General features: G+C 67.5%; 37 protein-coding genes (1 of these 37 only partly in view). 12 read left to right on the forward strand and 25 right to left on the reverse strand.

Features of this window, described 5'->3' with window-relative positions; all coding sequences use genetic code 11:
• Positions 1-985, forward strand: the 3' portion of a protein-coding gene (gene glgA, locus NS6_RS18060; protein WP_084471181.1) for a glycogen synthase. The gene continues 242 nt to the left of window position 1, outside the view; only the last 985 of its 1,227 coding nucleotides appear in the window; its start codon lies off the left edge, out of view; its stop codon occupies positions 983-985.
• Positions 986-1,051: 66 nt separating this feature from the next.
• Here glgA and NS6_RS18065 read toward each other — a convergent pair whose 3' ends face one another.
• The 10 genes from NS6_RS18065 to NS6_RS18105 all read right to left on the reverse strand — a co-directional run bounded on the left by NS6_RS18065 (position 1,052) and on the right by NS6_RS18105 (position 9,487).
• Positions 1,052-1,456 carry a group I truncated hemoglobin gene (locus NS6_RS18065; RefSeq protein ID WP_068043336.1) on the reverse strand — a complete coding sequence of 135 codons (405 nt, stop codon included), beginning with the start codon at positions 1,454-1,456 and terminating at the stop codon, positions 1,052-1,054.
• Positions 1,457-1,554: 98 nt separating this feature from the next.
• Positions 1,555-2,463, reverse strand: coding sequence for a putative RNA methyltransferase (locus NS6_RS18070; protein WP_084471165.1), 909 nt, complete (start codon positions 2,461-2,463; stop codon positions 1,555-1,557).
• Positions 2,450-2,617, reverse strand: a complete 168-nt coding sequence (locus NS6_RS34045) for a DUF3117 domain-containing protein (protein WP_011211259.1) — start codon at positions 2,615-2,617, stop codon at positions 2,450-2,452. The genes NS6_RS18070 and NS6_RS34045 overlap by 14 nt, the downstream gene beginning before the upstream one ends.
• Before the next feature lie 158 nt (positions 2,618-2,775).
• A complete protein-coding gene (locus NS6_RS18075; protein WP_068043338.1) occupies positions 2,776-3,348 on the reverse strand; it encodes a DNA-3-methyladenine glycosylase I in 573 nt (190 codons plus the stop codon).
• Positions 3,345-3,665: a DivIVA domain-containing protein gene (locus NS6_RS18080; protein ID WP_068043340.1), complete on the reverse strand. Its 321-nt coding sequence runs from the start codon at positions 3,663-3,665 to the stop codon at positions 3,345-3,347. The genes NS6_RS18075 and NS6_RS18080 overlap by 4 nt, the downstream gene beginning before the upstream one ends.
• A gap of 108 nt (positions 3,666-3,773) precedes the next feature.
• On the reverse strand, positions 3,774-4,910 hold the full coding sequence (locus NS6_RS18085; RefSeq protein WP_068043342.1) for an Mrp/NBP35 family ATP-binding protein: 1,137 nt from the start codon (positions 4,908-4,910) through the stop codon (positions 3,774-3,776).
• A 19-nt stretch (positions 4,911-4,929) separates the two neighbouring features.
• The gene (locus tag NS6_RS18090; RefSeq protein ID WP_068043439.1) at positions 4,930-5,781 is read right to left on the reverse strand and encodes a lytic transglycosylase domain-containing protein; all 852 of its coding nucleotides are present in this window, start codon (positions 5,779-5,781) and stop codon (positions 4,930-4,932) included.
• A gap of 275 nt (positions 5,782-6,056) precedes the next feature.
• Positions 6,057-7,454: a lytic transglycosylase domain-containing protein gene (locus tag NS6_RS18095; protein WP_068043345.1), complete on the reverse strand. Its 1,398-nt coding sequence runs from the start codon at positions 7,452-7,454 to the stop codon at positions 6,057-6,059.
• A gap of 144 nt (positions 7,455-7,598) precedes the next feature.
• Positions 7,599-8,210 (reverse strand): DUF1003 domain-containing protein, encoded by a 612-nt coding sequence (locus tag NS6_RS18100; protein WP_068043346.1) that lies wholly within the window; start codon positions 8,208-8,210, stop codon positions 7,599-7,601.
• Entirely contained in the window at positions 8,207-9,487 is a 1,281-nt protein-coding gene (locus tag NS6_RS18105; RefSeq protein WP_068043348.1) for a magnesium transporter MgtE N-terminal domain-containing protein, read from the reverse strand. Before NS6_RS18105 ends, NS6_RS18100 begins: the two co-directional genes overlap by 4 nt.
• Positions 9,488-9,540: 53 nt before the next feature.
• On the opposite strand from NS6_RS18105, the gene NS6_RS18110 reads away from it, so the two are divergent.
• From NS6_RS18110 to NS6_RS18120, 3 genes are all read left to right on the forward strand, one after another.
• Complete coding sequence (locus NS6_RS18110) at positions 9,541-10,485, forward strand: HpcH/HpaI aldolase/citrate lyase family protein (protein WP_068043350.1); 945 nt, start codon at positions 9,541-9,543, stop codon at positions 10,483-10,485.
• 129 nt (positions 10,486-10,614) lie between these two features.
• Positions 10,615-11,106, forward strand: coding sequence for a YflT domain-containing protein (locus NS6_RS18115; RefSeq protein WP_033243303.1), 492 nt, complete (start codon positions 10,615-10,617; stop codon positions 11,104-11,106).
• Between the two features lie 3 nt (positions 11,107-11,109).
• Positions 11,110-11,691 (forward strand): suppressor of fused domain protein, encoded by a 582-nt coding sequence (locus NS6_RS18120; protein ID WP_084471168.1) that lies wholly within the window; start codon positions 11,110-11,112, stop codon positions 11,689-11,691.
• A gap of 1 nt (position 11,692) precedes the next feature.
• Here the strand turns inward: NS6_RS18120 and NS6_RS18125 are convergent, their stop codons facing one another.
• Positions 11,693-12,766: a magnesium and cobalt transport protein CorA gene (locus NS6_RS18125; protein WP_068043352.1), complete on the reverse strand. Its 1,074-nt coding sequence runs from the start codon at positions 12,764-12,766 to the stop codon at positions 11,693-11,695.
• A 62-nt stretch (positions 12,767-12,828) separates the two neighbouring features.
• On the opposite strand from NS6_RS18125, the gene NS6_RS18130 reads away from it, so the two are divergent.
• The 5 genes from NS6_RS18130 (at position 12,829) to NS6_RS18150 (ending at position 18,602) form a co-directional block, all read left to right on the forward strand.
• A complete protein-coding gene (locus tag NS6_RS18130; RefSeq protein ID WP_068043355.1) occupies positions 12,829-13,683 on the forward strand; it encodes a PHP domain-containing protein in 855 nt (284 codons plus the stop codon).
• Positions 13,680-13,946: a hypothetical protein gene (locus NS6_RS18135; RefSeq protein WP_068043357.1), complete on the forward strand. Its 267-nt coding sequence runs from the start codon at positions 13,680-13,682 to the stop codon at positions 13,944-13,946. Before NS6_RS18130 ends, NS6_RS18135 begins: the two co-directional genes overlap by 4 nt.
• A gap of 527 nt (positions 13,947-14,473) precedes the next feature.
• On the forward strand, positions 14,474-15,679 hold the full coding sequence (locus tag NS6_RS18140) for an NAD(P)-dependent malic enzyme (protein WP_068043359.1): 1,206 nt from the start codon (positions 14,474-14,476) through the stop codon (positions 15,677-15,679).
• A gap of 341 nt (positions 15,680-16,020) precedes the next feature.
• Entirely contained in the window at positions 16,021-16,926 is a 906-nt protein-coding gene (locus NS6_RS18145; protein ID WP_281211423.1) for a glycine betaine ABC transporter substrate-binding protein, read from the forward strand.
• Positions 16,927-17,123: 197 nt separating this feature from the next.
• Positions 17,124-18,602 carry a DHA2 family efflux MFS transporter permease subunit gene (locus NS6_RS18150; RefSeq protein WP_068043444.1) on the forward strand — a complete coding sequence of 493 codons (1,479 nt, stop codon included), beginning with the start codon at positions 17,124-17,126 and terminating at the stop codon, positions 18,600-18,602.
• Here the strand turns inward: NS6_RS18150 and NS6_RS18155 are convergent.
• The 6 genes from NS6_RS18155 to NS6_RS18180 all read right to left on the reverse strand — a co-directional run bounded on the left by NS6_RS18155 (position 18,599) and on the right by NS6_RS18180 (position 26,704).
• Positions 18,599-20,029 (reverse strand): HAD-IB family hydrolase, encoded by a 1,431-nt coding sequence (locus tag NS6_RS18155; RefSeq protein ID WP_084471169.1) that lies wholly within the window; start codon positions 20,027-20,029, stop codon positions 18,599-18,601. The genes NS6_RS18150 and NS6_RS18155 overlap by 4 nt on opposite strands.
• A complete protein-coding gene (locus NS6_RS18160) occupies positions 20,026-21,156 on the reverse strand; it encodes a patatin-like phospholipase family protein (RefSeq protein ID WP_168443444.1) in 1,131 nt (376 codons plus the stop codon). Before NS6_RS18160 ends, NS6_RS18155 begins: the two co-directional genes overlap by 4 nt.
• A 264-nt stretch (positions 21,157-21,420) precedes the next feature.
• Positions 21,421-23,214, reverse strand: a complete 1,794-nt coding sequence (locus tag NS6_RS18165) for an AMP-dependent synthetase/ligase (protein ID WP_068043361.1) — start codon at positions 23,212-23,214, stop codon at positions 21,421-21,423.
• Between the two features lie 121 nt (positions 23,215-23,335).
• The gene (locus NS6_RS18170; protein WP_068043363.1) at positions 23,336-24,259 is read right to left on the reverse strand and encodes an alpha/beta hydrolase; all 924 of its coding nucleotides are present in this window, start codon (positions 24,257-24,259) and stop codon (positions 23,336-23,338) included.
• 16 nt (positions 24,260-24,275) lie between these two features.
• Positions 24,276-25,160 carry an SDR family NAD(P)-dependent oxidoreductase gene (locus tag NS6_RS18175; protein ID WP_084471171.1) on the reverse strand — a complete coding sequence of 295 codons (885 nt, stop codon included), beginning with the start codon at positions 25,158-25,160 and terminating at the stop codon, positions 24,276-24,278.
• Entirely contained in the window at positions 25,157-26,704 is a 1,548-nt protein-coding gene (locus tag NS6_RS18180) for a flavin-containing monooxygenase (RefSeq protein WP_068043365.1), read from the reverse strand. The genes NS6_RS18175 and NS6_RS18180 overlap by 4 nt, the downstream gene beginning before the upstream one ends.
• Before the next feature lie 68 nt (positions 26,705-26,772).
• On the opposite strand from NS6_RS18180, the gene NS6_RS18185 reads away from it, so the two are divergent.
• Complete coding sequence (locus tag NS6_RS18185; RefSeq protein WP_068043453.1) at positions 26,773-27,405, forward strand: TetR/AcrR family transcriptional regulator; 633 nt, start codon at positions 26,773-26,775, stop codon at positions 27,403-27,405.
• A gap of 14 nt (positions 27,406-27,419) precedes the next feature.
• On the opposite strand, the gene NS6_RS18190 is transcribed toward NS6_RS18185, so the two are convergent.
• The 5 genes from NS6_RS18190 to NS6_RS18210 all read right to left on the reverse strand — a co-directional run bounded on the left by NS6_RS18190 (position 27,420) and on the right by NS6_RS18210 (position 34,422).
• Positions 27,420-29,141, reverse strand: coding sequence for an ABC transporter ATP-binding protein (locus tag NS6_RS18190; RefSeq protein ID WP_245669405.1), 1,722 nt, complete (start codon positions 29,139-29,141; stop codon positions 27,420-27,422).
• 20 nt (positions 29,142-29,161) lie between these two features.
• On the reverse strand, positions 29,162-31,012 hold the full coding sequence (locus NS6_RS18195) for an ABC transporter ATP-binding protein (RefSeq protein WP_068043367.1): 1,851 nt from the start codon (positions 31,010-31,012) through the stop codon (positions 29,162-29,164).
• Positions 31,009-32,001 carry an alpha/beta hydrolase gene (locus NS6_RS18200; protein WP_210746927.1) on the reverse strand — a complete coding sequence of 331 codons (993 nt, stop codon included), beginning with the start codon at positions 31,999-32,001 and terminating at the stop codon, positions 31,009-31,011. The genes NS6_RS18195 and NS6_RS18200 overlap by 4 nt, the downstream gene beginning before the upstream one ends.
• 538 nt (positions 32,002-32,539) lie before the next feature.
• On the reverse strand, positions 32,540-33,217 hold the full coding sequence (locus NS6_RS18205; protein WP_068043371.1) for a response regulator: 678 nt from the start codon (positions 33,215-33,217) through the stop codon (positions 32,540-32,542).
• The gene (locus NS6_RS18210; protein WP_068043373.1) at positions 33,214-34,422 is read right to left on the reverse strand and encodes a sensor histidine kinase; all 1,209 of its coding nucleotides are present in this window, start codon (positions 34,420-34,422) and stop codon (positions 33,214-33,216) included. The genes NS6_RS18205 and NS6_RS18210 overlap by 4 nt, the downstream gene beginning before the upstream one ends.
• Before the next feature lie 304 nt (positions 34,423-34,726).
• Here NS6_RS18210 and NS6_RS18215 point away from each other — a divergent pair, with 304 nt between their 5' ends.
• Together NS6_RS18215 and NS6_RS18220 are read left to right on the forward strand one after the other, a co-directional pair.
• On the forward strand, positions 34,727-35,578 hold the full coding sequence (locus tag NS6_RS18215; RefSeq protein WP_068043458.1) for an alpha/beta fold hydrolase: 852 nt from the start codon (positions 34,727-34,729) through the stop codon (positions 35,576-35,578).
• A gap of 4 nt (positions 35,579-35,582) precedes the next feature.
• Positions 35,583-36,380, forward strand: a complete 798-nt coding sequence (locus NS6_RS18220) for a MerR family transcriptional regulator (protein WP_068043460.1) — start codon at positions 35,583-35,585, stop codon at positions 36,378-36,380.
• A gap of 141 nt (positions 36,381-36,521) precedes the next feature.
• Here NS6_RS18220 and NS6_RS18225 read toward each other — a convergent pair whose 3' ends face one another.
• The 3 genes from NS6_RS18225 to NS6_RS18235 all read right to left on the reverse strand — a co-directional run.
• Positions 36,522-37,520 (reverse strand): TIGR03617 family F420-dependent LLM class oxidoreductase, encoded by a 999-nt coding sequence (locus tag NS6_RS18225; RefSeq protein ID WP_068043375.1) that lies wholly within the window; start codon positions 37,518-37,520, stop codon positions 36,522-36,524.
• Between the two features lie 225 nt (positions 37,521-37,745).
• Positions 37,746-38,309 (reverse strand): Uma2 family endonuclease, encoded by a 564-nt coding sequence (locus NS6_RS18230; protein ID WP_068043377.1) that lies wholly within the window; start codon positions 38,307-38,309, stop codon positions 37,746-37,748.
• A 165-nt stretch (positions 38,310-38,474) separates the two neighbouring features.
• Positions 38,475-41,967, reverse strand: a 3,493-nt coding sequence (locus tag NS6_RS18235; RefSeq protein ID WP_068043379.1) for a multifunctional oxoglutarate decarboxylase/oxoglutarate dehydrogenase thiamine pyrophosphate-binding subunit/dihydrolipoyllysine-residue succinyltransferase subunit, incomplete at its 5' end; no start/stop codon positions are given.

The following is a 41,967-nucleotide window of genomic DNA, read 5'->3' on the forward strand; positions in this document are numbered from 1 at the left end:
GCTGCAGATGATGTCGGCGCAGCTGCGGATGGCCGACGGTGTGGGCGCGGTGGACCTGGTTCATTCGCATACCTGGTACGCCGGGCTGGCCGGGCATCTCGCGGCGACGCTGTACGGGATCCCGCACGTGGTCACCACGCATTCGCTGGAGCCGCGCCGGCCGTGGAAGGCCGAACAGCTCGGTGGCGGGTACCGGTTGTCCTCGTGGTCGGAGCGTAACGCGCTGGAGCATGCCGACGCGGTGATCGCGGTGAGCGACTGGATGCGCCGCGATGTCCTCGACGCCTACCCTGCGCTGGATCCGGCCCGGGTGCACGTGGTGCGCAACGGAATCGACGCGGAGGTCTGGTACCCGGGACCACCGGCCCCGGGCAGCCGCCGGATCCTGGACGAACTGGGGGTGCGTGCGGACCGTCCGCTGGCAGTGTTCGTCGGCCGGATCACCCGCCAGAAAGGTGTGGGGCATCTCCTGGCCGCGGCGCGGGAGATCGACCCGGGGATCCAGCTGGTCCTGTGTGCCGGTGCCCCGGACACTCCGCAGCTGGAGGCCGAGGTCGCCGCCGCCGTGGCCGGGCTGCACCGGCAGCGCGACAACATCTTCTGGGTGCGGGAGATGCTGCCCACCGAACAGATCCGCCAGTTGCTGGCCGCGGCCACTGTCTTCGTCTGCCCGTCGGTCTACGAACCCCTCGGGATCGTCAATCTCGAGGCGATGGCCTGCGCCACGGCCGTGGTCGCCTCCGATGTGGGTGGTATCCCCGAGGTGGTCACCGACGGCGGTACGGGGCGGCTGGTGCATTTCGACGCCGGTGAGACCGCAGCCTACGAGCACGCGCTGGCCGCCGCGATCAACGAGCTCGCCGGCGACCCGGTGCGCGCGGCCGAACTCGGGGCCGCCGGGCGCGCCCGCGCGCGGGCGGAATTCGACTGGTACCGGATCGCCGAACAGACGGTGAACGTCTACCGCACGGTGGCGAAACCCTGAGGGGAGCCGGCGGCCGGTGCCATTCGCACAGTTCTGCGGTCACCGGGCCGCGGCACCCCCGCTCGATCAGCTGCCGGAGCTCCCTGAGGTGATATCACCGGCAAGTGGTGCCACCGCCCCGATGATCTCGCCGACCGTCGCCTCGTCCACGCCGGCGGCGGTGAGCGAATCGGTCAGATGCCCGGCCACGAGGTCGAAATGATGCCTGGTGATTCCCCGGCCCTGATGTACCTGTTTCATCGGCGCACCGGTATAGGGGGCCGGGCCGCCGAGGGCCGCGGCGAAGAACTCGACCTGCTTACCGCGCAGCCTGGACATATTCGTTCCGGTGAAGAACCCGGCGAGTGCTGTGTCGGCGAGGACTCGGGTATAGAAATCGGCGACGACGGCTTCCAATGCCTCGTATCCGCCGATCCGGTCGAAGATGGTGGCGGGGGTGGCTGCCCTTTTTCCGAATGTCGGTATCCGCATGCAATAAGCACATCAGGCCGGTATTACCCGTCGATCAGGCCCGCGTAGCAAGTGGATTGCCGTGTGTGGCAGCGTGATTGCCTCGTTCTCACCATCGATCACCGGTCGCGGTGAGCATCGGCGACAGCTGTCGCGGCGATCGCGGTATAGGTGCTCACGGTGACCGATGCCGTCACCTCGAAAGGCTCCGGTAGCTGCTCGCCGGTGGCCGCCGTGTGGTGGGCGGATGGCCCCATCGCCACAAGGTGGGCGATATCGGCGCGGGTAAGCGTCATCGAATACTCGACGGCGACACTGTCCACCCGGGTGAACAGGCCGGCCATTCCGTCGGCGAGACGCCGCTCTTTGTCGGGGTCGACGGTCACCATCCCGATCGGGCCGATCAGTTCCGCCAGATGCCGGACGGTCGGGGTCACCACGTGGTACCGGCCGCCGGGCGCGAGACACCGGGCGACGGCCGCCGGGTTTCGCGGTGCGAAAACCGAGAGCGCCGCCGTCAGCGTGTGATCCCGCAGCGGGAGCCCGCGCCAGGCATCGGCGACCACGGCCGCGGCGCGGGAATGCGCGCGGGCACAGCGGCGACCGGACGGTTTGGCTATATCCAGCGCGATACCGCGGGCGTCGGGCACCGCGTCCAGAACATGCGCCAGGTAGTAGCCGGTGCCCGCGCCGATATCTGCGATCACCTCGGTGCCGGGCGGCGGCCCTGTGCTGTTTCGCGCGGCCACCGCCGCCCCGGCCACCGCCGCGGCGATGGGATCGAAGAATCCGGTGCCCTGAAAAGCGGCCCGCGCATCGAGCATTTGGGCGGTGTCACCGGTGAGTTTGGTCGCGGCACCGGTGAGTAGACTGACATAACCCTGCCGGGCGATATCGAAACTGTGGCCGAGTCCGCAGCGCAGCACCCGGCCCGCGCACACCAGACCGCGGCCGCATACGGGGCAGCTCAGTACCTCGGCGACCGCGGCCAGCGCCGACTCCTCGGCGGTATCGCTAGCTGGTGACACTCTTCAATTCGTCACCCAGTGCCGCGGCTTCGTCGGGCGTGAGCTCTACGACCAGACGCCCGCCACCCTCGAGCGGGACCCGCATAACGATCCCACGACCTTCCTTGGTTGCCTCGAGGGGACCGTCCCCGGTACGGGGCTTCATGGCCGCCATCCTCTGCTCCCTCCAGATCTGCGCTGTATGCTGCGCACTTGCTCGGATCTCCGGTTGTCACCAACCGGGCGGTCCGTCGGTTGAAGCGACGGACCGCACCCGATCCATTCTTCCCTATCGCAGGAGATGGCGGATACTCGACGTCCAAATGTGACCGGTCAGCCGAGGCAGGTGTGCCGGGAATCGACCCAGCATTCGGACAGATGGTCGTCCACCATTCCCGTGGCCTGCATCAGCGCGTACGCGGTAGTCGGCCCGACGAAGCGGAAACCACGCCGCTTCAATTCTTTTGCCAGTGCAGTGGATTCGGGTGTCACCGCAGGGATATCGCCTATTTCGCGCGGGCGCGGCCGCCGTGGGGGAGCGAACGACCAGAGCAGTTCGTCCAGGCCGGTATCGAGTTCGCGGGCGACTTTCGCATTCGCGATACAAGCATCGATTTTGGCGCGATTGCGAACAATCGCCGAATCGGCCAGCAGCCGCTCGCGGTCGGCATCACCGAATTCGGCGACCCGGTCGATCACGAATCCGGCGAACCCCAGCCGGAACGCGGGGCGTTTGCGCAGAATTGTGATCCAGGACAATCCCGACTGGAAGGCCTCCAGGCACAATCGCTCGAACAGGGCGTCGTCACCGTGCAACGGGCGGCCCCACTCCTGATCGTGGTAGTCGCGGTAGATCTGGGAATCGACCGACCACGGGCAGCGAACCAGCGTATCGGTGGCGCTCACGAGCGATCCCGGCCTGTTGCCGCGCCGGTGCTCGCGGACTGTGCCTCGGTGAGCTGGGCCTGTAGCTCATCGATCCGGGCGGCCAGCCGGGCCAGTGCCCAATCGACCTCGCCGGCCTTGTACCCGCGCACGACCTGCTGGAACCGCAGGGCCCGCACATCAGCGCCGGAGATCCGCTCCACCGGGAGAATGGTCGCGGTGGTGCCCTCCGGGAGTGGGCCCAGCTCCTCCGACCGGCCGAAGAGCGCACCGGCCAGCAGGAACAACACCGTGGCCACCAAACCCACGATCAGGACGTACAGCAGCAGGGTGAGCATGAACCGAGTCTAGGTGCGCCCGCCGACAAGGTACGCGGGTCGTCCTGCCCGCCGAGTCAGGACAGAACCGCGGTTGCGCGGCCGGGCGCAAGCGCGCAGGTCGGCTGTTCAGAGATGGCGACTCGTATCGATACCCAGCGACATACCGGCGAGCCCGCGGCGGCGGATCGCGAGTTTGTCCGCGACCGCGCGCAAGGCGAGGGCGGACGCACTGTCCGGATCGCGGAGCACGATCGGGGTGCCCTCGTCGCCGGACTCACGCACGGCCTGTTCGATCGGGATCTGTCCGAGCAGCGGAACCTCGGCGCCCACGGCACGGGTGAGCCGGTCGGCGACCGCCTGCCCGCCGCCGGAGCCGTACAGCTCCATCCGGCTGCCGTCCGGCAGATCCAGCCAGGACATGTTCTCCACCACGCCGGCGATCCGCTGCCGGGTCTGCAGGGCGATGGCGCCCGCACGTTCGGCGACCTCGGCGGCGGCGATCTGCGGGGTGGTGACCACCAGGATCTCCGCGTTGGGGATCAGCTGGGCGATGGAGATCGCCACATCACCGGTGCCGGGCGGCAGATCGAGCAGCAGGACGTCCAGATCGCCCCAGAACACATCCGCCAGGAACTGTTGCAGCGCGCGGTGCAGCATCGGACCGCGCCACACCACGGGGGTGTTGCCCTGGGTGAACTGCGCGATCGAGATCATCTTCACGTCATGCGCGACCGGCGGCATGATCATCCGCTCGACCTGGGTGGGCCGGGCATCGGTGCCGAGCATCCGGGGGATGGAATGGCCGTAGATATCGGCGTCCAGCACCCCGACCGACAGGCCGCGGTCGGCGAGCGCGGCAGCGAGGTTCACCGTGACGCTCGATTTCCCGACGCCGCCCTTCCCGGAGGCGACAGCGTAGACGCGGGTGAGCGAACCGGGCTGGGCGAACGGGATCACCGGTTCTGCGGAATCGCCGCGCAACTGTTTGCGCAATTCGGTGCGCTGTTCGTCGCTCATCACATCGAGCTCGACCGATACCGCACCGACCCCGGCGACATCGGCCACCGCGGTGCTGACCCGCTGGGTGATCTCGGTGCGCAACGGGCATCCGGCGGTGGTCAGGTACACCTCGATATGAACATTGCTGTCCGGATCGATCCCGATGCTTTTCACCATGCCCAGTTCGGTGATCGGTTTGCGGATCTCCGGGTCGTCGACCTTCGCGAGGGCGCCCCGCACGTCCGCTTCCGTTACCACTGGCATGCTGCCGATGGTAGTGCCGTCAGATCTTGGGGAGTTCCGCGGGCTGTGGTGCGATCCCGGTCTTGTACGACTGGGTCCAGGCCATGACGTTCGCGACATAGGCCATCGAGTTGTTGTAGCGCAGGATGGCCCTGGTCTGCTGGGCGGGATCGTTCATATCCAGATCGCCCGAGCACAGGTATTTACCGGCGGTCAGGGTCGCGTCGTAGTAGTTCTGCGGATCGGAGATTCCGTCGCGGTTGCCGTCCGCGGCGTAATGGGTCCAAGTTTCCGGCAGGAACTGCATGGGGCCCACCGCGCGGTCGTAGCCGCCGAAACCGTCGAGCGCGCCGCCGTCGGAATCGTGGATGACATTGTTGCCCGCCAGGCTGCCGTCGAGCGCCGGGCCGAACACCGGGGACAGCGCGTTGCCGTCGGCGTCCGCCTTGCCGTTGTACATATGGGTGGATTCGACGCGCCCGATACCGGCCAGCATCGTCCAGGGCATATTGCAGCCGGGGTTCTCGTCGGCCAGGATCTGCTCGGCATTGAGATAGGCGTCCTCGGCGATCCCCGGAATGCCCGATGCGGCGACGGGGAGATCGTTACGGGCACGGTCCGGGGCCAATGCCACCGTTCTCACCTCGACCGGCGCCTCCGGCGACTGTTTGGCCATGGCGTGCATCACGGTGTCGTCGAAGGAGGGCGCCATGGCCTGGCCGGGGGCGGCGCCCACGGCGGACATATGCATCTCGATCGAGGCCGCCGTGGGATCGGTGGCCATCGCCGCGGCGGCATTGGTGGCCACGACACCCGCCGGTACCAAACCGGTGAGTGCGATAACCGAACCTCGGGTAACGGTGGCAGGTTGTTGTTTCCGGTGACGCCCCACGTGCTCAAAGCCCTTCATCTCAACCACAAGCCTGCGGCCGCGCCCGGACTCGTTGCCCGGCCGTGACCTTCGTCATCGAGACTACCGCATCCGAGACCAGTTCGTTACTACCTCGTGATCAATATTTCGGCGTGAATGCGACGTCGATGGGAAAGGAAAGCGGCGGTGCCGCACGCGGACCCGGCACCGCCGGGACGGCGCCGGGCTGCGGTGGCCCTCGCCTGCCGGCAGGTGAGGGCTGCGGTGCCACGTCCGCGAGTGTGAGTCCGCCCGTCTTACGGGGCGGGTGGGGTGGGTTCGGCCGGAGCCGGGGCGGCATCGGCGGGCGGTGGCGGTGGTACCTCGTCCGCGGGCGTGGGGGCCGCCGGTCCGGGAACCAGCGCGATCGGCAGCGGGATGACCAGCCCGCCCGGCAGTGTGATGGAGGGGGGTGCCGGAGCCGGAGCCGCCTGCACATCCGGGGTGTCCGCCGGCGCGGGAGGTGCCGCTTGATCCTGCGGAACCCCTTGCGGTGCAGGTGCTTCCGGCGCGGGCACGTCGGGGGTCGCGGGAGCCGGCGCTCCGGGTGCGGCCTGAGTGCCCGGACCGGCGGGCGCCGCCGGATCTCCGGGCGCCGCCGGAGTGCCGGGCCCGGGTGCGGGCAACGGCTGGCCGACCCTCGGCGACCCCGGTGCGGGTGGGCAGAGCAGGCCGCAGGGAATGGGTGGCAATCCCGGGATCCGGATCATCGGCTGGGGTCGTGGTGTCTGCACCGCGAGTTCGGGCGGGGGCGGCGGAACCGGCGTATCCGTCTGCGCCGCCAGCAGGTCCGGCGATCCCGGCGGGAGCTGGGTGGGGCCGCTGCCGGGCGGGACGAGGCCCGGGGAAGGGACGACCGGTGCGGCGCGGCCGCCGGAGCGGTAGGCCGCCGACCAGCTCAGCACATCGGCCGCGTACGCCATCGAGTTGTTGTAGCGCAGTACGGCGCGCAGCTCCTGTTGCGGGTCGCGCAGATTCAGCCCGCCCGAGCACAGGTATTTGCCGGCGCCCAGGGCGGCGTCGAAGACATTGTGCGGGTCGGTGTGGCCGTCGGCGTTACCGTCGGCGGCGTAGCGCGACCAGGTGCTGGGCAGGAACTGCATGGGCCCCAGCGCGCGGACGTATCCGCCGCCGGTGGACCGGATGACCTCGTTGCCCGGCAGCGTGCCGTCCAGTGCCGGGCCGAGGATGGGCGGGTTGGTGGTTCCGGCGGCGTCGGTGCGTCCGTTGCTCGCATGGCCCGATTCGATGCGGCCGATTCCGGCGAGCAGGTTCCAGGTGAGTCCGCAGTCGGGTGTCGAGGACTGCAGGGCCAGTTCGGCGTTGCGATAGGCGGCCAGCACGACCTCCGGGATGCCGAATGCGCCGCTGCCGCTGGGCAGGAAGATGCTCTGTAACGGAACGGTACCGGCGAAGGGGGGGATTCCGTCGGCCGGCACTGGGCTCAGGGCTCGGAGTTTCCGGGGCGTGTTGGGCTCGACCGGCAGCATTCCCAGTGTCTGGGTCAATGGGGCTTCGGCGTCTTCGGTAGCGTCTCCGACCTGCCCGGCATTCGCCGCGAGTCGAGCTCCGGGAGCTTCCGGCGGTGTCGACGACATGGTGGTGTGGGCGGCCGATCCGCTCACTACCAGGCCCGCCATGACCAGAGCCGACATCGCCACAGGGGTAGGTATCCGCATTCGGCTCCACCGTTCCTCTATGTCACAGGTGAGCAGCCGTCTCGGACATTCCCGTACGGCGCGCTCGGGACAACGTGATCCAGGTTACCTACCGGTCAGGAGCATATTGTGGATTTCCGGTCATTCATCGGGGACAGGCGGTGAAACCGGGCCCGTAACCGGCTTGTGACCGGAGGTTTTCTTGCGTTTCGGCTTGATAGCTTTGTCCGGGCCGCGCGTCGGTCCGACTCCCGTCGTGTACTCGATGCGCTCCAGTGCGTCGCGGATCTCGTCCAGTTCCCGGCGCAGATAATCACGGGTCGCGACCTCGCCCACCGCCAGCCGCAGCGCCGCCAGCTCACGGGCCAGGAATTCGGTATCCGCCTTGGTCTGCGCGGCCCGCAGCCGGTCCTCCTCGAGCGATACCCGGTCGCGGTTGTCCTGCCGGTTCTGCGCCAGCAGGATCAGCGGTGCTGCGTAGGCCGCCTGGGTGGAGAAGGCCAGGTTCAGCAGGATGAACGGGTAGGGGTCCCAGCGCAGCGTGATCACGAAGATGTTCAGCACGATCCAGACGATCACCACCACCGTCTGAATTGCGAGATAGCGTCCGGTGCCCAGGAACCGGGCCACTCGTTCGCTGCCGCGTGCCAGTGCCTCGGCATCCCAATCGAAGCGGAACCGGGTTCCGACAGGGGTCTCCAGTCGCTGCCGCGCGCTGGAGACGGCCCGGCCCGCCGTGCTCTTGTCGGTCACGGCCGCACACCTTCGTACAGTTGTTCGTCTTCACGCCAATCGGGGGGCAGCAGATGGTCGAGGACATCGTCGACGCTCACCGCACCCAGCAGATGGTTCTGCTCGTCGACCACCGGGCCACACACCAGGTTGTAGGTGGCGAAATACCTGGTCACCGCCGCGAGTGGCAGTTCCGGTCGCAGAGTCGCCAGATCGGAGTCCAGGATTCCGCCCACCAGATGCGCCGGCGGTTCGCGCAGCAGCTGCTGCAGATGGACACACCCCAGGTAGCGGCCGGTGGGGGTGGCCGTCGGCGGACGGACTACGAACACCACCGACGCCAGCGCGGGTGTCAGATCGGGATCGCGGACCCGGGCCAGCGCCTCGGCCACCGTGGTGGACGGCGACAGGACCACCGGTTCCGGCGTCATGAGCCCGCCCGCGGTATCCGGGGAATGCTCGAGCAGCCGGCGTACCGGCTCGGATTCCTGCGGATCCATCAGCGTCAGCAGGGATTCGGCCTCGTTCTCCGGCAGGCCGCCCAGCAGATCGGCGGCATCGTCGGGGTCCATGGCCTCGAGCACATCGGCCGCGCGGGTCATCTCCAGCTGGCCGAGCAGTTCCAGCTGGTCGTCACCGGAGAGTTCCTGGACGACATCGGCGAGCCGCTCGTCGTCGAGGGCGAGCGCCACCTCCAGGCGTCGTTTGGCGGGCAGCTCCCGCAACATATGCGCGACATCGGCCGCGCGCCGGCCTTCGAACTGCTCGAGCAACGTGCTGACGTCCTGGCCCGGACGGTCGATTTCGTATGGTGTCAGGCCCTCGACCCGAGCCCAATCGACCACGTGCACCGTGCGCCGCCGCCCCAGCCGGCGATGCCCGCGCACCGCGACCCGGGCGACCCGCCAGTCCCGGGTGCGGGTCAGCGCGATCCCGAGATCCACCACGAAAACATCCACCCCCGCCAGATCCGGGAGATCGGGGTCGTCGACATGCACCGTGGAATCCACGATCTGCGCCATGGCCAGCAGCTCACCGGGGCGTTGTGCGAAACGCCGCAAGCTGACGTTACCGGTGTTCAGTGTGACCGAACCGGGTTCGATACTGGTAACCCGCAGCATCGGGACGAAGATCCGCCGCCGCGTCGGCAGCTCGACTACCAGACCGTGCACACGCGGTTCCTGCCGGTCGTACCGGATGGCCACCACCACGTCGCGTACGCGGCCGATAGACTCGCCGTCCGGCCCCAGCACCGCCAGGCCGGTCAGCCTGGCGACATACACCCTGGTAGCTGCCATGAGTGCCAGGCTAGATGTTCCGGGGCCGGACCGGGCCGACCACAGGAGTCTTGATGAAGCCGCGCCGTTCCGTCCTTGCCGTGCCGGGCAGCAACCCGAAAATGATCGCCAAGGCCAAAGGTCTTCCGGTCGACGAAGTGTTCCTGGATCTGGAGGATGCCGTCGCCCCGGACGCGAAGGCCGCCGCCCGTGCCAATATTGTCGCCGCCCTCAATGATTCCGGCTGGGGCGAGCAGCTGCGGGTGGTCCGGGTGAACGACTGGACCACCCAGTGGACCTACGCCGACGTGATCTCCGTCGTCGACGGTGCCGGCACCGCGCTCGACGCGATCCTGCTGCCCAAGGTCACCGATGGGGGGCAGGTACGCGCTCTCGATCTGCTGCTGAGCCAATTGGAGCGCGCCAACGGGATCGAACCCGGCCGGATCGGGATCGAACCGCAGATCGAGAACGCACTGGGGCTGCGCAATATCGACGAGATCGCCACCGCCAGCCCCCGGGTGCAGACGCTGGTCTTCGGGCCCGCGGATTTCATGGCGAGTATCAATATGCGCACCCTGGTGGTCGGCGAGCAACCCGAGGGCTACGACACCGGCGATGCCTACCACCACATCTTGATGACCATCCTGCTCACCGCCCGCGCGCACGGCCTGCAGGCGATCGACGGGCCGTATCTGCAGATTCGTGATCTCGACGGTTTCCGGCGCGCGGCCGGACGCACCGCGGCCCTGGGCTTCGACGGGAAATGGGTGCTGCACCCGAGCCAGGTCGACACGGCGAACGAAATCTTCAGCCCCCGGCAGTCGGATTACGACCACGCCGAAATGATCCTGGACGCCTACGCCTATCACACGTCCGCCGAGGGCGGTGCGCGCGGAGCGGTGATGCTGGGCGACGAAATGATCGATGAGGCCAGCGCGAAAATGGCAGTCGTCATCGCGGAAAAGGGCCGCGCCGCAGGAATGAAGAGAACGACCACCTTTGCTGCGCCCGAGTGATCATCGGTAATACAACCACTGGTGTTCGACCACCTCGACCGCGCATTCGACCCATTCGAACCCGACGCAACCGGTCGTGGTCCTCGGGGGGCCAAAACCCCGTGCCGCCGGAGGCGGCACAATAGATACATGACGAATCCCCTGGGGAGCTCGAATCGGGGCAGACAGGGCCTGCCCACGCCGCCTTCGGGATGGCCGGTCGGTTCGTATCCGACCTATGCCGAGGCGCAGCGTGCCGTGGATTATCTGGCGGACAACCAGTTCCCGGTGCAGAACGTAACCATCGTCGGCGTCGATCTCATGCAGGTCGAGCGGGTGTTGTACCGGCTGAACTGGGGAAAGGTCATCGGCGGGGGTGTGGTGTCGGGGGCCTGGCTCGGCTTGTTCCTCGGTTTGCTGCTGAGCTTGTTCACTACGAACGGGATGGCGGGTCCGCTGCTGGTGGGCCTGGTCGGCGGCATTATTTTCGGGGTCATCTCCACCACGATCCCGTACGCCGCGACTCGCGGTCAGCGTGATTTCGCGTCGACCATGCAATTGGTCGCGGGCCGCTACGACGTGCTGTGCGATCCGAAAACCGCCGAACAGGCTCGGGATATGCTCGCGCGGCTGGCCATCTAGCGGATGGATGTGAACGACCGGGTGCGCGCCGCCGTGGCGCGCCATTTCGAGGTGGACACGGCCGCCGTGGATACCGCTTCGGTGACGTTTCTGGGACTCGAACCCATCGAGATCCTGCGGATACCCGGCGACGGCGTGGTGCATTACGCGACAGTGGGCGGCTCTCGGCATCCGATGGGTGACCCCGCGGCCGTGCTGGCCGATCCGGTACGCGGTCCGCGGGCCGAATTGCTGCTCACCCTGCGGACCGGGTCGGGCAGCGGCGCGGGGGTGGCCCGGTCACTGGGAGTGCTCGCCGCGGCGCCTGCGGTAGAAGGTGTTGTCCTGCAGGACGACGCACTACTCGATCTGGGGGAGCCGATGTGGCGCGACGCCCCGTTCACCGCCGTGCTGCTGGGGGCCGGGGAGATGCCCGAAGTGGAGCTACCCGAACCCGCCGATCCGGTCCGGTACTTCGCGGTGACCCCGGTGACAGCCACCGAAGCCGCATGGGTGCGGGTGCGCGGCGCGCAGGCGCTGCGCGATGCCTGGTCCGAAGCCGGGATCGATGTGCTCGATCCGGGGCGCGGGGCGGCGTCGCTGTGATTCAGAGCCAGTTGTTGCGCCGGAACAGGGCCAGGAGGGTGCCGCAGATGGCGAAGATGAACAGGAGCACCACCGGATAACCCCAGGTGGTTTCGAGTTCCGGCGTATGCGCGAAATTCATTCCGTAGATTCCGGCGATCATGGTGGGTACGGCGGCCACCGCCACCCACGCCGATATCTTGCGCATATCCGTATTCTGCTGAACGGTGATCTTGGCGAGTGCCGCGTTGATGAGTGAGCTCAGCGCATCGTCGAAATCGGTGATCCGTTCCGCGACCGCGGTGTGATGGTCGGCGACGTCACGCAGATAGCGCCGGATCTCCGCGTCCAACGGCAGGTCGGTGTTGTGGACCAATGTTTGCAGGGGCAGCGCCAGCGGATTCACCGCCCGGCGTAGTTCTACTACTTCCCGTTTGAGCTGATAGATGGATTCCACGGTGACCGCGGAGCGCGGAGTGAAGATTTCCTCTTCCATGGCATCGATATCGAATTCCACCGATTGCACGACCTCGATATAGGTGTCGACGACATGGTCGGCTATCGCGTGCAGGACCGCACCGGGGCCCAGTCGCAATCGCTCGGGGTCCGCCTCCAGTCTGCGTCGCACGACCGACAGGGGCGAATGTTCGCCGTGCCGGACGGCGATCACGAACTCGGGCGCGATGAATATCAGCAGCTCGCCGGTTTCCACGATCTCGCTGGCGGTGTGCAGTTCGTGTTCCCGGTAGGCGACGGTTCGCATGACCATCACCAGCGTTTTGTCGTAGCGTTCCAGTTTCGGCCGCTGGTGTGCCTGGACGGCATCCTCGACGGCCAGTGCGTGCAGCCCGAACGTTTCGGCGATCTCGGCCATCTGAGTGGCATCGGGATCGTGCAGACCGAGCCAGACGAATCCGCCGTGTTCGCGCGCGGCCGCCAGGGCGCTCTTGTGCGTGTGTCGTCCGGGAAGCCGCTCGCCGTCCACATAGACAGCGCAGTCGACAACCGCGCGGGCGGTGGGCACCCGTATATGCGAGGCCGAACGGGAACGCCGCGACCGTCCCGCGCTGTGGAACGGAAGCGGCAGAGTCGGCACCGCCCGATGCTAGCCCGCCCGTGCGAACGGCACCGGGAGCCCGCACTGACAGACTGGGTGGCGTGCGCATCGACCTGCATACCCACACCACCGCTTCCGACGGCACCGATACCCCGGCCGAACTGGTGCGGAACGCGGCCGCTGCCGGTCTGGACGTGGTTGCGATCACCGATCACGACACCACCGCCGGCTGGGCGGAGGCCGAGGCGGCGCGTCCGGCCGGGCTCTCGCTGGTCCGGGGGATGGAAATGTCATGTGTCGGCCGCGGTGTCGACGGCTGGCCGGTATCGGTGCACCTATTGGCCTACCTGTTCGACCCCGCCGACACCGGTTTCGCAGCCGAGCGTGAGCGGCTACGCGGTGAACGGGTCCAGCGCCTACGCGCCATGGCCGAGCAGATGGCCGCCGACGGGTTACCGGTGGACCCGGACGCGGTGCTCGCCTCGGCCGGCCCGGCGGCAGGGCGCCCGCATCTGGCCCGTGCCCTGGTGGAGGCGGGTGTCGTACCCAGTGTGGAAGCCGCTTTCGCGCAGCTGCTGGCCGCGAACGGCCCCTACTACGTGGAGAAGGCCGATACACCGCTGCACCGGGCGGTGGAGATGATCGCAGCTGCCGGCGGGGTGAGTGTGCTCGCGCACGGCCGGGCGCGCGCCCGCGGCCGGCTGCTCGACCTCGCCGAGATTGCGGACCTCGCCGCACTCGGGCTCGGCGGGCTGGAAATCGATCATCCCGACCACAGCACCCAGGATCGGACCGTGCTGCGCGACCTGGCCGGCGAATACGGCCTGCTGACGACCGGGTCCTCGGATTATCACGGTGCGAACAAAACCATCGCGCTGGGCGCCTGCACCACCGACCCGGCACAGTTCGAGAAGCTCACCGGCAGAGCCACCGGTGTGCCGGTACTCGCGTCATGAAAGTCGTGCGCGGGCTCAGCGGGTCCATTGCGGCGGGGCTGGTCGTCCTGGCCTGCGTGGTGGTGGGCGCGGCAATGATCGGCGCTCGCCGCGGGTTCCCCGGGCCGGGTGCGGAATCGGTCGGCTGGCATATCGCGATAGCGGCTACAGCCGTAGCGGCGCAGATCTATTCGGACCGCAAACGCGGTGCCGCCACGTTCGTCGTCGCCGTGTTCGTACTGGGGGCTGCGACTCTGCTGCTGTGGACACAGTGGTGGATCTAGCCGGACAGCCGGAATTCACGACGCGCACCGCTGCGTCGCGCGGTGTTCTCACCCCGGGCTTCCCGGAGCCGGGAGTTTCCCCTTACGGGAAGGTAATGCCCGCGACTTAGGCTGGGCCCGTGGTGTCGATACGCGATCCGCGGTGCCGGTTTGGTATTCCGCAACGGACCTGGCACAATGTGGCGGATTCCCGATCGTTGCCACCGCCGGGTCGGGGATATCCGGCGCCCACCGCTACGCGATGCACCATCGCAGCCGGGCCGGGCGCCATCGAGTTCTGCCGGACCACCCTGTCCGAAATTCGCCCGGATTCGTTTCCGTCCGCACTCGACACTGCCGCCGCTGCCGGTGTCGGATGCGGTCCGGGGCTTCGGGGTAAAGCTTCACCGGTAATACCGCCTGGTCAGGAAGTTGTACGCCCCGCGCACACGGGGCTGAGTCCGATATGACGCAGATAACACCAAATACCCGGCGGTAACCGTCCATCGGTTACGACCGCAACCAGCAGGAGTGAAATCGTGTCCTCTGTGACTGACGCACCGAATGCCACCGCCAGCAAAAAAGAGGCAGCAGACCTCGCGGCGATCACTCACGAGGAGATCTTCGCCGGTCACCTCGGGGGCAAGCTCTCGGTTGAGCTCAGCTCGCCCCTGGAGACACAGCGCGACCTATCGATCGCCTACACCCCGGGGGTGGCGCAGGTGAGCCGCGCGATCGCCGAGGACGAGAAACTGGCGAAGCGCTACACCTGGACCGACCGCCTGGTGGTCGTCGTCAGCGACGGCTCCGCGGTGCTCGGTCTCGGTGATATCGGTCCGCGTGCCTCCCTTCCGGTGATGGAAGGGAAGTCGGCGCTGTTCAAGAAGTTCGCCGGCCTCGATTCCATCCCGATCGTGCTCGACACCAAGGATGTCGACGAAATCGTCGAAACCCTGGTGCGTCTGCGGCCCAGCTTCGGCGCCGTGAACCTGGAGGACATCTCCGCGCCGCGCTGCTTCGAAATCGAGAAGCGGGTCGTCGAAGCGCTGGATTGTCCCGTCATGCACGACGACCAGCACGGCACCGCCATCGTGGTGCTGGCGGCGCTGAACGGCGCGGCCAAGGTGCAGGGCCGGCCGACCTCGGGGCTGAAGGTCGTCGTCTCCGGCGCCGGCGCCGCGGGGGTCGCGTGCACCAATATCCTGCTCGCTGCCGGTATCCCCGATGTGACGGTGCTGGACTCCAAGGGCATCGTCAGCCGCGACCGCGCCGACCTCAATGCGGTGAAAGCCGATCTCGCCGAGCGCACCAACCCGCGCGGCCTCACCGGCTCCGCGGCGGAGGCACTCACCGACGCCGATGTGTTCCTGGGCCTGTCCGCGGGCACCGTGGCCGAAAACCTCATCGCCTCGATGGCGCCGGAATCGATCGTGTTCGCCATGTCCAACCCGGACCCGGAGATCCACCCGGACCTCGCCCGCAAGTACGCGGGGATCGTCGCCACCGGCCGAAGTGATTTCCCGAACCAGATCAACAATGTGCTGGCCTTCCCCGGCGTGTTCAAGGGTGCGCTCGACGCGGGCGCCCGGCGGATCACCGAGGGGATGAAGATCGCCGCCGCCAACGCGATCCTCGGCGTGGTCGCCGACGAACTCGCGGTCGACAAGATCGTGCCCAGCCCCCTCGACCCCAGGGTCGCCCCTGCGGTCGCCGACGCGGTCGCCGCCGCCGCCCGTGCGGAAGGCGTCGCCTGATAGATCGTTCCGCCTTACCCGGGCGGTAACCCAGCTACAGCACCCGGTCGTCACCAATGACCGGGTGCTGTAGCTTTTTGCGGCGCCGCGGGTTTCGGCCCCTCTTGGACGGCCCGAACCCTTTCAGGGCCTCGCTGAACTCGGCACCACCGTTGGTTGCGTGGGGACGTGTGCACGACAACCAATCGAGGGGCCGGATCCTCGACTTGTGCGTGTCCCGGGTGCCCCGAGTCCGGGGGTGGACGCGGTGGGGCGGCAGTTGTGGGGAGCGTGGGCGGCGGTAGATTCGGGGGCTGTCGGGCACCCGGGATCGGGTGCGGCGGGCTGGTTACGGGAAGTGGGTGTCGCGCGCGATGGTGGTGGCCGCGTCGGTGCGTCTGGTGGGGCGGCTGCTGGTACCGGCGCTTGCCGTGCTGGCTGTTTCCTGTGGATCCGGGGAGGCGACCGATCCGCTGGTGGTGGGGGCGCAGCAGCCGGCGCAATCGCGGGTGCTGGCCGAGATCTATGCGCAGGCGCTGGCACGGACGGGCGCGGCGGTCCGGGTGGAGCCGGGCATGGGGGATCGCGCCGAGATGCTGGCCGCATTGGCGGCGGGGACCGTCGCGGTGGCGGCCGATCACAACGGGGCGTTGCTCGCCGAATTGAATATCGGGGCCGACGCCGAGACGGTGAAGGCGGTGACCGCGGAACTGAACGGCTCGCTGCCTCAGGACACCATCACCGCCGATCCCGCCGACGGCACCGATTTCGAACCCCGGGTACTGGTCACCACCGCCACCGCCGACCAACGCGGAATCGGGTCGGTCGAAGATCTCGCCGGTCAGTGTTCCGGCCTCACCGCGGGGACGGCGGCAGTGCCGGGTCTGCTGGATCTTCCCGCGGTCGCGGCGCGGATCTCGGGGTGCGAGTTCATCGCGACCCAGCAGTTCACCGACCCCGCCGAACTGCGGCGGGCGCTGGTCGACGGCCGGATTCAGGTAGCCGTGCTGGGTGGTCCGGCCGAGTTCCTGCCCGGTGGTACCGACGGTCTGACTGTGCTGGCCGATTCCGGCGAGGCGATCCGCGCGCAGAACCCGGTCGCGGTCCTCCGCAAAGGTGTGCTGGATGAGCAACAGACCGAGAAACTGAACTATGTGGCGGGTGAACTGACCACCGATGAACTCGCCGCGCTGGTGTTACGCGTTCGCGACGAGGGCGCCGACCCGGCGGAACTGGCACGAAACTGGCTGGACGCGCACGGTCTGTAGTCCGGGTTACGGTCGGTCCGAAATGCCCGGAATGTTGGCGCGGTCCGCGATGTCGTACCTGTAGTCCGGAGTGACAAGGCATGAACCCGCGGGCCGTTGCCGCGTGCCCCTGGCCGGTGGCGGGCCGGGTGGTGCGGCGCACCGCGACAGATCCATGAGCCGGCGCATCCCGCGCCACCGGGACAGGAATGGAATTTATGCCCACTCAACGTAATCCGTGGCTGGCCTTGGGGGCCCTGGTCGTCGGATTCTTCATGATCTTGCTCGATGTGACCATCGTGGCAGTCGCGAACCCGGCGATCATGGCCGATCTGCACGCCGATATCTCCGATGTCATCTGGGTGACCAGCGCCTATCTGCTCACCTACGCGGTTCCGCTGCTCATCACGGGACGGCTCGGCGACAGGTTCGGTCCCAAGAACATCTACCTGATCGGCCTGACGGTATTCACCCTCGCCTCGCTGTGGTGCGGGCTGTCCGGCGATATCGAAACCCTGATCGCGGCACGCGCAGTGCAGGGGCTGGGCGCCGCACTCATGACGCCGCAGACCATGGCGGTGATCACCCGGACCTTCCCGCCGGACGGCCGCGGCGCCGCAATGGGCCTATGGGGTGCCGTCGCCGGTCTGGCAACCCTGATCGGCCCGATTCTGGGCGGAGTGCTGGTCGACGGGCTCGGGTGGGAATGGATCTTCATCGTCAACGTGCCGGTCGGGATCGTCGCCTTCGCGCTCGCGGTCTGGCTGGTGCCGTCCCTGCCGACCCATCAGCACAAGTTCGACCTGCTGGGGGTCGTGCTGAGCGCGGCCGGCATGTTCCTGCTGGTGTTCGGCATCCAGGAAGGGAACACCAAAGAGTGGTCGGCCACCATCTGGATGATGATCGGCGCGGGGCTCGCGGTGCTGGCCGTCTTCCTGGTGACCCAGGCGCGCGGGGCCGGGGAACCGCTGCTTCCACTGAGCCTGTTCCGCGATCGCAATTTCTCGATGTCGAATCTGGCCATCGCGAGTATGGGCGCCTCGACCACCGCCGTGATGGTGCCGATTTATTTCTACCTCCAGGCTGTGCACGGGATGACGCCCACCGGGTCTGCGCTGGTTCTCGCCCCGATGGCGATCATCTCCGGTGTGGCGGCACCGGTGGTGGGCAAGCTTTCGGGCAGGTGGCATCCTCGCCTCATCCCGACGACGGGCTTCCTGTTGTTCGCCGTCTCGGTTGCCTGGCTGGCACTGGTGATGCGGAATCCGCACGCGAATATCACCTGGATGGTGCTGGCGGGGGCGGTCGCGGGCCTGTCCAACGCGTTCATCTGGGCGCCGCTGGCCACCACCGCCACCCATAACCTGCCGATTCACCAGGCCGGGGCCGGTGCCGGCGTCTACAACACCACGCGCCAGGTGGGGGCGGTACTCGGCAGTGCCGCGATCAGCGCCCTGGTGGCGGCCCGGATGAGTGCCGAGGGCCTCGGTGGCATGCCGGCAGGTGAAGGGATGGGCGCGGGCCAGGTACCCGAACAGGTGCGGGAGGCGTTCAGCAAGGCGCTGAGCACGGCGACTTTCCTGCCCGCAGCGTTATTGCTGATCGGCGTGGTGGCCTCGGCGTTGTTCATCCGCAACCCGGCGGTCCGGCCGGCGGGCCCGGCAGCGTCGGAGTCCGCGGATTCGCTGACGCGTTAGCACGGGTTCGTTCCCAGCGCTTCGAGATACCGGCGGCGGACGGCCGCTATTTCCTCGTTCAGGGTCTCCGGGGTCCAGTCGGCGGTATCGATCGGCTCGAGGATCACCACCTCGATGGTCTCCGGCCGGACGGTCAGCGCGTTTCGCCACATCGCGCGGCCGGCGTTGCGGATGACGATCGGTACGATCGGCACCTGCGCTTGCGTGGCGAGGTGGAAGGCGCCTTTCTTGAAACTCTGCAACCGGGGTGTCGGCGAAATCCGGCCTTCCGGTGAAATGGCCACCGAGTTACCTGCGTGTAGCTCGGTGGCCAGAGAGTTGAGAGCCTGCTGGGCTCCGCCCGGAGTGGAGCGGTCGATGAACAACGAGCCGGCGGCGCCCAGGATGCGGCCGAAGATCGGATAGCGCTGTGCCTTACGGGTGACCACCGGTGTGAAGGAATCGCCCACCAGGTAGGGGACGATCAGGGCGTCGAGCTTGCTCTGATGATTGAAGACGAATACCGCCGGCCTGGTCGCCAGCGCGTTCGCGGTGTCTGTCACGTGCACGCGAATGCCTGCGCAGCGGAACGCCGCGGTCGGGGCCCATCTCAGAAGCCGCTGTCGTTTCGTACGGGGATCACTGTTGGGCGAGCACAGGAACGCCGCACCCGCTGCGCCGATCACCGCGAGAGCGCCCAACAGTGTGCGTGCGATATGCCGTGGGCTGTTGCGGCGGGACTCGAATCGCAGAACCGGCCAGCCGCCGGCGGTTGCGGCAGCGGCGAGACCGCGGTCCGGGTTGACTGCTACCGGGTGGCCGGTCGAGCGCAGCAGAGGAATATCCGCACCGCCGTTGGAGTAAGCGAAGCTGTTCGCGAGGTCGATATCGTGGGCGGCAGCGAACTTTTCCACGAGGTCGGCCTTATCGCTGCCCCAGACGATCTCGCCTGCGATCGCACCGGTGAACCTACCGTCGGCCACCGCCGGTTCGGTGCACAGCAGGTGCTCGATGCCGAGTTCCCGGGAGAGGATACGAGCTTGAAAAGGTGTCGCGGAGGTGGCCAGGACCACGGTGTGGCCTGCGCGACGGTGGGCGTGCACGAGTTCCCACGCCTCCGGGTAGAGATTGCGGGAAAGGTGGTCGTGGCACAGCCGCTCTTCGGCCGATACCAGATCTGCCACCGGGCGGCCGCGCCAGGTTTCGGAGATCATCCGCCGGACGCTTGCGCGGTGCGCGTCGTTCTTCCGCCCGGACAGTCCACGCAGCAGTGCCGCGGTGTGGTTGCCGCCGGCCGTGCGTGAGGTACCCGAGCGGAGGGGGCCGATCCCCTCCAGGAGGGTGCCGTCGAAGTCGAAGAAGGCGGCGGTATGCGGTCCGCCGGGGGCGTCCGGTATTGCCCGGAGCATTGTCCGGACCGATTTTCCGAGGGTGTTCACGCCGGTCATGATTGTGAGACAACCAGTTCGGCGCCGCCGGTGGGCGGATTGTTTCGCGCCCGGGGTCCCTCGGGCCCGGTAACGGCGAACCGCGGTACGGTGCGGACGAGTCCGTCCCGGAGGTGGCGGACGCCGATTCCTTCGGTGGCGCAATGGGAGACGGCGTACGCATGCCGGATACCGTTGAGAATGCGTCCCGGATCGGTGTCGTGGAAGCGGATCTCGTTCGTCCACGGCATCGGGGCGAGGCTCAGCACGTGTGGACCCGGCCCGTCCGATGCGAAGCCGAGCTGGAACAACCGCTTCCGATCGTCTCGCCGGAGTCGTAGCGCCGCGAGATATGCCGGGCCCAGGCCGTTCCGTAACCGGTCGAGATAGCGTGCGTACGCGTGGTTCGCCAGGGTCACCCCGGCGTCTGTACGCCGGATACGGCGGGTTCCGAGGGCGAGGACATGGGTACAGCCGTCCGCGAGGGCCAGCCGGAATTGCGGCGGGGCCAGCAGGGCGCCGTCCACCAGCCGGCGCCCGTCGATCCGCGATTCGCCCCGCACCGCCAACGGCGGTCGTGCTCCGGCCCGGAGAAAGGCTTTCAATACTTCCCCGGTGGGGAAGTGCCGGGCCGCGTAGGTTTCGCCTGCCTCGACATCGGTGGTCAGCACCACCAAACCTGCCTGCGCTCCTGCGGCCGCGCCGTAGTCCAACGGCTTTTTCGAGCCGAGGACCTCGTCGAAGAGGTAGTCGAGGTTCAGGGCCGCACGCCCGCGCAGCGGCTCCGTGTACCGGATCAACCGGCCACCAGAGAGGTCCTCGTAGTAGATCGACAGCGGGTACCAGCAGGTGCCCACGGGCTGAGAAAGGAAGTATGCGGCATTGATCGCGCCGGCGGAACATCCGTAGACGATGTCGAACGCATCCCTGAATCCCGCCTCCTCGAGCTGAGCACACATGGCCGCGGATATCGCTCCGCGCATCCCACCGCCCGCAACGGTCAATGCGACTTTGGCAGAGTCGCGGCGATTGCCGGGTGTACTTCCGGAGTCCCGCCGCCGGCGCAGGATCTCGAGCACCGGATGATCCGGATTCCAGTAGATTTCGTCAACTCCGGCGGGTGGCTCGGCCCGAGTTCGGTCCGTCATATCGCGGCGTCCGCGACCACTGCGCGAGGCAGCCGGTGGACAGCGATATGGGTACTCCCCCATGGTCTGATGCGCATATTCGACTTCCGGTTCCGGTCCGACTCTGCCTCACCACGAATTGTTGCGTATACCTGGGGAATTCGCAGACGGGCGGGAATCCCCTTTACCCTCGGCTGAGATTGCTGGACGACCGCCGGGTACCGGGAACGCATCCGGCCCCGATCGGCTGTATCGCTGATCGGGGCCGGATCCGGAATGCGGGTGTCAGCTGTAGATCTTCTCGACTTCGTCGGCGCACTGCTTCATCACCACGGCACGCTTCAGCGACATCTTCGGGGTGAGTTCACCGGTTTCCTGGGTCCAGTCCACGGTGAGGATATTGATCTTCTTGATCTGCTCGGACTTGGAGACCTTCTTGTTGGTGTCGGCGACCGCGGTCTCCACCTCGGTAATCAGCAGCGGGTGGTTGACCAGCTGCGCGATCTCGATATCGGCGGCGACGTTGTTGCGTTGCTTCCAGCCCGGCAGTGCTTCCGGGTCCAACGTGATCAGCGCGCCGATGAACGGTTTACCGTCGCCCACCACCATCACCTGGCTGATCAGCGGATGGGCGCGTAACGAATCCTCGAGGAGAGCAGGGGAGACGTTCTTCCCGCCGGCGGTGACGATGATTTCCTTTTTGCGGCCGGTGATGGTGACGAAACCGTCCTCGTCGATGGCACCGAGGTCACCGGTTTTGAACCACCCGTCCTCGAACGCGTCGGCGGTGGCTTCGTCGTTGCCCCAGTATCCGTCGAACACCACGGAACCACGCAGCAGCAGCTCGCCGTCCTCGGCGATCTTGGCGGCGTGGCCCTCGATCGGGCGGCCGACCGATCCCACGCGGATATGTTGCGGGGTATTGACCGTGATGGCGGCCGTGGTCTCGGTGAGGCCGTAACCCTCGAAGATGGTGACGCCGATACCGCGGAAGAAATGGCCCAGCCGGGCGCCGAGAGGCCCGCCGCCGGAGACCGCCGCCTCACAGTTACCGCCCAGCGCGGCGCGCAGTTTCCCGTAGACGAGCTTGTCGAACAGGGCGCGCTGGGCACGCAGCCGCAGCCCGGGTTTGCCCTTTTCCATGGCCTCGCTGTAGGCGATCGCGGTGGCCGCGGCGGCGTCGAAGATCGCGCCCTTGCCCCCGTCGTGCGCCTTCTGCTTGGCCGCGTTGTACACCTTCTCGAAAACGCGCGGTACCGACAGCACGAAGTCGGGCCGGTGTTCGGCGAACTGATCGACCAGCGTGCTCCAGTCGGAGGTGTGCGCGACGGTGCACCCGGCATCGAACGCGGCCAGTGCCACGGCACGGGCGAAGACATGTGCCAGCGGCAGGAACATCAGCGTCTTCTTACCGGGCGCTAGGAAAGCTGCCATCGCGATCCGGTCGGATCGGGATTCGGCGTAGAGATTGGCGTGGGTCAGCATGACCCCCTTGGGCCGGCCGGTCGTGCCCGAGGTGTAGATCAGTGTCGCCGGGGAGGCGGCGGTGACCTGGGCGCGGCGGTCGTGCACGGCCTGGTCGTCGAGTTCTGCGCCGCGTGCGATGAGGGTGTCCAGCGCGGCCGAATCGATCTGCAGGGTTTCGCGTAGTTGCGGCAGTTCACCCGGGTCGATCTCGGCGATCACGCCGCGGTGCTTGTCGTTCTCCACGATCAGCAGCGCGGTGGCCGAATCCTGCAGGATCCAGCGGGCCTGCTCGGCCGAGGAGCTGTCGTAGATGGCCACGGTGCAGCCACCGGCCGCCCAGATGGCGAAGTCGAGCAGCGCCCATTCGTAGCGGGTGCCGGCCATGATGGCGACCCGGTCGCCCAGTTCGATACCGGAGGCGATCAGGCCCTTCGCGACGTCGGTCACCGATTGTGCGAACTCCGCTGCCCGCACATCGCGCCAGCCGCCCCGGCCGTCGGGGACGTTGAACATGACCGCGGCGGGGGATTGCTTCGCGTGCCGGAACACGGCATCGGAATTGTTCGCATCCTCCGGGATGGTGTAGGAAGCCGGGGCTTCGAACTCGCGCATCGTTGCCTTTCCCTGTGTGCTTACTGGTCGGTAATTTACGCCACCGGCAAGGTCCGGTGACGAGCCACCCGTGAATGCGCAGAGTTCACGTCGTGGCCGGGGTTCACGAGTCCTGGTCAGTTCATCCTATGTCGCTCGCCGGTTGCCCATCCACGGCGTGCCGCAGAAAGGCGGCCATTTCGCCCAGGACGGTGGCCGCCGGGCCGACGAAGCCGGCCTGTAGCTGGGCGACGTGCCAGAGCCCGCGGCTCTCGGTGAACTCGACCTCGACCCCGGCCGCCCGCAGCGCGGCAGTCAGGTCGACACACTGAGGGTGCAGTAGTTCGTCGATATCGGCCTGGACATACACCGGGGGCAGTCCGGCGAGGACACCGTGCAGCGGGGCGTAGCCCGGATCGTCGCAGTCTCCGCCGCCCAGATAGGCCGCGGCGCACGCTCGCGACCAGGGGCCGTTGACCACGAGGTCGCGCGGGCGTTCGGAGAGCTGATTCGGATCCGCCCAGGGCGCGATCAGGCCGAGTGCCGCGGGGATATGCCCGTGCCGGGCGATGAGCCGCTGGGCCAGAGCCAGAGAGAGGCCACCGCCCGCCGAATCGCCGGCGATCGTGATCCGCTCCGGCCGGTAGCCGTATTCGGCGACCAGTTCGAGGTAGGCGGCCTCGGCGTCGTCGAGCGCCGCGGGATACGGGTGCTCGGGTGCCAGCCGGTAGTCGATCGCGTAGACGGGCAGTCCGGTCGCGGCGGCCAGGCGGCCGTTGAGCGAGCGGTGGGTGGCCAGTGAGCCGACGGTGTAACCGCCGCCGTGCAGGTAGAGCACGGCGGCGGGGTCGGTCGCCGCGGGCGCACGCGGGGCGAGTCGTTCGGCCGGGCGCCCGCCCAGCCGCAACTTCTCCACCCGGACGCCCGCGGGTACCGGCTGCAGGACCGAGGCGGCGTCGATCAGCGCCCGCTGCACCCGGAAGGGCAGCCGGTGGTCGAACGACAACCGGTACAGCGGGCCCATGAACGCCCGGATCAACGGCAGTGGGAGGGCGATATCGCGCATAGGGTTCTGCTCCCCGTCAGGGTAGGAATCGGCGTTCGACGGCAACCGCGATGCGCTGATAACCGGAGGCGGCGGTGCGGACGAACAGATCCAGCAGTTTGGCCTCCCAGCCGATCAAAACCCGGCCGTGGCCCTTGCGTACACCGGCGACGATGGTTTCCGCCGCCATCTCCGGGCTGTGGATGGCGAGATACTTGTCGAATTTCGAGCTGGCGTCCGCGCCGTCGATATCCTCGTTGTAGGTGGCATTGCGGGCGACCGCGGTCTTGATCCCACCGGGATGCACGCAGGTGACCTTGACCGGAGCCTTCTCCACCAGCATTTCTTGGCGCAGTGCCTCGGTGAATCCGCGGACTGCGAATTTGGCCGAGTTGTAGGCGGCCTGGCCGGGAACGGCGATCAGGCCGAACAGGCTGGAAACGTTCACCACATGCCCGTCACCGGATTCCAGAAGGTAGGGCAGGAACGCCTTGGTCCCGTTCACTACACCCCAGAAATCGACATCCATGATGCGTTCGATGTCTTTGAAATCGGTTTTCACGACATCACCGTGATGCGCGATACCGGCGTTGTTGTAGATCTGGTGCACGACACCGAAATGCTGTTTCACCGCGTCGGCGTACAGCAGTACGGCCTCACGTTCGGCGACGTTCAACCGGTCCGATTTCACCTCGGCCCCCAACTGTTCGCAGCGGCGCACGGTTTCGGCCAGGCCCTCGGTATCGATATCGGAGAGCGCAAGTTTCGCACCGCGGCGCGCCAGGTTCACGGCCAAGGCCCGGCCGATACCGGAGCCGGCGCCGGTGATGACACAAACCTTGTTGCGGAAATAAGCTTCGTTGCGCCCACCCGTCGCCCGGCCGTCGCCCCTCGTGGAATCGTTTTCCGATGCTGTGCTCATTTTGCAGTCACTACTTTCAGATCGGGGCGGGCCGGGGCGCCGGCCGCCGTGGTCGTATCGTAGGCGGCGATATCGAATTTCCTTGTGATACGTCGGAATTCGAAGGTGAAGTCCGGCCACAACGTGGTGTTGTTACCGTGTTTGTCCAGGTACCAGCTGGCGCAGCCGCCGGTACTCCAGACGCTCTTGGCGAGTTTGCGTTGCAGGCTCGCGTTGAAGGTGTCCTGGGCGTCGCGGCGGACTTCGACGGTGCGCAGGTTCCGGTTCTCGAAGGTCGCCAGGGCGTCGGCGATGTAGTTGATCTGCGATTCGATCATGTACACCATCGAGGTGTGGCCGAGCCCGACATTCGGGCCGAGCAGGAAGAACATATTCGGGTAGTTGGCGATCGCCGACCCCTTGTAACCCTGCTGGCCGATCTCTTCGAAAACGTCCGAGAGGCTGCGGCCGTCGCGACCGAAAATGGTCTGGTACGTAGGTGAATCGGTGACATGGAAACCGGTGGCGACGACAATGGCGTCCACCTCGCGCTCCGTACCGTCGTTCGTCACGATCGAGTTCGCGCGGATCTCGGCGATCCCGTCGGTGACCACGTCGACATTGTCGCGGTCCAGCGCGGGGTAGTACTCGTTGGAGATCAGCATCCGCTTGCAGCCGATCCGGAAGTTCGGGGTGACCTTCTTGCGTAGTTCCGGGTCGCGGATCTCCAGCTGTAGTTTGGCCTTGGCCAGGGCTTCGAAACCGCGCATCAGGGCCGGGAATTTCGCCAGGCCCACCACCTGGGTCTCGCGGGCGGCGTAGATACCGGCCCGGGACAGTCGCTGCACGCCGGGGATGTGCTTGAAGGCGAGCCGCTCCGGCAGGGTGTAGGGCCGGTCCAGGCGCGGCAGCAGCCACGGTGCGGTGCGTTGGTAGACGTCGAGATGGGAGACCTTGCCGGCGATGGCGGGCACGATCTGGATGGCCGAGGCGCCGGTACCGATCACCGCGACCCGCTTGCCGGCCAGGTCGGAATCGTGGTCCCACCGGGCCGAGTGGAAGATTTCGCCCTCGAAACTATTGATGCCCTTGATATCGGGCAGGTTCGGTTCGCAGAGCGCGCCGACTGCGGAGACCACTGTTTCGGCGGTGAAATCGCCCTTGCTGGAGGTGACCTCCCAGCGGGCGGCGTCGTTGTTCCAGCGGGCGCTGGTGACATCGCAGTCGAACACGTGCTTATCGCGCACGTTGTATTTCTCGGCGACACCCTGGATATAGGACTGGATCTCGCCCTGCCGGGAGAACGAGCGCGACCAGTCCGGGTTCAATGCGAAGGAGTAGGAGTACAGGTGCGACGGCACATCGCAGGCGGCGCCGGGGTAGGTGTTGTCCCGCCAAGTACCGCCGACATCGCTGCCGCGTTCCAGTACCAGGAAATCGTCCCGGCCCTGCTGGGTAAGCCGGATGGCGAGGCCGAGGCCGGCGAAACCGCTGCCGATGATGATCGTCCGCAGGTGGCGGACCGTCTGGTTGGCGACAGCTTTGTCTGTAACCTTACGACTCATATACTCAGACTAGAGTTCTATTGATTCGGAGTCAACAGTATTGAGCAGCGTTCAGTAGGGTGGACGAAGTGAGTGTCAGCCAGGGAGAAACCGCCAAGCGCGTCCGCCTGAGTCCGGACGAGCGGCGGACACAGCTGATCACCCTCGGCGTGAAAATGCTGGGCGAACGGGCCATCGAGGATATCTCGGTCAGTGAAATCGCAGCCAGAGCCGGTATTTCCCGCGGCCTGCTGTTCCACTACTTTCCGACGAAGCAGGACTTTCAACTGGCAGTAGTGCAGCAGGCGAATGCGGAACTACTGGTGCGGGTCGTACCGGACCCCGGACTGGGTCTGGCCGAGATGCTGCGCGATTCGGTGGGCCGCTACGTCGATTACGTCAGCGAGAACCGCACCTCGTACCTGGCGTTGCTGCGCGGCCCCACCAGTTCCGATCCCGCCCTGGCGGACATGGTGGCGCAGACCCGGCGCGCGATCGTCGGCATCATCCTCTCGGAGGCGCCGCTGTCCGATCAGGAACGCGAGGATCCCCGCCTGCTGCTGTCGGTGCGGGGCTGGGTCGCATTCACCGAGGAAACCACCCTGTCGTGGCTGCGCGAGGAGACCATTTCCCGCGCCGCGCTGATCGACCTGCTGGTGGAATCGCTACTTGCACTGTCGGCGGCGGTGAACCCGGCCCTTGCCGCCGCCCTCCGGTCCTGACCTCCGGTTGCCCCTCACCCCTGAGCCGGTGCCATCGCGAGGTCCCAGAAATCCGCATAACGGCCGCCCCGGCGCAGCAGTTCATCGTGGCTGCCGTCCTCTACGATGCGGCCGCGATCGAGGAATACGACGCGGTCGGCGCGCCGGACCGTAGATAACCGGTGGGCGACCAGCACCACCGTCCGGCCTGCCATCAGTTGTTCGATGCCCTCGTGGACCGCTGCCTCGTTCACCGGATCCAGCGCCGAACTCACCTCGTCGAGCAGCACGATCGGCGCGTCCTTCAGCAGGGCGCGAGCGATCGAGACCCGCTGGCGTTCCCCGCCGGACAACAGAGCGCCGCCCTCCCCGACATTCGTATACCGGCCGTCGGGCAGCCGGTCGATCACCTCGTCGAGCTGAGCCGCGGACGCCGCCGCCCGGACCTGCGCGTCCGTGGCATCGGGCCGGCCGAGGCGGATGTTCTGCTCGATCGTGCCGTCGAAGAGATACACGTGCTGGAAGACGAAGGAGATCTGTGACATCAGGTATTCGGTGTCGACGGCGCGAATATCCACGCCACCCATCCGCACCGCGCCCGCGTCGACATCGTAGAACCGTGCGATCAGTTGCAGCAGCGTGCTCTTACCCGCACCGGAGAGGCCGACGATCGCAAGCCGCTGGCCCTGTGGCACCGACAGCGAGAGATCGTCGAGGACCCGGCGGTCGCCATGCGCGAAGGTCACGGATTCGAACGCCAGGTCGTGGCGTACCGGCCGGACGGGGTCGGCCGGTTCCGGGAGCGGTGGGGTGCGCAGCAGCGCGTCGAGCCGGGTCAGCTCGGCCCGTGCCGCCCGCAACTGGCCGCCGAGTTCGGCGAGCGACAGCAACGGTTCGCTACATCGCGCCGCCAATACCAGCACCGCGAGCACAACAGGTGTGCCGATATCGCCGCCCAGCGCGAAATACGCGCCCAGGGCCAGCAGCGCGGTGAAGGTGATCTGCACGACGAGTGTCAGGCCCACCACCCCGGTCAGTGCGGACAGGGTACTGCGCCGGGCCGCTCGTTCCATTCCGCGGAGTGCGTCGTCGAGCATCCGGAAACGTTCGGTGGTCCGGCCGCCGGCGCGCAGCACCGGCTGGGCCTGGAGATATTCGACGACCCGCCCGGCGGCCTCCTGATCGCGCGCGTGGCGTTCGGCATCACCGGCGGCCATGGCGCGACCCGACCGGATCTGGATCAGGACCACGATCGGCACGGCGGCCAGCGCGGCCAGGCCCAGCCGCCAATCGAAGACGAGCATGACACCGACCACGGTCAGCGGGGTGACGGTGGCCGAGACGAGCGGGGACAGCTGATGGGCGATCACACTCATCGCCTGTAGCACCCCGCGGCCGGCGAGCACCGAGATCTCGCCGATCCGGTCGGCGGTGTACCAGCCGATGGGCAACCGGGCCAGATGGTCGCCCAGCCGGTGGTAGACGCCGCGCAACAGCGTGGTCCCGGCGCGGAAGCCGGACAGATCGCTGAGATAGCGCAGCACCGCGTAACCCGCGACCGCCACACCGAACGCGACCAGCGGTGTGCGTGCGGCGGCGGGCTCCGCGCCGAACAGCGCCCGCAACACCGGAACCAGCAGTGCGTAGGACATTCCTTCTGCGATCGCGGTAATGGTCATCAGGACAATGGTGCGGCGCACCGGCCGGGCGTAGGAGCGGCCCAGTACTCGTAACAGCATGCGGATCATCTGGTTCATCGGCGCGGGGACCCAGCCGGTCAGGGCCGGGCGGGGCGGGGCGAGCTCGCCGCTACCGCGCCGTCCTCCTCTCGAATGTCTACGTCCTGTGAGGTGCTGCTGTCGGGGCGGGACCGCCAGAAGGCGGCGAACTCGCCGCCCGCCGCCAGCAGTTCGGTGGGCCGGCCGGACGCGGCGATCCGGCCGTCGCGCAGCAGCACGACCGCGTCGGCGTCGGCGACCGTCTCCCAGCGATGGGCGATGACAACGGTCGTCCGGTCACCGGCCGTGGCGGACAGCGCGGTACGGACGGCCTGTTCGGTCTGCGGGTCGGCGAAGGAGGTGGCCTCGTCGAGGACGAGCACGGGAGTGTCGGCGAGCAGGGCGCGGGCGATCGAGACCCGCTGTGCCTCACCGCCGGACAGTCCGGCATCCACACCGATCACCGAGTCGTAGCCGCGTGGCAGTTCCAGGATCCGATCGTGGATATTCGCCAGCCGGGCTGCCCGGATCACTGCGGCGCGGTCGGCGTGAGGGACCGCGAGCGCGATGTTCTCGGCGACCGAGGCGCGCAGCAGCCGCACGTCCTGGAAGACGAAGGACACCGTGCGATAGAGGTCGCGGTCGGCGATCTCGCGCAAATCCACGCCACCCAACAGGACCGATCCGGCCACCGGATCGAAGAAGCGGGGCAGCAACTGCACCAGCGTGGATTTTCCACTGCCGGACGGGCCGACGATCGCGGTGACGGTGCCCGGTTCGAGCGTCAGATCGATACCGCGCAGCACCTCGTGCCCGGCGTCGTACCCGAATCGCACACCGCGTAGCTCCACTCGGTGCTTCCGAGGCGCCACCGGATGGGCCGGTTGCGGGAGCACCGGTTCGGCGAGCACGCCCCGGATACGGTCCACTGCGCGCCGTGCGGTCTGCATATCGTCGAAACCGTGGCCCAGGGCCGCCACCGGCGCCGTCAAACCGAGGCCGAGCAGCAGGAACGGCAGCAGATCGGCGGGGGCCAGATCACCGCCGGCGATCAGCGCCGCACCGCCGATCAACACCACCAGCAGTACGAATGGTGGCGGCACCGCCACCTGCATCGCGGCGCCGACCGGTGCCAGGCCGCGCACCATCCGCAGGAAGATATCGGCGAACTCGTCGGCGGCGGTGCGGAAACGGCGGTGTGCGCGCCCGGACTCCCCGAACGCCTTCACCACCGCGATACCCTGCACGAACTCCACCACCGAATCCGCGATCCGCCCCATCGCCGCATCGAATGCCTGCTGCTCGCGCAGCCGGGCCGGGGTCATCATGAGTGGTACCAGCGTCAGCGCGAGCGCCACCGGGATCAGGGTGATCAGGGTGAGCCGCCAGTCGACGGTGAACAGGTAGATCAGCGAGACCAGCGGCACCACGAACGCCGAGACGAGCTCGCCCGGAGTATGCGCGATGAACGGGTGCACGGCGCTCACATCCTCGCCGACCACCTTGGCCAGCTCACCGGTCCGGCGGCGGGAGAACCAGCCGAGGGGCACCCGTCCCAGCTGCTCGGCGAGCAGCCGGCGCAACGCCAGTTGCACCCGGGTGTCGACCAGATGCCCGATTCCGGTCGCCGCGCCGGCGAACAGGAGTTGCGCGAACAGGCCGAGGGCACCCGCGAGGACCACAAACCAGACGTGTCCCTGATCGACCGGGCCGGGTGACAACAGGGTGCGCCCGAGCTCGACGACCGCCAGCAGCGGTGCCAGACCCGCGACGGCACCGGCGATCTGCAGGACGAGCATCGCGGCGAAGCTCCACAGGTGGGCGCGCAGGACGCCGGTGATGCTCCGGCGCGCCGAGAGATCCACCGGCGCGGATCGTGTCGCCGGCTCGGCGAGTCCCGTGGTGGTCATCGCCGCACCTGTCGTCCGGGTGCAGGCGCGGTCGAGCGTCGCCCACCGGCCGGCGCGCTGCCCAGCCGGTGGCGGAGGTGGTCGAGTATTTCGGTGCGCGCCGGCCGGGCGTTCGGGACAGCGCCCGGCATGCTCAGGAAAGCATGTGTCGCTTCGGGGTACCGAGTCGCCGTCACCTCGACCCCGGCGCAGCGCAGACGCTCGGCGTAGGCCCCCGACTGGTCCTCGAGCGGGTCCAGGCCCGCAGCAACGATGTGTACCGGCGCGACACCTTCCAGCCCGTCGCTGTACATCGGCGAAATAGTTCGGCGGTCGAAGGACGCCGGGACGGCGAGACGCGGGACCGCTCGGCATTCCGCCGGGGACGCTGTCGGACTTTTCGCGTTCTCCGTGAACGAGGGGTATTCGAATGCACGATCGGTCCAGTCGAGTTGAGGGTTGATCAACACTTGCGCGCGCAGTGGGAGGCCGAGTCCGGCGGCCCGGATGGCAGCCAGGGCCGCGAGGGTGGCCCCGGCGCTGGAACCGAGGAGTCCGATCCGGTCACCATCCGCACCCCACCGGCCGGCCGCTGCGGCGAGCGCGGGAACAGCGTCGTAGGCGTCCGCTATCGGAGCGGGTACGGGATGCTCGGGTGCCAGCCGGTAGTCGAGCGATACGACCACGGCCGGGCAGCGGGCGGCCAGATGGGCGAGCAGCCAATCGTCTTGATCCGGGGCTCCGCTGATGAGGCCGCCGCCGTGGAACGCGATCACCAGCGGCAGCGGTGGACCTGCCCGGTCCGGCGTGTACACCCGGACGTTCAGCCGCCGCCCGGGGAGATCGAGTACGTCGCCGGTGATCCGGGCCGCGCGATCGGGCCGGCCGGTGAGGGGCCGCAGCAGCACCGACCCCCGCAGGCGGTCCTGTGCCGCACGGAATTCGACGAACTGCTCCGGGGTCACCGAATCCCAGTCCGGAGCCGGCCGCAGCGCGGTCAGGATACGCATTCGCAGTGGAACTCTGCCTCGCATGGTTATGCCTTTCGTGCCGAACCGCATCCGGGCCCCGGCGGGGTCGATCGCGGCGTACCTCGATGGTGGTGCCGACCGGGTGAATTGCGCTTCCGGCGGCGGGAGTCACCGTCTACGTGGATTCGCGTACCGGCGGCCCGGCCGGTTACTGCCGCCGGCGCAGTCGCTCGGGCCCGGCGGGTGATTCCGGTGGGCAGCTCCAGGTTTGCCGGTTCCCACCCGGACCTGCCGGGATCCGGTCGAGCCCGCAGTCCCGGCGGGGACTGCGGAATGGGTGCGCCGCTCGGGCCGTTACGGTGAATCGGATCGCGTGACAGCGGATGTGCGGGCCGGACACCGGAAGGTGGAAACCGCGGTTTCCGCGTCCGCGCTCATATCATCGATCCTCGCGCTCGGCGGGGTGGTGCTCGCGGCCGGCCGGGGAGCGGTGTCTACAGCCGCCGCGGTCGTGCAGTCATCACAGGCTCACCGGACGAGCCGGCCGATCCGGTGCGGGGATCTCCCGCCTCGGCGCCTACGGAGCCGAATCGCAGAGCCCGGTCTGATATGCGATCACGACCAGTTGCGCGCGATCCCGGGCCGCCAGTTTGGTCATGGCCCGACTGACATGCGTGCGGGCGGTGGCCGGGCTCAGGAACAGGGCGGCGCCGATTTCATCGTTGCTCATACCCTGCCCCACCAGCGCGAGCACTTCGCGCTCCCGGTCGGTGAGCACCCCCAGCCGGTCCTCCGCGGACCGCACGGCCCGGCGCGCCGCGGTGAACTGGCCGATGAGGCGGCGGGTGATACGCGGGGCGAGCAAAGCGTCGCCGGCGGCGATGACGCGGATGGCGTGCAGAAGTTCGGCGGGACCCGCGTCCTTGAGCAAGAATCCGCTCGCGCCCGCCTGCAACGCTTCGAAGACATTGTCGTCGGTGTCATAGGTGGTGAGGATCAGTACCCGGACCTGCTCCAGGCCAACCGTTTCGGCGATTCGTCCGGTGGCGCGGATCCCATCCAGCGTCGGCATCCGGATATCCATGAGCACGACATCGGGCCGGGTGCTGCGCGCCAGTTCGACGGCTTCCGCACCATTGGTGGCTTCCCCGACCACCGTGATGTCTTCTTCCAGGTCCAGCAGCACCTTGAAACCCGAACGCACCAGCCGTTCGTCGTCGGCGAGCAGAACCTTGATCGGCGGTGTGGTATTCACCGGCGCGCCTCCACGGTGATCAGCGGCAGACTGGCGGTGACCTCGAATCCGCCGCCGGGGCGCGGTTTCGCGTCGAGTTCGCCGCCGAGCAGCCGGCAACGTTCGCGCATCCCCATGATTCCGCGGCCCGATGCCGAATCGCTGTGGGCTGGTGCGGGCGCGCGGCGTCCTTCGTCGATTACTCGGATGTGCAGGGCGTCGACCTCGGGTTCCAAGGTCACCGTCACCCGGGTCGGTCCGGCATGGCGGATCACGTTGGTGATGGATTCCTGCACGATGCGGTAGGCCGCGCTGCTCACTGCGCTCGGCAGCGCCGGCACCGGTTCGGGCTGTTCGACGGCGATATCGAGCCCGGCTTCGCGGGCCTTTCCGGTGAGCTCGCGGATCTGGTCCAGCCCCGGGAACGGTTCACGCTCGTCGCCGTCGCGGAGCACGCCGAGAATGGCGCGCATCTCGTGCAGCGCCCGGGAACTGGTGTGTTCGATCGTGTGCAGCGCTTCCCTGGCCTGCTCCGGCCGCTTGCCGAGCACATGCGCGGTGACCCCGGCCTGCACGTTGATGATGGCGATGGCATGGGCGACGGTGTCGTGCACCTCGCGCGCGATCCGCAACCGTTCGGCGTCGACCCGGGCGCGGGCCTCCTCGTCACGCGAGCGTTCCGCGAGCTCCGCGCGTTCCTGGGCATCGGCGGCCATCACCTGGCGGGACCGCGCGGATTCGCCCAGCATCGTGGCGATCACCGCCCCGCCGATCCGGAAGAACACCCAGCCGATCGCCGACACCGGCTCCACATCGGCGCCGGCGATCACCCAGCCCACCGACAGCACCGCGATCCCCGCACCCGCGATCCGCAGTGACCGGTGCCCGTCGCCATAAGCGGCAACGGTGTACAGGGCGACGAAAAGCCCGAGGTAGGAAGCTCGGTCGGGAAAGTCGAAAGCGAAATAGATCAGGCTGGACACACCGGTGATCGCGAAAACCGCGACGGGCCGCTGCCGGCGCGCCACCACAGCCACACCGCTCACGAACAGCAGGACGTATCCGATCCCCGATACCGGCGTCGACGCCGGTTCGACCGGCACCGGAACCATTGCGCTGAGCACCTGGATCACCGTGACGAACACCCCCAGCACAACGTCCGGGAACCATGCGGGACGCCGCGTGAACCGGGCAGACAGCTCTCCTGACACCGTCCGCAGATCCATATCGTGACAGTACGTGACGCCGGGCAACACGTGCTGCCCCTCCGCGGCGTCTGCGGCTACGGCCCGCGGCGTACCCGGTTGCGTCCGGTCTACGCGCACCGACGTAAGTGGTGGGCCCGCCCCACCACCTACACGCGTCCACCAGGTCCGGCGGCGCGCCCTCCTGGAGAGCCTGCTCGGTGCCGTGGGCGAGGGTTCGTGGATCATGCCGTGGTTCTCGAGTGCGATCACGCGATACCGGCCCGGCGTGGACCTGCCTCGGCGGTTGACCTTGCCCCTGGGTCAAGGCCGCACCATGGTCGTCATGACCGGCAGCCTCGAAAATACACAGGCCGGTGGCGAGCAACGCCCCGGCCGGCAACACTTCTCGATCGAACACGGCGGTGTCACCGTTTCGATGTCCCGCGGCGGCCGTGGGCGGACCGTCGTTCTCTGTCCCGGTCTGTATTCCACGCAGGCAGGGTTGCAGGTTCTGGTCGAGCTGCTGCGGCGCGACCACCATGTGGTGTCCTTCGACCTCCGGGGGCACGGTCTCAGCTCAGCCGCCCCGCGATACTCGTTCGCAGGATTCCTCGGGGATCTGAGTGCGGTCATGGGTGCTGTGCGGCTCTCCGATCCCGCGCCCGTGCTCGTGGGCTACTCACTCGGTGCGGACCTGGCAGTGCACTATGTGTCCGAGCGCCCCGGCTCCGTGGCCGGGCTCGTGCTCATCGACGGGGCGAATCCGATACCCGAACCGTTTCTCTCCGCGGCCGATCTGCCGGAGTTCCGCGCGATATGGGAGACGTCGGCGGCGCCGGACGAGGGCGACGCCCGCGACGCCGCCGACAGAGTATTGCTCACCGCGCAGCAGGTACTCGACCTGAATCTGGAACTCGATGTGATCCGCACCGGACCCCTGCTCGGCCGGTACCTCGACATCGACGCTCCGATCAGCATGATCATGTCGACCGCGATGGCCGGCGACGATACCGGCGAACCGACCCGGTGGCGCAACCGGAACTGGCGCGACGGGACAGAACGACTATGCCGCGAACGGCCGGATATCCCGGTGACCTGGCTCGAAGCCGATCATCGGCTGGTGCTCACCCATGCGCCGGAAATCGCCCGGATCGTCGCGGACCACGTCGGCCGGTTGCCGGCTCCGGGAGACTGAACCGATGCTGACCATCGGCGAACTGGCGTCGTATGCCGGAGTGACGGTGCGCGCGGTGCGGCACTACCACGCGAAAGGGCTGCTGCCGGAACCGGAACGCGACCACTCCGGCTATCGGCGCTACGACGCCGGCGCGGTGATCGAACTGATCAAGATCCGGGCGCTCGCCGAGGCCGGGGTGCCGCTGATGCGCGTGCGGGAACTGTTGGGAGCCGACGAGACCGAGTTCACCGTGGCAATCGCCGAAATCGACCGGCGACTGCGTGCGGAGATCCGGGAACGGCAGCAGCGACGGGAACGCATCGCCCGCCTCACCGCCGGTGAGGGCCTGGTGTTGCCGTCGGAGGTGATCGAATTCCTCGATCGACTCCGATCGCTCGGGATCGATGAACGCATCGTGCGCTTCGAACGTGACGGCTGGATCCCGTTGGCAGCGCAATCACCCGAGCGGATACCGGAGTGGATAGCCCGCAAACACCGGCAGCTGGACGATCCGCGGCTCATCGATTTCTACCGCACCCTGAGTCGCGCCCTCGACCTGTCCGACCATGATCCGGAGCTCACCGCACTCGCCGACTCCATGGCCGGCTACATCACGGAGCTGGCCGACGAACTGGGCGAGGACCACCTCGACGACACCGATATCGAACCGCCGTTCGCCGAACTGCTCGACACCCTCGCATTCGATACGGTGCCGGCGGCGCGACGGCTGATCGAACTACTCCGCAAACGCGGCTGGACCGGGTGGACCAAACTCGGTCGCGTGGTCGCGCAGGACCGTCCGCCGGGGACCGGGCCGTAGCTTCCGGGTGGGGCGCTTGCGGTGTCACGACAAGCAACCGGCATCGATCGCCCGCGCGTGGCCGGGAACCCCCACCACCGGATCGAGCGGGCCCCGAATGTCTGCTGAGCAGACGGCGACCCGGAGCGTCGTCGTAGCGGGTCAGCGCAGCGCGGCGGCCAGAGCGGCGACCTGGTCGACCGGCGGGTCGTAGCCGGGGAAGTAGCAGCACACGCGGTCGGATACGTCGGCGAAGCGGCGTTTGATTTCGAACGCGCAGTCTTCCGGAGTGCCGCGCACGGCGAGCGTTTCGAGTAGCGGCTCGGAGATCCGGTCGAACATTTTCATGATGTCGCCGGATTTGGAGAGGGCGTTGAGTTCCGGTTGGAGCTCGCCCCGGCCCTCGATATCGAGGACGGGCCGGTACGCCGGGGTCGAACCGTAGAACGCGAGCAATCCGCGCACCCCGGTCGAGGCCGCCGCGAGTTCATCGGTGGAGCGGCCCATCGCGACGATCACCTGTGGATACAGGGGGAACTCCGTGCGCCCCGCCCGTTTCATCCCCTGCGCCACCGCGGGCAGAGTGCGCTCCCGGAAATGGCGGTGGCTGTGGAACGGCATCACCAGCAGCCCGTCCGCGACCTCCGCGGCGGTACGGGTCATCACCGGCCCCAGTGCGCCGAGCAATACGGGCGGGGGACCATACGGGTTGGGACCGGGAACGAACGTCGGGGGCATCAGAGTATGCCGGGTGTACTCGCCCCGGAATTCCAGTGGGCTACCGTCCTGCCAGGATGTGAGGATCGCCCGCACGGCCAGCACGATCTCCCGCATGCGGGCCGCCGGAGCCGACCAGGTTGCCCCATAGCGTTTCTCGATATGCGGCCGGATCTGCGAACCGAGCCCGAGCCGGAACCGTCCACGCGACATCAACTGCAGATCCCAGGCAGCGTGCGCCAGATGCATCGGGCTGCGCGGCAAGGCGATCGCGACATTGGTCATCAGATCGGTATCCACGCGGCCTGCCACCGCCGCCAGCGGCAACAACACATCGTGCGGGCCTTCGAAGGTGAACAACCCGCCGGACCCCGCCTCGACGAGGGTACGGGCACGCTCTTCGTAACGGTCCGGGCGGGCATCCAACTGGAGATCGAGCAGCATCAACCCATCCAACTGTATTCCGGGGCGGACCGGGCGCGAATCTTCGGGGCAGACGTAGCGCCCACCTAGAGGCGGCAGCCCGACAGGACCGTCCAGAAGTCGAATACTTCGGTGTGCGCTGGATATCGCAGTCTTGCGGGCTCGCCGACCACAGGGAGTGGGACGCCCCGGCCTGCGGCAACCCGGGCGCCGCCGGGAGAACACCGGCCCGAAACAACAGTCCGATCAGATCGCGAGGTCTATCTCGGTGGTGAAGGGCGCCGAGACCTTGATGACACCCGTGTACATTTCGCCTGTCCGGAAAGACCTGGTCGCCGGGTCCAGAACGTAGGTGTAGATCAGAGGGACTCCGGTCGCGGCCTGCTCGACCCGCCAGTAGAAGGCGATACCCGCTTTCGCGTACTGGTCCACCTTGACGATCCGGTCGGTGGTCTCCGATCCGGGGGAAACAACTTCCACGACCAGGAGCACGTGCTCGGGGCGAGTGGGCGTGATATCGAGCGTGTCCGCGCGGTAAACCACCACGTCCGGGCGACGATTGGTGAGCGGAACATCCTGGAGCCGCACATCGAAGTCGGTATCGGCGTTCCACTCCGGCCCACCGGCAGCATCCAGTGCGTTCGCGAGGATGCGGGCCAACCGGTTGTGCCGTTTGGACGCGCTGGGACTCACGACGACCATCCCGTCCACAACCTCGATGCCTGCACATTGCTCCTCGGACCAGGAGTCGTACTCCGCTGCTGTGATCTGCTGATGCATCCAGGCCGGTGTTATCGACTCGACAGACATCACACACTCCTCCCGTACAGCACGGGGCGGGGCGGTTCCCGCTGGCCACAGTGTACAAGCGGGCGCCGGCCGGCCGGTACGAGCGGTTCGCCCGAAAACGGCGACGCCGGGCGCGAACCGCCTTCGGAGAAGGGGGGCGCGCCCGGCGTCGGACGAGAGTACCGATCAGCTGGTGGGTTCGAACGCCTCATCGATGATCTCGGCCTGCTCCACCGCGTGCACCTTGCTCGAACCCGAGGACGGGGCCGACATGGCGCGGCGCGAGATACGGCGCAGGCGGCCCAGCCGCTGCGGCAGCAGTTCCGGCAGGTTCAGGCCGTAGAACGGCCAGGCACCCTGGTTCGCCGGCTCCTCCTGCACCCACGCGATATCGGTGGCGTTGCTGTAGCGCTCCAGCGCCTCGTTCAACCGGAACTTCGGCATCGGGTAGAGCTGCTCCACCCGCACGATGGCGACATCGTCACGCTTACGCTTCGCCTTCGCGGCGGCCAGCTCGTAGTAGAGCTTGCCGCTGGTCAACAGGATGCGCTTGACCGCGGCGCGGTCGCCGACGCCCTGCTCGTAGGTGGGCTCGTCGAATACCGAGCGGAACTTGGACTCGGTGAAATCCTTCAGATCGCTGACCACGGCCTTGTTGCGCAGCATCGACTTCGGAGTGAAGACGATCAGCGGGCGGCGGATACCGTCCAGCGAATGCCGGCGCAGCAGGTGGAAGTAGTTCGCCGGCGTGGACGGCATGGCGACCGTCATCGACCCCTCCGCGCACAACTGCAGGAAGCGCTCGATCCGGCCGGAGGTGTGGTCGGGCCCCTGGCCTTCGTGCCCGTGCGGCAGCAGCAGCACGACCTCCGACAGCTGACCCCATTTCGCCTCACCGGACGAGATGAACTCGTCGATGATCGACTGGGCACCGTTGACGAAATCGCCGAACTGCGCCTCCCACAGGACCAGCGCCTCCGGATTACCCAGCGAATAGCCGTACTCGAAACCGACGGCGGCGAACTCACTCAGCGCCGAATCGTGCACCGCGAACCAGCCCGGGTTGGCGCTGTCGATGTTGTGCAGCGGGGTGTACTCGGCAGCGGTCTTGCGGTCGATGATCACCGAATGTCGCTGGGTGAAGGTGCCGCGACGGGAATCCTGCCCGGTCAAGCGGACTGCGCGACCCTCGTCGATCAGCGTGCCGAAGGCGAGCAACTCGGCGAACGCCCAGTCGACCTTGCCTTCGTAGGCCATTTCACGGCGCTTCTCCAGCACCGGCTGCACCCGAGGATGCACGCTGAAACCATCCGGCACGTTGATGAACGCGTCGCCGATCCGTTGCAGCACCGATTTATCGACTGCGGTGAGCACGGTGGACGGAACCTGCTGGGTGTCCTCCACCGATTCACTCGGCTCCGGGGGATATTTCTCCAGCTCACGGACCTCATTGAAGACCCGCTCCAGCTGCCCCTGGTAGTCGCGCAGCGCGTCCTCGGCCTCTTTCATCGAGATATCACCGCGGCCGATCAGGCTTTCGGTGTAGCTCTTGCGCACGCTGCGCTTGGCGTCGATGACGTCGTACATGTACGGCTGGGTCATCTTCGGGTCGTCGCCCTCGTTGTGACCGCGGCGGCGGTAGCAGATGAGGTCGATGACGACGTCCTTGCGGAACTTCTGCCGGAAATCCACTGCCAGGCGGGCCACCCAATCGCAGGCTTCGGGATCGTCGCCGTTGACATGGAAGATGGGGGCGCCGATGAACTTGGCGATATCGGTGGAGTATTCGGTGGAGCGGCTGTTCTCCGGCGCGGTGGTGAAGCCGATCTGGTTGTTCACCACGATATGGATGGTGCCGCCCACGCGGTAACCACGCAGACCGGACAGGTTCAGGGTTTCGGCGACCACACCCTGCCCGGCGAACGCGGCGTCACCGTGCAGCATCAGCGGTATGACCGAGAAGCCCTCTTCGTCGTCGCCCTTGTCGAGCAGATCCTGCTTGGCGCGCACCAGCCCCTCGAGGACGGGGTCGACCGCTTCCAGATGCGACGGGTTCGCAGTCAGCGAGACCTCGATCTCGTTGTCGCCGAACATCTGCAGATAGGTGCCGCGGGCACCGAGGTGGTACTTCACATCGCCCGAGCCGTGCGTGGCGGCCGGGTTCATATTGCCCTCGAACTCGGTGAAGATCTTCGAGTAGGGCTTGCCGACAATATTGGCCAGCACATTGAGCCGGCCGCGGTGCGGCATGCCGATCACGACCTCGTCGAGCGAATACTCGGCGCACTGGTCGATCACGGCGTCCATCATCGGGATGACCGATTCGGCGCCCTCCAGCGAGAACCGCTTCTGGCCGACGTACTTGGTCTGCAGGAACGTTTCGAACGCCTCGGCCGCGTTGAGCCGGTTCAGGATGTATTTCTGCTGGGCGACCGTCGGCTTCACATGCTTCTGCTCGACCCGGTCCTGGATCCACTTCAGCTGTTCGGGTTCCAGTATGTGGGTGTATTCCACACCCACATGCCGGCAGTAGGCCTCACGCAGCACCGACAGCACATCGCGCAGCTTCATCCGTTCCTCGCCGTGGAAACCACCGACGTTGAACTCGCGGTCGAGGTCCCACAGCGTCAGGCCGTGCTGGATGACGTCCAGGTCGGGATGGCTCTGGAACTTCTCCTTGACCAGGCGCAGCGGATCGGTATCCGCCATCAGGTGCCCGCGGTTGCGGTAGGCCGCGATCATCTCGAGCACCCGGGTGCTCTTGTCGACCCCGCGCTCCTGGATATCCTTGCGCCAGCGGATCGGCTCGTACGGCACACCCAAGCCGTGGAAGATCTCGTCGTAGAACTCGTCGGCGATGAGCAGCTTGTGGACGGTGCGCAGGAAATCACCGGATTCCGCGCCCTGGATGATGCGGTGATCGTAGGTCGAGGTCAGCGTCATGAGCTTGCCGATACCGACCTCGGCGATCCGTTCGTCGCTCATCCCCTGGAACTCGGCCGGATACTCCATGGCGCCCGCGCCGATGATCGCGCCCTGCCCCTGCATGAGCCGCGGTACGGAATGCACGGTGCCGATGGTGCCCGGGTTGGTCAGGGAGATGGTGACCCCGCTGAAATCCTCGGCGGTCAGTTTGCCGTCACGGGCGCGCCGGACGATGTCCTCGTAGGCGGTGTGGAACTGGGCGAAGTTCATTGCTTCGCAGCCCTTGATGGCCGCGACCACGAGGGTGCGGTTGCCGTCCTTGCCCGGTAGGTCGATGGCCAGGCCCAGGTTGGTGTGGGCGGGGGTCACCGCATTCGGCTTCCCGTCGACCTCGGCGAAATGCCGGTTCATGTTCGGGAAGGCCTTCACGGCCTGCACGATCGCGTAACCGAGCAGATGGGTGAACGAAATCTTCCCGCCGCGGGTCCGGGCGAGGTGGTTGTTGATGACGATCCGGTTGTCGATCATCAGTTTGGCCGGTACGGCCCGCACGCTGGTGGCGGTCGGGATGGCCAGCGACGCCGACATGTTCTTGGCGACCGCCGCGGCGGCACCGCGCAGCACCTTCTTCTCCTCGGTGGCCGAGGGTTTCGGTGCGCCCGAGGTAGGGGCGGCGTTGGAGGTGGGCGCCGGAGTGGTCTTCGGCGTGCGCTGCTGCGCGGTCGCGGAGGCTTTCGCGGCGGCGGCGGGCGCG

The sequence above is a fragment of the Nocardia speluncae NBRC 108251 genome (assembly GCF_001613245.1).
Lineage (GTDB): Bacteria > Actinomycetota > Actinomycetes > Mycobacteriales > Mycobacteriaceae > Nocardia > Nocardia speluncae.

What these genes read in the sequence shown, in the direction of transcription:
- NS6_RS18065 (WP_068043336.1), bottom strand. Translation starts at nt 1,456, where the DNA reads ATGCGGATACCGACATTCGGAAAAAGGGCAGCCACCCCCGCCACCATC.
- NS6_RS34045 (WP_011211259.1), bottom strand. Translation starts at nt 2,617, where the DNA reads ATGGCGGCCATGAAGCCCCGTACCGGGGACGGTCCCCTCGAGGCAACC.
- NS6_RS18080 (WP_068043340.1), bottom strand. Translation starts at nt 3,665, where the DNA reads ATGCTCACCCTGCTGCTGTACGTCCTGATCGTGGGTTTGGTGGCCACG.
- NS6_RS18085 (WP_068043342.1), bottom strand. Translation starts at nt 4,910, where the DNA reads ATGCCAGTGGTAACGGAAGCGGACGTGCGGGGCGCCCTCGCGAAGGTC.
- NS6_RS18095 (WP_068043345.1), bottom strand. Translation starts at nt 7,454, where the DNA reads ATGTCGGCTCTGGTCATGGCGGGCCTGGTAGTGAGCGGATCGGCCGCC.
- NS6_RS18105 (WP_068043348.1), bottom strand. Translation starts at nt 9,487, where the DNA reads ATGGCAGCTACCAGGGTGTATGTCGCCAGGCTGACCGGCCTGGCGGTG.
- NS6_RS18110 (WP_068043350.1), top strand. Translation starts at nt 9,541, where the DNA reads ATGAAGCCGCGCCGTTCCGTCCTTGCCGTGCCGGGCAGCAACCCGAAA.
- NS6_RS18115 (WP_033243303.1), top strand. Translation starts at nt 10,615, where the DNA reads ATGACGAATCCCCTGGGGAGCTCGAATCGGGGCAGACAGGGCCTGCCC.
- NS6_RS18120 (WP_084471168.1), top strand. Translation starts at nt 11,110, where the DNA reads ATGGATGTGAACGACCGGGTGCGCGCCGCCGTGGCGCGCCATTTCGAG.
- NS6_RS18135 (WP_068043357.1), top strand. Translation starts at nt 13,680, where the DNA reads ATGAAAGTCGTGCGCGGGCTCAGCGGGTCCATTGCGGCGGGGCTGGTC.
- NS6_RS18150 (WP_068043444.1), top strand. Translation starts at nt 17,124, where the DNA reads ATGCCCACTCAACGTAATCCGTGGCTGGCCTTGGGGGCCCTGGTCGTC.
- NS6_RS18155 (WP_084471169.1), bottom strand. Translation starts at nt 20,029, where the DNA reads ATGACCGGCGTGAACACCCTCGGAAAATCGGTCCGGACAATGCTCCGG.
- NS6_RS18160 (WP_168443444.1), bottom strand. Translation starts at nt 21,156, where the DNA reads ATGACGGACCGAACTCGGGCCGAGCCACCCGCCGGAGTTGACGAAATC.
- NS6_RS18165 (WP_068043361.1), bottom strand. Translation starts at nt 23,214, where the DNA reads ATGCGCGAGTTCGAAGCCCCGGCTTCCTACACCATCCCGGAGGATGCG.
- NS6_RS18170 (WP_068043363.1), bottom strand. Translation starts at nt 24,259, where the DNA reads ATGCGCGATATCGCCCTCCCACTGCCGTTGATCCGGGCGTTCATGGGC.
- NS6_RS18175 (WP_084471171.1), bottom strand. Translation starts at nt 25,160, where the DNA reads ATGAGCACAGCATCGGAAAACGATTCCACGAGGGGCGACGGCCGGGCG.
- NS6_RS18180 (WP_068043365.1), bottom strand. Translation starts at nt 26,704, where the DNA reads ATGAGTCGTAAGGTTACAGACAAAGCTGTCGCCAACCAGACGGTCCGC.
- NS6_RS18190 (WP_245669405.1), bottom strand. Translation starts at nt 29,141, where the DNA reads ATGAACCAGATGATCCGCATGCTGTTACGAGTACTGGGCCGCTCCTAC.
- NS6_RS18195 (WP_068043367.1), bottom strand. Translation starts at nt 31,012, where the DNA reads ATGACCACCACGGGACTCGCCGAGCCGGCGACACGATCCGCGCCGGTG.
- NS6_RS18200 (WP_210746927.1), bottom strand. Translation starts at nt 32,001, where the DNA reads ATGCGTATCCTGACCGCGCTGCGGCCGGCTCCGGACTGGGATTCGGTG.
- NS6_RS18210 (WP_068043373.1), bottom strand. Translation starts at nt 34,422, where the DNA reads ATGGATCTGCGGACGGTGTCAGGAGAGCTGTCTGCCCGGTTCACGCGG.
- NS6_RS18215 (WP_068043458.1), top strand. Translation starts at nt 34,727, where the DNA reads ATGACCGGCAGCCTCGAAAATACACAGGCCGGTGGCGAGCAACGCCCC.
- NS6_RS18220 (WP_068043460.1), top strand. Translation starts at nt 35,583, where the DNA reads ATGCTGACCATCGGCGAACTGGCGTCGTATGCCGGAGTGACGGTGCGC.
- NS6_RS18225 (WP_068043375.1), bottom strand. Translation starts at nt 37,520, where the DNA reads ATGCTGCTCGATCTCCAGTTGGATGCCCGCCCGGACCGTTACGAAGAG.
- NS6_RS18230 (WP_068043377.1), bottom strand. Translation starts at nt 38,309, where the DNA reads ATGTCTGTCGAGTCGATAACACCGGCCTGGATGCATCAGCAGATCACA.